The 57,671-nt window shown below is 42.8% G+C and carries 45 protein-coding genes and 1 pseudogene (2 of these 46 only partly in view); 20 read left to right on the top strand and 26 right to left on the bottom strand.

The features are described 5' to 3' along the window. The 3 genes and pseudogenes from BM739_RS05830 to BM739_RS05820 all read left to right on the top strand — a co-directional run. Nucleotides 1–6,139: the 3' portion of a tandem-95 repeat protein gene (locus BM739_RS05830; RefSeq protein ID WP_076538346.1), read on the top strand. It extends 3,149 nt beyond the left edge of the window; 6,139 of the gene's 9,288 nt are visible here — the last part of the coding sequence; its start codon lies off the left edge, out of view; it ends in the stop codon at nucleotides 6,137–6,139. A gap of 19 nt (nucleotides 6,140–6,158) precedes the next feature. After that, a complete protein-coding gene (locus tag BM739_RS05825) occupies nucleotides 6,159–6,635 on the top strand; it encodes an Imm26 family immunity protein (protein ID WP_076538343.1) in 477 nt (158 codons plus the stop codon). Between the two features lie 166 nt (nucleotides 6,636–6,801). After that, nucleotides 6,802–7,329: pseudogene (locus BM739_RS05820) on the top strand (transposase); the annotation flags it as partial. 404 nt (nucleotides 7,330–7,733) lie between these two features. Here BM739_RS05820 and BM739_RS05815 read toward each other — a convergent pair. Further along, a complete protein-coding gene (locus BM739_RS05815) occupies nucleotides 7,734–8,048 on the bottom strand; it encodes a glutaredoxin family protein (protein ID WP_217697828.1) in 315 nt (104 codons plus the stop codon). Nucleotides 8,049–8,343: 295 nt separating this feature from the next. Here BM739_RS05815 and BM739_RS05810 point away from each other — a divergent pair, with 295 nt between their 5' ends. The 7 genes from BM739_RS05810 to BM739_RS05780 all read left to right on the top strand — a co-directional run bounded on the left by BM739_RS05810 (nucleotide 8,344) and on the right by BM739_RS05780 (nucleotide 17,764). Beyond that, nucleotides 8,344–8,850 carry a VF530 family DNA-binding protein gene (locus BM739_RS05810; RefSeq protein WP_076538338.1) on the top strand — a complete coding sequence of 169 codons (507 nt, stop codon included), beginning with the start codon at nucleotides 8,344–8,346 and terminating at the stop codon, nucleotides 8,848–8,850. A gap of 174 nt (nucleotides 8,851–9,024) precedes the next feature. Further along, complete coding sequence (locus BM739_RS05805; protein ID WP_076538336.1) at nucleotides 9,025–10,179, top strand: BamA/TamA family outer membrane protein; 1,155 nt, start codon at nucleotides 9,025–9,027, stop codon at nucleotides 10,177–10,179. Nucleotides 10,180–10,304: 125 nt separating this feature from the next. Next, nucleotides 10,305–11,081: a hypothetical protein gene (locus BM739_RS05800; RefSeq protein WP_175609494.1), complete on the top strand. Its 777-nt coding sequence runs from the start codon at nucleotides 10,305–10,307 to the stop codon at nucleotides 11,079–11,081. Between the two features lie 672 nt (nucleotides 11,082–11,753). Further along, complete coding sequence (locus BM739_RS05795) at nucleotides 11,754–13,589, top strand: GGDEF domain-containing protein (protein WP_076538334.1); 1,836 nt, start codon at nucleotides 11,754–11,756, stop codon at nucleotides 13,587–13,589. A 296-nt stretch (nucleotides 13,590–13,885) separates the two neighbouring features. Beyond that, nucleotides 13,886–14,737 carry a mannosyl-3-phosphoglycerate phosphatase gene (locus BM739_RS05790; protein ID WP_076538331.1) on the top strand — a complete coding sequence of 284 codons (852 nt, stop codon included), beginning with the start codon at nucleotides 13,886–13,888 and terminating at the stop codon, nucleotides 14,735–14,737. A 1-nt stretch (nucleotide 14,738) separates the two neighbouring features. Beyond that, a complete protein-coding gene (locus BM739_RS05785; RefSeq protein ID WP_076538328.1) occupies nucleotides 14,739–15,959 on the top strand; it encodes a glycosyl transferase in 1,221 nt (406 codons plus the stop codon). A gap of 62 nt (nucleotides 15,960–16,021) precedes the next feature. After that, a complete protein-coding gene (locus BM739_RS05780) occupies nucleotides 16,022–17,764 on the top strand; it encodes a sugar phosphorylase (RefSeq protein WP_076538448.1) in 1,743 nt (580 codons plus the stop codon). Nucleotides 17,765–17,892: 128 nt separating this feature from the next. On the opposite strand, the gene BM739_RS05775 is transcribed toward BM739_RS05780, so the two are convergent. Beyond that, on the bottom strand, nucleotides 17,893–19,344 hold the full coding sequence (locus tag BM739_RS05775) for a methyl-accepting chemotaxis protein (RefSeq protein ID WP_076538324.1): 1,452 nt from the start codon (nucleotides 19,342–19,344) through the stop codon (nucleotides 17,893–17,895). 580 nt (nucleotides 19,345–19,924) lie between these two features. On the opposite strand from BM739_RS05775, the gene BM739_RS05770 reads away from it, so the two are divergent. Further along, on the top strand, nucleotides 19,925–20,275 hold the full coding sequence (locus tag BM739_RS05770) for a DUF4870 domain-containing protein (RefSeq protein WP_076538321.1): 351 nt from the start codon (nucleotides 19,925–19,927) through the stop codon (nucleotides 20,273–20,275). A gap of 66 nt (nucleotides 20,276–20,341) precedes the next feature. Here BM739_RS05770 and BM739_RS05765 read toward each other — a convergent pair whose 3' ends face one another. After that, nucleotides 20,342–20,878 (bottom strand): response regulator transcription factor, encoded by a 537-nt coding sequence (locus BM739_RS05765; RefSeq protein WP_076538319.1) that lies wholly within the window; start codon nucleotides 20,876–20,878, stop codon nucleotides 20,342–20,344. Between the two features lie 11 nt (nucleotides 20,879–20,889). Then, complete coding sequence (locus BM739_RS05760) at nucleotides 20,890–22,185, bottom strand: sensor histidine kinase (protein WP_368483151.1); 1,296 nt, start codon at nucleotides 22,183–22,185, stop codon at nucleotides 20,890–20,892. A gap of 609 nt (nucleotides 22,186–22,794) precedes the next feature. On the opposite strand from BM739_RS05760, the gene BM739_RS05755 reads away from it, so the two are divergent. From BM739_RS05755 to BM739_RS05745, 3 genes are all read left to right on the top strand, one after another. Beyond that, nucleotides 22,795–23,145, top strand: a complete 351-nt coding sequence (locus tag BM739_RS05755; RefSeq protein WP_076538317.1) for a DUF4870 domain-containing protein — start codon at nucleotides 22,795–22,797, stop codon at nucleotides 23,143–23,145. A gap of 60 nt (nucleotides 23,146–23,205) precedes the next feature. Continuing rightward, a complete protein-coding gene (locus BM739_RS05750; RefSeq protein ID WP_139326821.1) occupies nucleotides 23,206–23,868 on the top strand; it encodes a Bax inhibitor-1 family protein in 663 nt (220 codons plus the stop codon). A 73-nt stretch (nucleotides 23,869–23,941) separates the two neighbouring features. Further along, nucleotides 23,942–24,475 carry a GNAT family N-acetyltransferase gene (locus BM739_RS05745; protein ID WP_076538313.1) on the top strand — a complete coding sequence of 178 codons (534 nt, stop codon included), beginning with the start codon at nucleotides 23,942–23,944 and terminating at the stop codon, nucleotides 24,473–24,475. Nucleotides 24,476–24,482: 7 nt separating this feature from the next. Here BM739_RS05745 and BM739_RS05740 read toward each other — a convergent pair whose 3' ends face one another. Next, nucleotides 24,483–25,022, bottom strand: coding sequence for an NADPH-dependent FMN reductase (locus BM739_RS05740; RefSeq protein ID WP_076538311.1), 540 nt, complete (start codon nucleotides 25,020–25,022; stop codon nucleotides 24,483–24,485). Nucleotides 25,023–25,267: 245 nt separating this feature from the next. On the opposite strand from BM739_RS05740, the gene BM739_RS05735 reads away from it, so the two are divergent. Beyond that, entirely contained in the window at nucleotides 25,268–26,173 is a 906-nt protein-coding gene (locus tag BM739_RS05735) for a LysR family transcriptional regulator (protein WP_076538309.1), read from the top strand. Nucleotides 26,174–26,258: 85 nt separating this feature from the next. Here BM739_RS05735 and BM739_RS05730 read toward each other — a convergent pair whose 3' ends face one another. Both BM739_RS05730 and BM739_RS05725 read right to left on the bottom strand, forming a co-directional pair. Then, complete coding sequence (locus tag BM739_RS05730) at nucleotides 26,259–28,130, bottom strand: methyl-accepting chemotaxis protein (RefSeq protein ID WP_076538307.1); 1,872 nt, start codon at nucleotides 28,128–28,130, stop codon at nucleotides 26,259–26,261. Nucleotides 28,131–28,635: 505 nt separating this feature from the next. Then, nucleotides 28,636–29,160: a lactoylglutathione lyase family protein gene (locus BM739_RS05725; RefSeq protein ID WP_076538443.1), complete on the bottom strand. Its 525-nt coding sequence runs from the start codon at nucleotides 29,158–29,160 to the stop codon at nucleotides 28,636–28,638. Nucleotides 29,161–29,667: 507 nt separating this feature from the next. Here BM739_RS05725 and BM739_RS05720 point away from each other — a divergent pair. Continuing rightward, entirely contained in the window at nucleotides 29,668–30,222 is a 555-nt protein-coding gene (locus tag BM739_RS05720; RefSeq protein ID WP_076538305.1) for a DUF2937 family protein, read from the top strand. A 94-nt stretch (nucleotides 30,223–30,316) separates the two neighbouring features. Continuing rightward, the gene (locus BM739_RS05715) at nucleotides 30,317–30,790 is read left to right on the top strand and encodes a peroxiredoxin (RefSeq protein WP_076538303.1); all 474 of its coding nucleotides are present in this window, start codon (nucleotides 30,317–30,319) and stop codon (nucleotides 30,788–30,790) included. A gap of 95 nt (nucleotides 30,791–30,885) precedes the next feature. On the opposite strand, the gene envZ is transcribed toward BM739_RS05715, so the two are convergent. The 15 genes from envZ to BM739_RS05640 all read right to left on the bottom strand — a co-directional run bounded on the left by envZ (nucleotide 30,886) and on the right by BM739_RS05640 (nucleotide 49,903). Then, nucleotides 30,886–32,208: a two-component system sensor histidine kinase EnvZ gene (gene envZ / locus BM739_RS05710; RefSeq protein WP_076538440.1), complete on the bottom strand. Its 1,323-nt coding sequence runs from the start codon at nucleotides 32,206–32,208 to the stop codon at nucleotides 30,886–30,888. A 41-nt stretch (nucleotides 32,209–32,249) separates the two neighbouring features. After that, nucleotides 32,250–32,975, bottom strand: a complete 726-nt coding sequence (gene ompR, locus BM739_RS05705; RefSeq protein ID WP_076538301.1) for a two-component system response regulator OmpR — start codon at nucleotides 32,973–32,975, stop codon at nucleotides 32,250–32,252. A gap of 193 nt (nucleotides 32,976–33,168) precedes the next feature. Next, nucleotides 33,169–33,939: a hypothetical protein gene (locus BM739_RS05700; RefSeq protein ID WP_076538299.1), complete on the bottom strand. Its 771-nt coding sequence runs from the start codon at nucleotides 33,937–33,939 to the stop codon at nucleotides 33,169–33,171. A 296-nt stretch (nucleotides 33,940–34,235) separates the two neighbouring features. After that, complete coding sequence (greB, locus tag BM739_RS05695; protein ID WP_076538297.1) at nucleotides 34,236–34,712, bottom strand: transcription elongation factor GreB; 477 nt, start codon at nucleotides 34,710–34,712, stop codon at nucleotides 34,236–34,238. 319 nt (nucleotides 34,713–35,031) lie between these two features. Further along, complete coding sequence (locus BM739_RS05690; RefSeq protein ID WP_076538295.1) at nucleotides 35,032–35,694, bottom strand: molecular chaperone; 663 nt, start codon at nucleotides 35,692–35,694, stop codon at nucleotides 35,032–35,034. A 46-nt stretch (nucleotides 35,695–35,740) separates the two neighbouring features. Further along, nucleotides 35,741–36,406 carry a DMSO/selenate family reductase complex B subunit gene (locus BM739_RS05685; RefSeq protein ID WP_076538292.1) on the bottom strand — a complete coding sequence of 222 codons (666 nt, stop codon included), beginning with the start codon at nucleotides 36,404–36,406 and terminating at the stop codon, nucleotides 35,741–35,743. Between the two features lie 14 nt (nucleotides 36,407–36,420). Then, entirely contained in the window at nucleotides 36,421–38,937 is a 2,517-nt protein-coding gene (locus BM739_RS05680) for a DMSO/selenate family reductase complex A subunit (protein WP_076538289.1), read from the bottom strand. A gap of 33 nt (nucleotides 38,938–38,970) precedes the next feature. Beyond that, on the bottom strand, nucleotides 38,971–40,965 hold the full coding sequence (locus tag BM739_RS05675) for an MtrB/PioB family decaheme-associated outer membrane protein (RefSeq protein ID WP_076538286.1): 1,995 nt from the start codon (nucleotides 40,963–40,965) through the stop codon (nucleotides 38,971–38,973). Between the two features lie 14 nt (nucleotides 40,966–40,979). After that, nucleotides 40,980–41,927: a DmsE family decaheme c-type cytochrome gene (locus BM739_RS05670; RefSeq protein WP_083698078.1), complete on the bottom strand. Its 948-nt coding sequence runs from the start codon at nucleotides 41,925–41,927 to the stop codon at nucleotides 40,980–40,982. Nucleotides 41,928–42,623: 696 nt separating this feature from the next. Then, a complete protein-coding gene (locus tag BM739_RS05665; RefSeq protein WP_076538283.1) occupies nucleotides 42,624–43,076 on the bottom strand; it encodes a hypothetical protein in 453 nt (150 codons plus the stop codon). Nucleotides 43,077–43,088: 12 nt separating this feature from the next. Continuing rightward, nucleotides 43,089–43,751, bottom strand: coding sequence for a molecular chaperone (locus BM739_RS05660; protein ID WP_076538280.1), 663 nt, complete (start codon nucleotides 43,749–43,751; stop codon nucleotides 43,089–43,091). Nucleotides 43,752–43,797: 46 nt separating this feature from the next. Then, nucleotides 43,798–44,466, bottom strand: coding sequence for a DMSO/selenate family reductase complex B subunit (locus tag BM739_RS05655; RefSeq protein WP_076538277.1), 669 nt, complete (start codon nucleotides 44,464–44,466; stop codon nucleotides 43,798–43,800). A gap of 11 nt (nucleotides 44,467–44,477) precedes the next feature. Beyond that, nucleotides 44,478–46,991 carry a DMSO/selenate family reductase complex A subunit gene (locus BM739_RS05650; RefSeq protein ID WP_076538274.1) on the bottom strand — a complete coding sequence of 838 codons (2,514 nt, stop codon included), beginning with the start codon at nucleotides 46,989–46,991 and terminating at the stop codon, nucleotides 44,478–44,480. Nucleotides 46,992–47,035: 44 nt separating this feature from the next. Then, nucleotides 47,036–49,027 (bottom strand): MtrB/PioB family decaheme-associated outer membrane protein, encoded by a 1,992-nt coding sequence (locus BM739_RS05645; protein WP_076538271.1) that lies wholly within the window; start codon nucleotides 49,025–49,027, stop codon nucleotides 47,036–47,038. Nucleotides 49,028–49,042: 15 nt separating this feature from the next. After that, nucleotides 49,043–49,903 carry a DmsE family decaheme c-type cytochrome gene (locus BM739_RS05640; RefSeq protein WP_303046086.1) on the bottom strand — a complete coding sequence of 287 codons (861 nt, stop codon included), beginning with the start codon at nucleotides 49,901–49,903 and terminating at the stop codon, nucleotides 49,043–49,045. 284 nt (nucleotides 49,904–50,187) lie between these two features. Here BM739_RS05640 and BM739_RS05635 point away from each other — a divergent pair, with 284 nt between their 5' ends. Further along, a complete protein-coding gene (locus BM739_RS05635; protein ID WP_076538267.1) occupies nucleotides 50,188–51,126 on the top strand; it encodes an AraC family transcriptional regulator in 939 nt (312 codons plus the stop codon). Between the two features lie 243 nt (nucleotides 51,127–51,369). Next, nucleotides 51,370–53,715, top strand: a complete 2,346-nt coding sequence (locus BM739_RS05630) for a Tex family protein (protein WP_076538264.1) — start codon at nucleotides 51,370–51,372, stop codon at nucleotides 53,713–53,715. A 109-nt stretch (nucleotides 53,716–53,824) separates the two neighbouring features. Here BM739_RS05630 and BM739_RS05625 read toward each other — a convergent pair whose 3' ends face one another. The 3 genes from BM739_RS05625 to bioH all read right to left on the bottom strand — a co-directional run bounded on the left by BM739_RS05625 (nucleotide 53,825) and on the right by bioH (nucleotide 55,849). Continuing rightward, nucleotides 53,825–54,115: a putative quinol monooxygenase gene (locus BM739_RS05625; RefSeq protein ID WP_076538261.1), complete on the bottom strand. Its 291-nt coding sequence runs from the start codon at nucleotides 54,113–54,115 to the stop codon at nucleotides 53,825–53,827. 363 nt (nucleotides 54,116–54,478) lie between these two features. After that, nucleotides 54,479–55,006 (bottom strand): hypothetical protein, encoded by a 528-nt coding sequence (locus BM739_RS05620; protein WP_076538259.1) that lies wholly within the window; start codon nucleotides 55,004–55,006, stop codon nucleotides 54,479–54,481. A gap of 66 nt (nucleotides 55,007–55,072) precedes the next feature. Further along, the gene (bioH, locus tag BM739_RS05615; RefSeq protein ID WP_083698081.1) at nucleotides 55,073–55,849 is read right to left on the bottom strand and encodes a pimeloyl-ACP methyl ester esterase BioH; all 777 of its coding nucleotides are present in this window, start codon (nucleotides 55,847–55,849) and stop codon (nucleotides 55,073–55,075) included. 249 nt (nucleotides 55,850–56,098) lie between these two features. On the opposite strand from bioH, the gene BM739_RS05610 reads away from it, so the two are divergent. Then, nucleotides 56,099–56,815, top strand: coding sequence for a ComF family protein (locus BM739_RS05610; RefSeq protein WP_175609493.1), 717 nt, complete (start codon nucleotides 56,099–56,101; stop codon nucleotides 56,813–56,815). Nucleotides 56,816–56,835: 20 nt separating this feature from the next. Here the strand turns inward: BM739_RS05610 and BM739_RS05605 are convergent, their stop codons facing one another. Further along, nucleotides 56,836–57,671 carry the 3' portion of a M14 family zinc carboxypeptidase gene (locus tag BM739_RS05605; RefSeq protein WP_175609490.1) on the bottom strand. 1,789 nt of this gene lie beyond the right edge of the window, so 836 of the gene's 2,625 nt are visible here — the last part of the coding sequence; its start codon lies off the right edge, out of view — the gene reads right to left on this strand; it ends in the stop codon at nucleotides 56,836–56,838.

Below are 57,671 nucleotides of genomic sequence, written 5' to 3'. Positions count from 1 at the left end.
AATTAGCCGCTGTGGGCCGACTTATGCCCAAGATGGTTTTACTCGCGCAGTGACCTTTAATGCTGATACTGATAGGCTATGTTTCAATGGCCAGCGACTTATTACTTCAGGAACTTATGGTGCCAGTGGCACTGAATACCGCACCGAAATGGACAGCTTCGTCAAAGTGGTACAGTCAGGTGAGATAAACTCAGCTTCAAGCAGTTTTACTGTGCATCGCCCGGATGGTTCAACAGCAACCTATGGTGAAAATGCTAATAGCCGCTTTATTCCTGATGGTTTAACAACTACGTTAAGCTGGAAAATTACTCAAGAGTCTTGGGCTAATGGTAACAACACCATAGATTATAAATATGATACTGAAGTTAGCGGAGAGCATTTATTAGAAAGAATTTATTACACTGGAACAGGATCTCAATTAGGTTCAAGGAGCATAAAGTTCAATTACGAGCCGCGTGATGACATCCGAATTAGTTATTTAGGTGGTGGTAAAGTTAGCGCTTTAAATCGACTTAGAACCATAGAAGTTTATCAAACCTCAGATGACTGGATTTCGCAATTTGAACTAGCTTACAAACCTAGCCAAAGTAGCAATCGTTCTCTATTAAATACGATAATTCATTGTGCTAAGAAAGATGGTTTAACACAGTGTTTGCCTGCAAATAACATCAATTGGCAAGACCATCAGTATATCTCAGAGCCGACAGCTGTTATGTTTGGCGAGGAAATACAGTTTGAAAATGTGGCGAAGTTAAATGAGTTTGAGCCAATTGGTGATACAAATGGTGACGGTGTTCTCGATTGGAAAGGTTTTAATACTAATGCCGAGACAGAGGTTGTTAATCAAAATAATTTGAGTTTTGATAATACATGTAAGTATAAAAATGATATTGCACAATATACATGTATATCTTTCGATGCAGATAATGATGGTATTACAGATCTTTATAAAATAATAAATGATTATTTATATATTCATTTATCAAAAGATAATAGAGGGCTTGTCAATACCAATATCCAATTAGAGGAAATGGGGAGCGTTGGAGTAAAGTCGGAAAGAATTTTAGCCGCACAAGACTTTAATGGGGACGGTTGGGTAGATCTAGCTATACTGAGGTTTAATAATAAAGGCTGGGAAAGTCCTGTTGTTTATCTTCATACTGGAGAACCGAATCAACCATTTAATCATGTACATCAAAATTTATATCAATTTGATAGAACAAATGACTTTTATTCCACATTTGTTGGAGATATAGATGGTAATGGGTTGAGTGATATTCTCGTATCTAAATCGACTTTTTATGATAATAGAAGAAATAAACATAGTCATCCCAATGGTGAACCCTCTCACTTTTTATTAAATAAAAGTACTCCAACGTCAATTATTTTTGAAGAGAAAGCAATCAATGAATCTGTTCGTTTAGGATTGAGTAGACCAATAAATGAAGATAAGTTTGAGAAATCAATTTTCCATTATTTGATTGATATAAATGGTGACGGAAGACAAGATTTTTTGAGTTGGGATACTGGATATCTTGGTGCACATATTAATAATGGTCGCGGTGAATTCTTAGATGTCATTAACTTAGGGGCTTTTTTCAATACCAGAAGTTACGATATTGATGTGAATAAAAGTACAAATGGAGAGCCAGACAATAGAACAATTTCCTATCCAAGGTATTATGATGCATTACGAATTGGTGATGTAGATGGTGATGGGATAAATGAACTTTTAGTGCCTGGTGAGCGAGTTGTTAAAGCTTGTACAGAAATCTACGACGGTTATCCAACACAAAAATTACGAACAATTTGTGGGGCGAGTATATATGGCTCAATAGAAGGTCCTGATAATACGACATCACTTATTCAAGCCAATAAAGCTGACAGATCGATTTACCAGTACGATGCGATATTTTTTGATGTTACAGAGCTAAACGATGTTAATGCAACGAGAAAAAGCACTCAGTTTTTTGGCGGAGTTCAACAAACTAATTTTATAGATGCTTTTGGTGATGGACTACTTGATTCGTTATTTGTTTACCAAAAGCCAAATGCAGCCTTTTGGTATGAAGATATAGACTCTAGGTTTGGTACGAAATATGGTGCTTATATTTCAAGAAATAGAGGCGCAGTTGAAGAAACGATACAAGATTCAAGCTATCAGCCTACAGATTTCTTAGCATCCGTTACCGATGGAATAGGTAATCAAAGCTCTTGGCGCTATCGTCCGCTGTCGACTGGCGAAGGTAGTGCAGGTCAAACCCAAATGTACCAGACTGACCATGAATACCTGGGCGATGGCTATATTCACTTTGGATCTAGCATGTATGTGGTGCAGTCCTTTGAGCAAAGTAATGGTATAGGTGGCAGTAATACTACCGAGTATGCCTATAAAGGCGCCATGTATAACCTTGAAGGTCGCGGCTTTACTGGCTTTAGAGAAATGATAGAAAAGGATGTTGCTCGTAATATAACCACTCAAACCGTATTTAAGCAAAAATTCCCACAAGTAGGCTTGCTTGATTCTCAAACCGTTAAAGTGGCTGCCACGACCGTTGCTCAAACCGATAACATTTGGGCGGATAACCCGCAGCACAGTATCAACGGCGTATATCACAACGTGAATACTTCATCACTGACTCAACACTATGGGTTAAATGGCAGTAGCGAGCAACGTTCTAGCACCTTGCAAACTATTGACACTGCTGATGTCACTGAGAACGGCAATATCAAAAAACGCACCAAAACTGTTACCGACTATATCGATGGTGGTGCTAATAGTTATCAAACGGTGACTGAAACTGACTACACGCCAGATATCGATAATTGGTTTTTAGGCAAGTTTGGCACGAAAACCACTACTACCAACGTGACTGCACGTGACTGGGCAAGTGACCCTTATAGTGGGGCAGATGCTGAGCAGTCACAAACCATGACGGTTGATGAATGGCATCCATTGCACCATAAGCCTATTAAGGTTATCCATACTGCCAGCGGCAGCACCTGTGATCGGGAAGAGACCACGGTGCTGAATGACTACGGCTTGCCAACTTCGGTAACCATTAACGGTAGTACAAGTGATTGTGGCGCCATGGCCGCGCGAACAACTGGCTTTACTTATACTAAAGACGGTAGCTCATCTTCGAGCGATGGCTACTTGCCCTATACCGTGACTAACGCAAAGGGTCATGCGACTACAACTAAGTATGATATGGGGTTAGGCGTGCCGACTAAAGTTACCGCGCCAAACAACATGATTACCGAAACGCAGTATGATGCTATTGGTCGCCCCGTGCAGGTTGAACAAACGGGTAAACCGACCCAATACCTGCGTTATTTGTTAGCGCAAAAAGGCAGTCACGCGCCAAGTCATGCCAAACTACTAATGCGTATGATTTCAGCGGGGATACCGACTCAAGAGGTGTACTCTGATAGTTTAGGACGTCAGTTGCGCAGCGCCACCCAAGCATTTGATGGTAGCAGTTATCAATATGTGGATAAACGCTATGACAGCCTTGGCCGCCTCACCCATGAATCCTTGCCTTATTATGATGGGAGTCAAGCCGATTATACGGTGTTCAGTGGTTTTGATGCCTTTGATAGACCAAGTACTCGCAGCTTACCTAACGGTCAATCAGGCGGCTTAGTATCAACGTATACTTATTATGGCTTAACTACTGATATCACCGTTGAGGGGCGCACTATGTCGCGCACTTACGGCATGCAGGGTCAGCTTTATGAGACTGTCGATGCGGCTAGCGGCAGTAACCGGTTTACTTATGACGGTGCAGGCAGACCGCTTATCATTGAAGATGCTAATGGTAGTCAAATTGTTGCCAGTTATAACGGCTTTGGCCATAAAACGCAGGTTGTTGACCCCAACCAAGGTACCACCATTTTTGGTTATAACACTTTAGGTGAACTAGATAAGCAAACAGATGCCAATGAGGTTATGCAAACATTCTCGCACGATACCTTAGGCCGTATCACTGCAAAAAACATTACGGGCAGTAATGCCGATGGCAGCGCAAGTTACACATGGGATACCCTTAAACAAGGTATGCTTACCAGTGAAACTCAAAATGGAATAACCCGAAATTATACCTACACCAATGTACTACAATTAGCCAGTAGCTCAGTTAAGGTAGCGAGTAGTGTAGGCGGGGATAATGTTACCCGCATCATAAGCCATCAATATGACGGATTTTATGGTCGTCCTAAAGGACTTACTTACCCCAATGGTTTAACTCTAGAATATCGATATAACGATGCAGGCTACCTTGCACAAACTCGTAATGCTGCTTCACAGTATGTATATCGAGACATTACTCAAATGGACGCCGCAGGACATATTACTGGAAGCCAAATGGCCAATTCGTTGTTAGAACAAACGAGTGATTATAACAGTGAAGGCACTATGGCAAGTACTGAAGTTTCAAGCTCATTGGGCTTGTTACACAGCCATTACTATGATCAATATGATAGTTTCATGAATTTAATGGAGGAACGAAACGGTGCTACAGGCTTAGCTAAAAGTTATGAATACGATGAGCTAAATCGTCTCGAAAAATATACTTATAGTAACGCAGGTTTTGCCATTTATGATAATACAACTCCGTTTGCTGCTACTGTAAATTATGGCTACGATGCAGTGGGTAACTTGCTTAAAAAGACAGATTACAGTCGCAATACGGCTAACGCTTATGAATACAATAGCAGCTGTGCTTCAGGCAGTAATGCAGTGCCGAATGCGGTATGTGCTATTACTAAGCTAAATGGCTCGCGAGTGCAATTTAGCTACGATAGCCGCGGTAATTTAATCAGTGGTGATGGGCTTACCATGACCTACAATGCGCTGGATAAACCATTAACTGTGGTAGGGCGTGGGCCGAACAACAACACCAGCACTGGTTTTGTGTATGGCAGCGATAATATGCGTGCGCTACAAACCCGTACCGTCAGCGGCAAAACCACTAAAACTCATTATGTCGATAAGCTATTTGAAGCTGATATCGATGGTAGTTGGCGCGCTTACATTGGTGATATTGCGGTATTGAGTTACACCCCAGAGCGCAGTCATCAGTTGCTGTACACCTTGCGTGATAGGCTGGGTAGTGCAACAACCATGGTCGATCACCAAGGTAATATTATCTCTCAGCGCTACTTTGACCCGTTTGGCCGAACTGCCACGGCGAGTGTGGCCGGCAGCTTAGGCGATCTGATTGAGACCAATGGTAATCGCCGTGGCTTTACCGACCACGAACATTTGAATGAACAGCAGTTAATTCATATGAACGGTCGAGTGTATGATTACAACATGGGTCGCTTTATGTCGGTGGACCCGTTTATTCAGTCTCCGACATCTACTCAAAGTGTTAATCCGTATTCGTATATTATGAATAACCCGCTGGCGGGGACGGATCCAACTGGGTATGCGGCGGATTACATCAATGGTGTCACTTTTGGAGCTTCAGCTAATTTATCGAGTGGACAGGTTGAATTACTTTCCTCTGCTGATAGCTGTTCATTTTGTACAGGTGAATTTGCTTCTGGAGTTGATGTCGGTAGTCAATTACAGAGTAACTACGCAACTACTGGCTCAATTTCCAGCGCTGTTCTTGGGGTTGGCTTAGCTAAAGCCTCGAATGCAAAGCCACGAAAGAAAAATGGTGCCAATAATAGTGTTAAAAGTGATAAGGCATCTGATATAGGGGCAGATAGTAATTCAAAAACAGGTATAGTATATGAAAGAACCAATCCCAATACTGGTGAATGTTACATTGGCCAGTGTAAGTCCCCTGAGCGCTTTGAGAAGCGTAAAAAAGAGCACGACAAAAAACTTGGGGTTGAACACAAATATAAAATTGTTGATAGAGCTGAGCCAGGCGATGCGTTAGACGCTGCTGAACACAATAAAATACAGGATAAAACTGCTGGAATGAGGGCTAAAGATTCTGATGCAGTTCAAAATAAAAAGGATCCAGTAGGTCCTGCTCGTAGACCTAAAATGGGGATTCCTGAGCCCAAAAGAGCTAGTGGTGATAAAGCTGCTTCTGGTGGAAATAAAAGCGTTAAAGGTGTTGTAAGAGTGACAGGTAGAATCGACAGTTTAAAACTCAGAAAAATGGATAAGTTGTAACTTAAAGAGTGTGCAAATTATGGCAAGAAAAAAAGTAAAGTTTGATATGGGTGATGTATTTTTAGTCCCTCTTGAAAACGATGCAGGCTACGGAGTTGGTACGGTAATAGAAGTTACACCAGATGCATTAAATAGCGTCTTGTGTAGTTTTTACAACATATATCTCGCTAGTAAAGAGGACTTTAATGTCGATGATGTAACTGAAAACAAAGTTATCTCGCTTCAATTCACAACCCCAGATCTATTAAAAGAAGGGGTTTGGGAGGTTTTAAAGAAAGTTGAGCCATTAGAAGCAAACGACTATTTTGATTTTGACTCCTTAAAAAGTAATGGTTATATTGGGGCCGAAATAGAAGGCTCTGCTATTATTCGAAAGTTTTTAAGTGCTTTTCATGGAGTTCACCCTTGGAATTGTTATTTTAAAGATGATTACTTTGATGAAATGATGCTCGATCCACACAATAAGCCTGATTGTATTTATTTTATAGAAAAATAATATAGGTACCCACCGTTTAAGAATAGGAATGACAAATCAGACTTAAATAGCTAATGATTTCCTGCTTCTTAATCAGCCCCATATTTTGGGGCTTTTTGTTGCGCTTTATTTGGAATGTTTGACCAGCAGAGTAAGCAGTGTTCCCCAGTAGAAAGTGTCAGTTGTGGCCAATAAAGAAGATAACTGCACTGGTCGTTTTTGGGAAGGGCGCTTTAAATCCCAAGCACTACTTGATGAAGCAGCTGTATTGGCCTGCATGGCATATGTGGATTTGAACCCTGTTCGTGCCAAGATGGCAGCAACCCCTGAAACCTCCGATTACACCAGTATTCAGCGACGAATTAACTCAGCTATAAACGGTGGGCAACCAAAAGAGTTACTTCCCTTTGTGGGCAATGAGCGTTTAGATATGCCCAATGGCTTAATGTTCAGTGTAAAAGATTACATTGTACTGGTTGAAGATACAGGGCGGATTATTCGTGATGATAAGCGCGGCGCAATTAGCGGGAGTAGTCAGGATATTCTCAATAGATTGAATATTCCTGCTGAAAACTGGTTAAAAATCACTACAGAATTTGGGGCATTATTTAAAGGTGCGGTTGGTTCATTGCCTGCGTTGACTAAATATTGTGAACATGTAGACCGCAAACGACGACAAAGTGCCTCTAATTGCCAACGATGGTTGACAGCCTAATATATAGGCAAACTGCAGCTATTTATTTTTTATTGAGTCGTCATCAATTTTCAGATATGTCACCTTTTTGGTTTTACGAGTTAGGAGTAGGTCTTGAGTTTTAAAGAATGAGAATAGCTAAATTATTGCCATTCTTCTAAATCATATAATGTAAATGATATTTGTCGCATTATGTTGTCATAAAAGTACATGGAAAAGTTTTGGCTCCAGAGATTGCTTCAATTTGTCAGCTTACGGTTATATTTTATGTCAGGATATGGTTATATTTTTCAACTAAGCTATTGAAAGTTTGAAGCGACCTATGTCAGGTTATGCTTCCAGCGACATTTCAGTTAGTGGTCGATAACAACACCGCTATTTTACAAATCCCATACTTAGATTAAGTATGGGATTTACGATTGAAATTATCGCTTCTCATATAGTTGCTGAGCCATTTTTCTTTCATTATAACCTCGGATAATGGTGCCATTGATATCAAGTAATGGAATGATATCCCCACCTAGATTTTCATAACGCTCTAGACCTTCAGTTGACTTTTCAATATCAAATTCAGTATAGGCAATGTTATTTTTATCAAAAAAAGCTCGTGCTTTTTCACAATAGCCGCACCAGTCTGTGGCGTATAAAATCACTTCATTAGTTTGGTCGTAGTTCTTAGGGAATAATGGCCAATTTTGATAGATGGCGAATAGGATGCAGGCAATAAATATTTTCTTCACATTATCTTCCTTGATAACTAAAAATGTTTAATACACTCATATTCTAAGTGCAGGTTAAATTTTGAACTGGCGATAATAGCATTAATCTTGCAGATATTAAAATTGTGCCTTTATACAGTAGGTTACTTATATGATCGATATACCATGTATGAGATGACGTTATTTCTTTTGGGTAATCTTGATGATTGATTATAAAAAATATCCCAATATCTGCAGTTAAAAACGCTATAATGTGCTTAGCAGTTCACATACTGCTTTACTCCCTTTCAAATACTATCCTTTATTAGAGTCTCACATGATTGAAAAGCAACAGAATAACCCACTGCACGGCCTGAGTTTAGACATCATGATGACTGAACTGGTTGATTTTTATGATTGGAAAGTGCTTTACGCGGCACTGAGGTTGGAGTGCTTTAACCTTAATCCAAGTATGGAAGCGAGTATCAAGTTTCTTAAAAAAACCGAATGGGCTAGAGAGCGAGTAGAGTCTTTCTATCTTTATCGTTTTAAGCAAATGCCTAAAGGTACTGCTGAACAGTTTGAGCTAAAGCCACGTGCTCGCGGTTTTGCTGATGGTATTGTGCCACGTAAACCTCAAGAGTTAACGGTTGAGTTGTTAGATGAGCAGCGCGCTAAAGCCACTGAAAATTATGAAGCGATGAAGGCTAAAAACCAGCGTCCTCGTTATGGTAGCGATAAGCCAAGACAACAAGACGCTTATGCGCAAAATCGTAGTTCAGAAAAATCGGGCGCCAAAAGACCTGCGCCATCGCAAGATCCTAGTAACCCTTGGGGTAAATAGACTTTGAGTCTATGTGTTTTGAGATAAAACTCATCATTGCTAATAAATGCCGTTATTTTTGCAACAATAGCGGCATTTTTTATTGCCCAAATTCTGTTAAAATGCGCTCGGCAAGTCATATGACGGCTTAAAAGTGCTTATCACCTTCCCATCCCATCATTAATTAGAGTTGTTATGAAACGGATTTTATTCTTAGTATGTATGGCGTTTTCTAGCGCAAGTATCGCAGTAGAACCTTTATTTGAAACGCCAAAAGACATGCAGCCGACTTGGGTGGATGATATTTTGTCAGTGTTTGGCGCAGATGGTGAGTTTGATGACAGTAAAACCATCGATATGAGTTATTTGCCCACAGCTTATTACACCCCTGAGAAAAAATTTGGCTTAGGTTTATTAATGGTGGGGCTATATAAAACCGATGGCGCAGCGGCACAGGAGCAGCCCTCATCTTTGGTGCTGAACTCATTTGTATCGATGAATAATTCTTACGGCGTTGAAGTGGAAAATATGACGTTTTTCAATCAAGGCAAGCAGCGTTTATTGCTGCAATTAGAGTTACATAATGAAGCTGCAGTGTATTATGGCCAAGGTATTGAGCAAGGCAATATCGATGCCAATCATCATGAGTTTGAAGAGCAACTTTATAGTTTTAAACCGCGGTGGATGACCGAAGTTGCCAGTAATTATTTTATTGGGGTTGGCGCAGATTTTATTTATGCCAGCGCTGAAAACTTAGCCTTAGTTGAGCCTGAAATAGCCGTTGATGCCACGGACATTTTGCCGAATAATTTTAGTTCGGGGCTGGTTGTCACCAGTATTTACGACTCGCGAGATTATCGCTTAAATGCCACTAAAGGCTGGTTGTTTCAAGTGGATGCAGGCCTATATCAAAACGATCAATCATCGTCATTTTCAACTTATAATATTGAGCTCGCCAATTACATTGATTTAAGCGCTATGTCTGCGCCAGGATTAATCGCTTGGCAAGTGCAAGGTCACTTTACTGATGGCGATGTGCCTTGGAATTTACTGCCTGACTTAGGTGGCTCTAATGCCATGCGCGGTTATATCAAGGGGCGTTATCGCGACGAGCAAATGATGATGGGCCAAGTTGAATATCGTTTACCGATTTTTCAGCGTTATGGCATGGTTTTTTGGGGCGCGGTGGGCAGCGTGGCACCTAAAGTAAGCCAATTGTCGGATGAGTTAATGACATCCTATGGCACTGGCTTTCGCTTTAATATAAAAGATAATATTAATTTACGTTTTGATGTCGGTGTGGGCGAAAATGAAACTAACTTCTACCTTAACGTCAATGAAGTGTTTTAATTTTTAATTTGACCGATTAGTGACAGGCGAGCATGAATACAACACCTTCTGAGTTGCATATTAGCCCCAAAAGATGGCGAACGTTTGCTAAGTCATTGGCTAAAATATTGGCTAAGTCATTAGCGATGCCATTAGCGATGCCATTAGTGATATTGGCCGCACTGTATGGGGCTGTGGTGAGTAATGCATATGCAAATGATGCCATCGCCAATAACGCGCTTGCGGGTGAAGCTCTTGTTAATAAAACAGCGACACAGTGCCGCCGCAATGCCCTTTACAGCATTTATCTTAATGGAATACATACTGGTGAAATGACCAGAACTGAGCATTGGCATGACAAGTCGGCGGTAGTCACGTCAAACAGTGAAGCCAGTATTTTAGGCATTGGTACCCAATATCAGCAGCGGGCAGAACTGTCTTGGTCTGATGCCACTAATGAATGGTTAACGAACAAATTTCATCAACAAGTGTCAGGATTTCGCTCTCGGGATATGCAAGTCACCTTTGATGACACAGGGCGACGGTCGCGAGTCGATATTGATGGCGAGGTGGCAAACTACGTCTCAAAAGAACAGCCTTTGCGTGATGTGGATACCTTAGCCATTCAAATTCGGGAGCATTTGTTACAAGGTCGGCAACAATTCGCCCTAGTAAGGCAAGCCTCCGATGGCATCGAGCCTTACCAGTTTTATGTACAGCCAAAGCAAACGGTTACACTTGCACCTTGGGGAGACTTAACCTTGATCCCAGTCGAGCAAACTGGCGATGAAGATGTCACCTACTATTTTGCTGCAGATATGGATTATCAACTGATTAAAGCCCGTTATCACGGCATTATTCTTAACGGTTTAATTGAACTTGATAGCTACACTTCATCCTGTGAGTCAGGCTCGCTTAATTAATGCCAATTTACCGCATGACATTAAACCGTTAGCCATAAGATCCCATCAACACATGCTCATGCTAGCGCATATCTGTTCAAGTATCGTCCGAGGTTAAGGCCTCAATTATTCTCAAGACCTCGATTAATTAGGACATAGTTAACGCTCGGTCGCTGCCCGCTCTTCGCAACGTTCTTTAATTAACACAATGATTTTAAATCTATGTCGGTATGCTAAATGCTATTTGGGGGTTATGGGCTGGCGGCTTTAATCAGTTAATCGCGTTAACCCTGAGTATGTTTCAGTGTTAGCGGTTTGTTTGTATCAATTGTCCTAGGCTAAGGCCTTAATTATTCTCAAGACCTAAATTAATTAGGGCATAGTTAGCGCTCGTTCGCTGCTCGCTCTTCGCAGCGGCAGTTCTTTAATTAATACAATGATTTTAAATTTATGTCGGTATGCTAAATGCTATTTGGGGTGTTATGGGCTAGCGGCTTTAATCAGTTAATCGCGTTAACCCTGAGTATGTATCAGTATTGGCGGTTTGTTTGTATCAATTTGTTGGTAAGTGTCTATTTTGGGTGAAAACTGTTTCATGTTGTTGCTAAGTGGATATACTACGAAAGTGCTATTTAACTAACGCGAAAAATGGATTGTTTGTAGATGAGAAGATTTATCCCATGGCTGTGCAGTATGCTTTTTTTAGTAAGCTTAAGTGCTGTTGCCAATGATGGTTTCCTCAAACTAGAACAATCAATTAAAGGCCTTTCTGCTACAGAATCGATTGCGTTATTAGACCAATTTGATCTTACAGGCAGCAACTTTGATGCTGAATCTCAAGCAAAGTATTATTTTGTTTATGGCCAGCAGTACGAAAAAACTCGCCAGTTGGAATTAGCTATAGCCAGTTATGATAAAGGTATAGCGCTGGTTAGCTCTTTGGCGGTGACTGATATCTTAATTGATAGCTACTTAGAACGCTCCTTTGCTAAATACCTACAAACGAATGATCCTGCAGTTTACTGTGAAGATAGAACACTTGCCCTCCATTATGCTCGTCAGCATAACAACTCAGAATTACTCGCTAAGACATTAACTCAAAATGCTTTTTGTTATACAGAGCCTACTACGGTTCAACAAGGCATTGATTTATTGAGCGAAGCGCTGACAGTCGTTGATAAAAGTAGTGCGCTAAACTTAAACCGTAAAGCTTTGATTTATAATGCGACAGGTAATCTTTATCGGCGTGTGGGATTGCATCAACAAGGGTATGAAAACTTTGAAAAAGCCTACCTGACTTGGCAGCGCATTAATGACAAAGAAGACATGTTCAATATGCAACACAATATGCTTAGCGAGGCATTAAAGCTAGGGGATTGGGATAAAGCTCAGAAAAGTCTGACGGTGCAGTTCACTTTGGCCAATGAAGTTAAAGATTACAAAGATTTATTATTTTTTGCGCACCTAAATAGCGGCCGCGTGGCGCTAAGAATGAATGATTTTCCCCTTGCTATTGAGCATTTAGAAAAAGCGGTTTCATTACACCACACTTCCAAAGAAAGTTATTTTAAAACCAGCAATTACTTATATCTGGCGTTAGCTTATTTAAGAATTGGTGATGCAGTAAAAGCGGCTGAAATGGCGCGCGCATTTAAACAAGATAAACACTTTAGTCAAAACCAGCAAAGCATGATTTTACAGGCCGATGTCATTATTGCGATGGATGAAGGAAAGCCCATTGAGGCCGTTAATACGCTGCTGGATGTCATCGATTTAGAAAGGGAGGCGCATCAAAGCGTCATTAGTAATCAAGTTATCATTTCTGCGCTTGGGCATAATGACCAATTGGTCAATTTTGAAAATCAGTTACTGGCGAATAGGCTTGCTATTAATGAATTAAATTTGGCCGCAGTTGAAGACAAAGAGCGTATTTATCAGCTTAATCTGATGCTACTTTTTGTTTCTGCAGTGGTGCTATCAACCTTGATTATTTTCCTCTTGGTCTCGCGGCGCTCGTTAAAAGTTCGTGCAGAGGTAGACTTTCTTACCGGGCTTTATAATCGTGGTCAAACCTTCACTAAAGGTCAGAGTCTCGTTGAAAAAGCCGCTAAAAAACATCAACCATTAGCCGTGATCCTGTTTGATATTGATAACTTTAAGACCATTAATGACACCTACGGTCATCATGTGGGCGATCTAACCCTCAAATCACTATCAAAAAGAGTAAAAGCCTTATTAAAAAACAGTGACTTGATTGGCAGGATTGGCGGTGAAGAGTTTTTGATAGTTTTACCTAATACTAATATGGATCAAGCCTTTGCGATATCAGAGCGTTTGCGCCAAGGCATCGCGGCTCAAGCGTTCCAGTTTGAGGATATCAGCCTTAATTTAACCGTGAGTATGGGGGTAGTAAATAACCTTGATAACAGCAAGTCATTATTTGAGCTAGCAAAAATAGCAGATGAAGCACTTTATCGAGCTAAATACGCGGGGAAAAATAAAGTCCACCTTGCGGCTGAGTGCGCATGACCCTTGGCAAAAACATCTTGGCCAATACTGTCCTATCAGCAAGTGTAAATAGCTAACCTTTAACGACCTGTTTGCACCGCAATGGTGCAAGGTGTGGTTTAAAATCCTGCATTTATGATCCATTTCTGTGTTTTTTTCAATGTGTTCTTTCCCCGCGGATAAATTATTTAATCAATAAATTCAGCATCTAATGTTTAGTTTCTAACCATTTTAGTGCAAAGCGCCAAAAGCTGGCATGTAACCTGAAACATTTTTAGGCAGTTGAATAATTGTTTAGGTAATGGAAGGGAATAAATATGACCACAAGACCGCTAATATTTACAGACATGGACGGTACTTTACTTGATCACTTTGATTACAGTTTTTCTAGCGCTATCGCAGTCATTGAAGGGTTAAATGAAAAGCAAATTCCTATCATCCCTAATACCAGTAAAACCTTTGCCGAAATGGAAAAGTTTCAGCAAACCATTGGCTTTAATTCCCCGTTTATTTCAGAAAATGGCGCGGTGATCTACATCCCCATCGGCTACTTTGACACTCAGCCTCAAGACACCTTTACCCAAGGGTATTATTGGGTAAAAGAATTTTGTGAGCCAAGAAGCCATTGGTTAACCTTACTGGAAACCGAGGCCAAAGCATTTGCAGAAGATTATCTCGGCTTTTCATCTCTGACAGCCGAAGAGCTTTGTGAGCTAACGGATTTAACCCCAGAAAAAGCCACTCTGGCCTTAGTAAGACATTACTCTGAGCCGCTGCTGTGGACAGGTGATGAAACTCGAAAACAAGCCTTTATTGCCCATATGAATAGCCTAGGCGCGAACATGCTCCAAGGCGGGCGCTTCTTACATGTTGGCGGCCATACAGATAAAGGCCGCGCCATGGACTGGCTAGCGCAGGAGTACGCCAATGTGTACCAAACCAGCGTGCAAACCATCGCCCTCGGTGACAGTGGCAACGACAGCGCCATGCTAGAGGCGGCAGATATTGCCATTCAAATTAAATCTCCAACTCATACTTTTCCAAAAATCGATACCGCATCAACACCGATTCAAAGTAGCCAATACGGGCCTAAAGGCTGGGCAGAATGCCTAGAAGCTTTGTTTTTAAACCCAAATTCTTCAACATCATTGAAGCTTGAGGAGGCATAACATGGCTGATTTTTACCAAAATGGCATAGTGACTACCCTACATAACCTGACCCAGCGTACCCATGAAGAGATGGAGCAGGACTTACTCAAATTTGCTAAAACGCGGCCCTTAGGGCTGATTTTACCTTCGCTGTATTCAGAGCTAGAAGGTGAAGCCTTACCTGCAATTATCAGTAAATTAAAAGACGTGCCTTACTTAAATGAAATTGTGATTGGGCTTGATAGGGCCGATAAAGAGCAATATAAACAGGCGCTGGGCTTTTTTAATCAGTTGCCGCAACACCATAGAGTGCTGTGGAATGACGGCCCCAGACTGCAAGCCCTTGATGCAAAGTTAAGTGAGCTAGGCTTAGCGCCTAAAGAGCTGGGTAAAGGCCGTAACGTTTGGTATTGCATGGGCTATATTTTGGCATCAGGCAAAACCGAATCAGTGGCACTGCATGATTGCGATATTGTCACCTATGAAAAATCCCTGCTGGCAAGATTGTTATATCCGGTGGCCAATCCACAGTTTAATTATGAATTCAGTAAAGGTTTTTATGCCCGCATGTCCAACGGCAAAATTAATGGCCGCGTGTCGCGGTTATTGGTCACACCATTGATCAAAGCCTTGCAAAGAGTCGTGGGTCATAATGATTATTTAGAATATATGGACAGCTTTCGTTATCCATTAGCCGGTGAGTTTTCATTTAGACGCGATGTATTAAACGATTTACGCATTCCAAGTGATTGGGGCTTAGAGATTGGCGTGCTGAGTGAGATGCACCGTAACTATGCGCACAACCGCATTTGTCAGGTGGATATTGCTGATAATTACGATCATAAGCATCAGGATTTATCGTTAGATAATGCTGAAGCGGGCTTATCAAAAATGTCCATTGATATCACCAAAGCGTTTTATCGTAAATTGGCCACCCAAGGGGAAACCTTTAGCACTGAGGCCTTTAGAACCTTAAAAGCGACCTATTATCGTATCGCCCTCGATTATGTGGAAACTTACCATAATGATGCGCTTATGAATGGGCTCACCACCGATATCCATACTGAAGAAAAAGCCGTAGAAATGTTTGCCCAAAATATTGTGACCGCTGGGCAGCGTTTTCTTGATAACCCAATGGAAACCCCTTTTATGCCAACATGGAGCCGGGTGATCAGTGCGATGCCTGATGTACTTGAGCAACTTAAAGAGGCGGTAGAGGCGGACAATGCAGAGTTTATGTAATCATGAGTGAGATTTTAGGATACCCGCGAGCAGGGCAAGCTCGCAGGTTTGAAGAGGTCAAAATGGCAGACATTAATGCACTTAAGCAAAAGCTAATTCAGCAGCTAGGTTGTATTTATCAAGATATCACCCTAGATGTGTCAGCGGATGATCTGGCTGAGCAATTGATTAACACCATGAATATTAGTGTTGATTGCGATGAGCCACACCCCTATGCCAATCATTGGTCGCAGCAAGATGTCATCATGATCACCTATGGTGATAGCATTATTCAAGAAGGGCAAAAGCCGTTGTCCATTCTGGCAGAATTTATGGATAACTACCTTGAGTGCATCAATGGGGTGCATATCTTGCCATTCTTTCCTTATAGTTCGGATGATGGCTTTGCTGTGATTGATTACTCAAGTGTCAATGATGCCCTAGGTGATTGGTCTGATATTGAGCTGATTGCCAGCAAGCGCAGATTAATGTCTGATTTAGTGATTAATCACTGCTCTAGCCGCAGTGCTTGGTTTCAAAACTTCATTAAAGGTGAAGGCCTTGGCCATGATTACTTTTTTACCGCTAAGCCTGAGGATGACTTATCTGCGGTAGTGCGGCCACGGACATCTGATTTACTAAGGCCCACAGAAACCGCTACAGGTCTGCAGCATGTGTGGTGCACCTTTAGTCATGACCAAGTGGACTTTGACTTTAGAAACCCACAAGTGCTGCTGGAGTTTGTGAGGATCATCAGGCAATACCTTGATGCCGGCGTGAATATTTTCCGCTTAGATGCCGTGGCGTTTTTATGGAAAATCGTCGGTTCTAAATCGATTAACTTAGCGCAAACCCATGAGGTAATTAGATTATTACGCACCCTTATTGAGCATGCGCAAAATAATGCGGTGGTGATCACCGAAACCAACATACCCAATACCCAAAACCTGACCTATTTTGGTAATGCTAACGAAGCCCATTGTATTTATAACTTCTCATTGCCGCCGTTATTGATTAATACCTTGATCACCGGCAGTTGTTTATACCTTAAACGTTGGCAGATGAGCATGCCGCCCGCGCAGGACGGCACCACTTACTTTAACTTTATCGCCTCCCACGATGGTGTGGGACTAAGACCTGCTGAAGGCTTATTAGATGAGGACGAAATTAACACCCTAGTGGAAACCATGGTGTCATTTGGCGGCAAAATATCTAGCCGCACCTCTGAAGATGGTCAGCAAAAGCCCTATGAAATGAACATTGCTTTAATTGATGCCTTACAAGGCACAGTGAAAGGTAAAGATCAGTTTGGCTTAGATCGCTTTAGCTGCGCCCACGCGATTATGTTGGGGCTTGAGGGAATACCGGGTATTTATATTCATAGCTTGTTAGGCACAGGCAATGATTATGAAAAGCTCGCCAATACCTCCCACAACCGCGCCATTAACCGCCACCGTTGGGATTATAACGAGTTAAGTCGATTACTAGCAGATGATAATAATCAGCACAGTAAAGTGCTGGCATCATTAATTAAGCTGATTAGCATACGCACCCGCCAGCGGGCATTTAACCCTAATGCGACTCAGTTTACTTTGCATTTAGGCTTACAGTTATTTGGGTTTTGGCGTCAAAGCCGCGATAGACGACAAAGCATTTTCTGTATCAGTAATATTACCGATCAAGTGATGGAGCTGCCGTTGGCTGAGCTGAATTTAATTGGCACTGAAACCTGGTTTGATCTCATCGACGGGGAGGTGATTGCAGATATTAATGCAGTGATGTTACTTGAGCCCTATCAAACGGTGTGGATCAGCAACGTGGCTTAGTGTAAACACCGCTTAAAAGATAAATTGCTTAAAATCAGCAGCCTAAAGCAAAGGGTTAACCTTGCTTTAGGTTCGCTGTTTATATCGTTGTTATTTAGCTTAAGTGCTGTTACTTCGCTAAAGTGCTGTTATTTAGCTAAAGTATACTGCTTTAAAATACCTTCTAAACCATTCGAAGAGTCATTTAAATTGGTGGCGATACTGACCGAGCGCTGCGCACTATCCTTGATGGTTTCCGCTTGACCGCGAATATCTTTAAGTTGGCCGGCAATATCTCGCGCTGCCGCACTTTGCTGTTCAGATGAGGTCGCTATTTGACTGCTCATATCAAACACATTGCTAATAGAACCAACCATTTGATCCACGTCGTTACCGACAGACTCAATGGCATTACGGCCTTTATCTGCCTGCGCCACAATATCTGTGGTGATATGCGAAAGAGTATTGGTGTCTTGCTGCAGTCCCTCAATCATGGTTTGAATTTCAACTGTGGCTTGCTGGGTGCGGCTGGCAAGCGTGCGCACTTCATCGGCGACCACGGCAAAGCCTCGGCCTTGCTCACCGGCGCGAGCCGCTTCAATGGCAGCATTAAGGGCTAACAGGTTAGTTTGTTCTGAAATGCTGTTAATGGTGGTCACCACAGCGCCAATGTTGGCCGCAGCAGTAGATAACTCCGCCACTGAGCTTGAGGCTTCTGAAATTCTGCCGGTTAAAGTGCTAATACGGGTAACGGCTTCAGTAATTTGTACCTGACTGTTGTTGGCCTGAGCGGAATTAAGCTGCGTTTGCTCTGAAGTATTAGAGGCATTGTGGGATACCTCTTCAATGGCTGCGGTCATCTGCGCCATAGCAACCGATACTGTATCTAAAAACTCATGCTGGTACTGGGTTAATTGCTCACTTTGCTGCGCTTGTTGATTAAACTCAACCGCAGCCCCTGCCAGTGTTTCAGCATTCACCGCAATGGCAGATACCATTTCACTCATATTATCGGCGCTGCGATCAATTTCACGGGCAATAACACTGAAATCATCGCTACCAAAAAAATTCAGTCGCTGGCTTAAATCACCATCAGCAAGGCGCTTAATGGCTATATACATATCCCACAGGCCGCCACCAAGGGAGGTCGAGATCCAATAGCAAACCAAATATAAGGGCAATAAGCTCAATAAGGCTATCATCAGCATGTTGTTAACCGCTGATTTTGCAGCCATTTCAACTTGGGTGACATTAATAGTGGTTACAAGTGCTTGATTGCCGACTGCAGCGCTGACGGTAATGTTATCGCCGCTACGTTTGGCGGCGCTCATATAACCCACAGAGGCATTTATTTGTCGGGCAAAGTCAGCCAGTGCATCGTCTGATAAGTTTTGAGCCTTGGCACTGTTCGCGTAAGCATCAATGGTTGTTTGGGCAAATTGCTGTGATGACTGGCTTATTTGGCTATTGCTATTAAAGTAATTTGTCAGTGCTATTGCTGCGGTAAAAAAGGTGACTAGGGTACAAATAACCCAAAATTTACCATTTAGGCTTAGCTTAATTAGTACGGCATCGACTTTGCGAAAACTAATTTGTTTCATTTGAAATCCTCGGCGTAAGCCTTAGTCTTTGTATGTTGCTGATATAAAAAGAATCGTACTGTTATTTGGCTGCAAATAAATTGACGCTAATCCCAGTGTTAAATGATTGGCGTTATCTGCCTTATTGTTAAAAGACCGCCGCATACAAACATATCGGCAATTGGCGGTAAAAGTTTAATGGTAATCTTGTTTATATCCGAGGCAAAACAGAGGGCAAAATTGGCGAGACAATTAGCTTTAAAGATAAATTAAGCGCTTATATTTAGGGCGTTTATTTTTATTATGTTGGGTTAAAGTCGCTAGTTTGACTTATTGTCAGTGGCGCTGCTTATATTTTAAACTGGGTTCATTAGCGACTTTGTCGTAAGCCGTCATTAGGCTGCAAATACAAACATAAATACAAATGAAAGTACAAATAGTGAAGGATAACTATTCTAACCCAGATATGGATATCGATGACGTCCTGTCAGAGCTTCATTGCTGTTTTCATGCGCTTGTTAACTTTTAAATACCTAAACTCATACACCAATCAGGTACCCAGCTTCACAGTGCTCATTGAATGTGTATAAAGGAATTATCCATGAGCCAAGACACGGAATTAGTCATCAATGAAATTACCCAAAATGCGAAAAATATGGCGCGATTATGTTGGCTTGGCACCTTGTTTTTCGGCTTCATTCCGGCGCTGATATTGTTGTTTGTGAAACAAGATGATGACTATATGCAAGCACAATCAAAAGAGGCGTTGAATTGGTTTCTCACTGGTGTCCTTGGTTATAGCATTGGTTTTATTCTTTTCTTTAGCTTAATTGGGGTGATGTTTACCTTAGCGTTGGGGATCAGTCATTTGGTTTTTTGTACCATAGGCGCCATCGCAACCTCTAAAGGTGACAGTTTCCGTGTGCCATATAATTTACGTTTAATTAAGTAAATTAAAGCCAAATCCAAGGTGACAGTTTTAGGGGCTGAAAATGTATATAACAGCCACTAGGGCCTTTTATCGCGTGTCAGTAATGGGCTTTTTCAGTAATTTGCGTTGCAGCGTTCTTCTGTGCATCCCCAATAGCCTTGCCGTGGCAGAAATATTGCCATTATTGGCGGTCAGAACCTGTTGAATATGCTCCCACTCTAGTAACTTGGGCGAAATCGGCTGATCAGACAATAGCGGCTCATTTTGCTCATTGGGGCTAACATTGAGGGCGTTGAGTAAGGTTTGGGTATCAACGGGTTTGGCTAAGTAATTATCGGCACCTAATCTAATGGCTTCAACGGCAGTGGCAATACTGGCGTAGCCTGTTAGTAACACGATTAATGCTTTAGGCAGGTATTGGCGCAGCGGGACTATTAACGATAAACCATTCTTATCGGCCAGCTTCATGTCTAATAAAATATGACTCGGTGCATGCTGACGGGCTTTTAATAAGCTTTGATCTGCGCAGTTACATTGCATGCAGTTAAATCCATGGCGGCTTAAGCGACTAGCAAGCACCGCGGCTAAGGCGCTATCGTCTTCAATAATGAGTAAGTTATTCATAGCTAATAAGCCTAAGTTTCTATGGGTAAGGTTACAGTGGCAATCATGCCTTGCGCTGGGTTGGGTTGCAGGGTTAGCTTGCCGCCTAAGCGCTCAAAACTGGCATGGCTTAATAACACCGCAATCCCTAAGCCTTTGGGGTTTTCAATCATTTTATGACCAAGTTTTTCCAGCAAACTTTCAGACATACCTTCACCAAAGTCATAAATGCCAATGCTTAGCCCAAGTTGTTTATCTAAGGTGATTTTTATCGCTACTTTTTGGGTTTGAATATTTTCCTGACTGGCTCTGGCGGCATTTTCAATTAATGCCAGTAATGCCGGCAATAGACTCATATCGGTGAGAATTTCTGCTCGGTCAGCGTTGTCAGCCAGGGTTAAAGACAGCTGAACTTCAGGCATGAGTAAATTAACTTGCTCTTGCAGGCTAGTGGCTAAATTATTCACGGTTTGCGAGTGCATTTTTTCCGATCGAATAGACTCGGTGGCCAGCCTTAAATCTGTTAGGCTTTTCTCACAGCGGCTCAGCGCCTTATTCATTTCAAGCTGTAACTGATCCGCAGGATTATCTTCGCTAAGTTCTTCTAATAAAAGCCTTAAAGTGGCCAGTGGCGTTGCCAATTGGTGAGCCATTTGTGCTGATACTGTGCCCAGTGCCAATAGCTTTTCTTGGCGCATTTGCGCTTCGCGCAAGTAATGTAATTGGGCATTTTTTTGACGAATTTTTTTAGCAATAAACGCCACCGTGGTGGTAAGTACCAATGCTGAAATAACAAAGTTAAACCACATGCCTAAGTAGTGGGAACTCATGTCCATACCATGATGCATACTGTGATCGGGTTGAGTAAAAATCATCGCACTGTAGGCGGCAGTCGAAATAAGCGCCAAACACCAAGGAGCCCATTGTGGCAACATGACAGCAGCGATGGCGATAGGCAATAAAAGCAATGAAATAAAGGCATTAGCTGAACCACCAGTACAATACAGCCATATTATCCAAAATAGGGTATCTAGCAATAAGGTGGCAAACAATAATTGGTTTTGGTTAATGGCGTAACGAATCCGAAAGCCAATAGCGACATAGACAGCTTCAACTGCAAGAATAAAATTGAGTTCCATTGGTGGGGCGGTTAAGCCAAACAACTGAGTCGCAAATAAGATCAAGCCTATTTTTAATAGCCAATAGATGAGCCGTAATGCGGATAATTGTGCAGTTGGCGTGCCCATTAAAGCTGCTGACTTTGGGACGCTATTATTATGGATTTTATTGCTGTGGGTTTTATTATTGTTGATTTGATTATTGGTCACGTTGTTATTGTTTACCTTTTTTATTATTAGTGGGTAAATAACTTGGTATAAGTGATGATACATTAATCGAATCATGCAGACTTTAACATCAAATATTGTTGAATTTGTGCGGGGGAGCAAGGCAAGCCTTGTTGGCGGTATTCCCTGTTGCATCAATGGAATATATTTATCTTTTTCATCAGCTTTTTTATAGTAAAAAGCCACAGCATGATGCTGTTATCTAATGCTCGGAATAAAATGCCCAGTATCAAATGCCCTGTATCTAATGCCCAGTATCAAGGATCTAGGCTGAAGTTATTAACTCATAAAGCGACAATATGGTTTATATCGTTCTGTTTTAAAAGGTTAATTTGACTTGCTAATATCAATCGTGGTTATATTTTAAACCTTAAGTGCCACTGTGATGCTTTAATCAAGCAACTATTGGGCATTAAGTATCAATTAGATAGTGAAGGACAACTATTTTAAGCCCTGATATGGATATCAATCATGTCCTTTCAGATCTGCTGGATAGTGTTTATTGCTTTTCTATTTGCTACGAACTAAATACCGCTAAAGTCATGCACCCAGCTTTAGTGGCTTCATTGGGTGTCTATAAAGGAATGAATAATGAGCGAAAATACGGACGTAGTGATAAATGAAATTTCACAAGATAGTAAAAATCTGGCGCTGTTGTGCTGGATTGGGACCATCTTTTTCGGGTTTATCCCCTCGTTGGTGTTGTATCTAGTCAAAGAAGATGACGTATATCTTAGAGAGCAGTCTAAAGAGGCGCTGAACTGGTCAATTACAGCCACCATTGGTTATTTCATTTCGTTCATTCTTACTTTCATTTTAATAGGGGTGTTATTTACCTTGGTATTGGGCGTTTGTCATTTGGTCTTTTGCATTATGGGCGCGATTGCCACATCAAAAGGTGATAACTTTCGCGTGCCATATGCTTTGCGATTAATTAAGTAAATCTGCTGTCAGTTATTGAGCCATTAATGGCTTAATAACGTCTATTAACAACGAAAGGATATTGTTGTGGAAAGTAATGTTTTTGACCGTCGCGATACAGACGACACCCTGATCAGTCCCACTTTTTATAATCTTGTTATTGGCTTAACACTCTGCTGGGGCTTTGGCATTAATTGGTGGATGGTGACAAATATTTCACCGCAAGCAATTGCAGATATAAATTCGTGGGTGTTTTTTATCGGGTATTTTGCTTCATGTTTTTTGGGTGTTTATCTATTTTCCTCATCTGATAAACCCATTGTTAGTTTTATTGGCTATAACTTTGTGGTGGTGCCATTTGGCTTCATTATTAATTTAGTGGTGAGCCAGTATGATGCCGCATTAGTATCAGAAGCCATTCGGATTACAGGGCTAGTGACTATCGGCATGATGTGTTTAGGCACGTTATTTCCGGCGTTTTTTAGCAAAATCGCTGGTGCGCTAACCATTGCTTTATTGTTAGTGATTGTGGTTGAGCTGATTGAAATATATGTGTTTGGTATTCATCACGGCATATTAGATTGGATTGTGGTGCTGATTTTTTGTGGCTACATAGGCTATGACTGGGGCCGTGCCAATCAAATTCCGAAAACAGTAGATAATGCCATTGATAGTGCTGCCGCCCTGTATATGGATATCATTAACTTGTTCCTGAGAATTTTGCGTATTCTGGGACGTAAGTAAAATCGAGTAAGCCAGCACCAACAGAGCCATAAGGCATTGTTGGTGTTAGTTAGCGCATTCAAGGAGAAGCCCGTTGCAGCTCGTAAAGCCAAGTGCCCACTACCAGCAAAGCTATATTGAATATATTGCCGAGCTAGGGAATGAAGAACGTTATCCATTTCCGCTGGATTTTGATCACAGTGATTTTGGCGCAATGCTCGAAAAAATCAGTGATTTTGCCCGCGGGCAGAATTTACCTACAGGTTATGTGGCCAGTGAAACATACTGGTTAGTGCAAGGTGATGAGCTCTTAGGTGTCGCCAATTTACGCTTAACCCTCAATGATAATATTCGTTATTGTGGCGGCCATATCGGACTGGGTATTCGACCGCGTTTTCGTGGTAAAGGCTTAGGGGTCGAATTGATGGCGCAAACTATCGCATTGGCAAAGGGCAAAGGCATCAATGAGCTGCATATTCATTGTTATAAGCACAATCTTGCTTCGGCAAAAATGATCATCGCCAATGGTGGGGTACTTGATTCTGAAATTGAACTGGCTAATCAAACTAATGCGGAAAATCAGCACGATAACGCTGGGGCAATAATACAGCGCTATCGAGTGTGTTGAATTAGGCTTAACTTGTGAGCTGGCTGACAGCTTGAGTGAGTTTTTCGGCAAGCTCTGGATTCGTTAATGTACCTGTTTCTAGATCAAAATTTTGATAAAAGCTGGGTACCGACAACGTGCCTTTTACATCAGCGGCAAAGTAGGGCGCTGATGTGGTTGCGGCGGTTAATACCGTGTTAGCACCGCCAGGGCCTGGTGAGGTGGCTAATAATAGCGTTGGTTTGTTTTGAAATAGTTTTGGATCAATACGTGATGTCCAGTCAAACAGGTTTTTGTAGGCCGCAGTGTAAGAGCCATTATGCTCAGCAAATGAAATCACTAAGGCATCTGCCTGGGTGATTTTATCAAAAAAGGCTTGTGCCAATGCAGGCTTGCCTAACTCTTTTTCTCTATCTTCGCTAAATAATGCTATTTCATAATCGTTAATATCTAACAATTCCACTGCTGCGCCATCTACTATATTAGCGGCCAAGTGAGCGGCATAGTTTGCTAAGGTTTTATTAATTGAGTTACGACTGCTGCTTGCTGCAAATGCTAATATTTTCATGTTATTGCCCTTATTTGACTGTGGTTATTGTGAGCATTCACAACCAAGTGATGGGTGGCTTAATTGTGTTTGCTATTAACTTATGCCGCTACTGTACGGCCTTTTTAGTGATTGATTAAGTCAGTTGTTGGATATTCATTGTTTCCATTTGGCTTGTAATGATGATTAATTGAGCTGGTTTGAGCTTTATTGGAATGAATAACACCGTTATAGTGGCATAAATGCAGTAACAGTGGCTGAGCGTGATGGATCAAGATACAAAGCTATTTGATGGTGTGGTGATTTTTACCCAAGTGATCGAGCTTGGCAGTTTTTCGTTAGCGGCAGAAAAAACCGGCCATTCCACTTCTTATGTCAGTAAAACTGTCACAAAGTTAGAGCAGCGGCTTAATACTCGATTATTGCATCGCAGCACGCGTTCGCTGAGTTTAACCGCCGAGGGCAAGCTGTTTTATCAGCAATGTCAGCAAATGGTCGCCGATGCCCAAGCGGCGATCAATATGATCGATAGCAGCTTAATGACCCCTTACGGAACCTTGAAGATTAGCTGCCCAGTGACCTTTGGTTTGCAATATTTACAACCCATTTTGTCTTTGTATATGCGTATGTATCCCGAGGTAAAGCTAGACATTGATTTTAGCGATCGCCATGTGGACTTAGTGCAAGAGGGCTATGATTTAGCGATTAGAGCCACCGGGCAATTAACTGATTCGAGTTTAATCTGTAAACGTATTGGTCAATTTCATGCACATATCGTGGCAACGCCACAATACCTTGCCACCCACGGAACCCCGCAAGTGCCCAGCGAGTTAGCTAGGCATCAGTGTATTTGCTATAGCAATTTAAAGCAGCCAGATCGCTGGCTGTTTGAACATGCTGATGGCCGCTCAGAAACGGTAACTGTGGCGCAAGTGATTGGTTGTAATAATGCCGATATGGAACTGGCGATGGTACTCGATCATCACGGTATTTGCCGCTTACCCTCATTTTACTTAACTGCAGCCCTTGAAAAACAGCAGCTCAGCATACTGTTTCAAGATTACATTCAGCCTCAAATCGATATCTATGCGGTGTATCCTAGCCGTAAGCATTTATCCCCAAAAGTTCGCCGCTTTATCGACTTGCTGGTGGAGCATATGCCGAGCCAGTAACACTTATCAATGACTTCAAGATTGGCGCCGACCAATACCTATAACCAAGTTTTATAGGTATTGGTGTTAATCCTCAAATGACTTGTTAAAGGATGAATGTCGCAACCAAATCATTGAGTGACTTTGCTTGAAGTTTTAAATCTTGCGCTTGTTGTAAGCTGTTTGATGCTGCAAGGCTTATGTCATCGGTGACGTCTTTAATCGCGACAGTATTTTGGGTGATTTCATTGGTGACTTGGGTTTGCTCTTCTGCAGCAGTGGCAATTTGGCTGGCCATATCTGAAATTAACGCAACCGCTTGGGTGATCTCACCAATGGCGTTAGTGGCTTCATTAACATCGGTAACACTGTTAGCGGCTAAGGATTGACTAGTTTGCATCAAGCTTACTGCTTTAGAGGTGGTTTTTTGCAGAGTGTCAATGGTGTCGTGGATCTCTTGGGTGGAATCTTGAGTACGTCGAGATAGCACTCTGACCTCATCAGCGACCACGGCAAAACCTCGACCTTGTTCGCCTGCACGGGCAGCTTCAATGGCGGCATTTAATGCCAGTAAGTTAGTTTGCTCGGCAATGCCCTGAATGGTCGATAAAATACTTGAAATTGAATGGGCATGACGACTTAGCTCACTAATCACATCAGTGGCTTGAGTGACTTCATCAGCCAGTAAATTGATTGACTGGCGAGTGTTATCAACCAAACTTTGCCCTTGTAAACTACTTGTGCTTGATTGCTGCGCTGCGGCTGCGGTGTTTTCAGCATTTGAGGCAATCTCATTGGTGGCGCTGGCCATTTGGGTTACGGCAGTGGCAACCATAGTGACTTCTTGTTGCTGCACTTGTAGCTCTTTTGCCGCTTCATGGGAGTTGCCCAAGCTTTGATCCGCTTTTTGGTCAAGCTCATGAGCGACCAGACGAATTTGAGTAATCAGCTGATGCTGACTATGTACAAATAAGTTGAAATTCTCAGCCAGTGTTCCCACTTCATCTTTACTCTCAATTTCAATACGCTGGGTTAAGTCGCCATTGCCTTGAGCTATGTGGGCTAATGCTTGTGATACTTTTGATAAAGGCGCAAGTAAGCGACTCATCATCAAAGAAATAGACACCATGCTTACCAGTAAAATAATGGCAGCAATACCAAGCTGGGTCAGGAGTAATGATTTAAGTGGCGCTTCCAAGGTTGCTTGGTCAAGTACGAGGATAAGTTCCCAGTCAGTATTAGGGATTGTTTCTAGCCAGATAAGTTTATCTTTGTCTTCAGGAGCGAAATGAATCGACATGAGTTCATTTGCTCGACGATTTTGCTGCAAAAGCCTGTAATCAAGATCGTTATCAATGGCGCGGATATGGCCCATGGTTTTACTTGGATCTTTATAGGCGATAACGGTGCCGTCTTTATGCATCATTATGGCAAAACCGTTTGAAGGTAGCTTCATTTGGTTGACATCATTAACCAAGTCATTAATGGATAGATCCCCACCTACCACACCATTGGTCGTAGGTGTGGCAAGGGTTACCACCAAAGTATTGTAAATAGCATCAAGGTAAGGGGTGGTTATTATTAATTGCTGTGTTGAGTTAGCTTGCTGATACCAAGGGCGCTGACGTGGGTCGTAATCGCTGAAATCAATACTTTGATCTGAATCTATCATTTCACCTGAAGCTTTACCGAAGTAGGTTGATTCAAAACGACCAGATTGCTTCGCCTGAAGCAAAGCATCAAGTGTGTTGCTGTTGGCTTTGTCGCCCATCGCATTGACGATATCTTTTCTGGTGCCTAGCCACTCACTGATCCTTTGAGCCTGCTGGGCGCTTAAGCGCTGAACTTGCTCAAGGTTAGTCTGCATAAGCATGGTTTTTTGATTAGAGTAACTAAGCCAAGATAGCAGCGCTATCACCATCGATAATGCGATTAGTACAGGTATAAGTATTTTGTGCTTTAACGAATAAGATTTCATAGGGATCGTTGCTATTAAAGTAAAAGTGGGCAGGCATTAGTGTTATTAAACTAAATTAGGGTGTTAATGAGCTAATGGGGCTGCTAAAGGTGTGATATTGCTACAAGGTTACGCAACTGTTTGACGATAAAAACATCGACACAACCCAATGGTTAACACTGCTATCACTAGGATTACTCATCTGAACTGCATAATGGCAACTATGGGTAGAGCCATAGAGCATTGCATAAAGCGGGAGTAAGCTTACTTAAAGTAAAGCGGCCAAATAGAGTCGTTTCTATAATTAATTTTGGTTTCAATATGCTGAAAATTAGGCTGGGTTTGAGAGGGGCTATTGTTGCAATATATCAAAAATAGCGGCTTACAGGATGAGCGTAAGAGTATCTCTCTTGTTCTGTCTTAGTCACTGGCTGGGAGTGTTAATTTTGCAGAATAAGGTTCAATATAAAAGGAAGCACATGATGCCTCCTTTTGTCTTTTAGCTAGATTTAGCCTTCAGGGCGATTTAGCTATATGCACCGCTAGAATATTGCAGTTCATAGCTATGGCTATAAATTTCGATGATATTTCCGAATGGGTCTTCCATATAAATCATGCGGTATGGCTTTTCACCCGGGAAGTAATAGCGTGGTGCTTTCATGCGTTTTTTACCGCCAGCAGCGACAATTTTTTCCGCTAATTCTTCAACGTTTGGATCTTGAACTGAAAAGTGGAAAATACCAGTTTTCCAATATTCAAAATTATCTTCAGGGTTTTGCTGATTTTTAAATTCAAACAGTTCAAGGCCAATGCGATCGCCCGTAGACATGTGAGCAATTCTGAAGCGTTCCCAGCCAGCGCCAAATACGTCGGTACACATAACCCCGATTGCACTGTCATCTTCTTTGACTTCGGTAGGCTCCATGATCACGTACCAGCCGAGCACTTCACTATAAAACTTAACCGCTTCCTCTAGATTAGGCACTGACACCCCAATGTGAGAAAAAGTACGTGGGTAGGGATTATTGGTATTGAATTTATCATTACCCATAGCGCCAGCAAGCTTGGTTGGCTCAGTGCCTGTGGTTGCCATAACCGATGCGGCAGTAGTGGCGGCAACAGCGGCTGCAACGCCCACACCCATTGTTTTTAGCATGTTTCTGCGGCCTAGGTTTAAGTCGTTACTTTTAGCATTGCTGCTTTCATCATGGTTGCTCATAGTGCATTCCTCATTAACTGCTCTCAATTTGATGAGCGAATTCTATAGAACTGAGGTTTGAATAAAAAATTATCAATTATTATAGTAATGATAAAATTATATGATGATAGTTTGGGGTGGGGGTTAGGTTAGTTTACGTGGCGTATTTAGCATACAAGCTAAACTGGCAAGCTAAGTGGATGCCTGCAAGATCGCTTTGCTGCAGTTAACGCTTTTAATGATAAAACGCAGTTTATGTGTTACTAATCTGGTCAATATAGTTTCAGCTTGCTGTATCGGCACGCCATGCTAATTTGCTGTAGTAATTTAGCCGTCATATTTATTTAAAGGTCATGATCCATGAAGTCTGTATTCGATTATTTACGCTTAGTGTTATTTGTTTCAGGGGTATTACTTGGGGTGCAAGTGCCTGCTTTTGTTGATCAGTATGGTCAGCGATTAGATGCTCATACCACAGAGGCGCAGCTTAGTTTGGCGGAGTTTCAGCGCGATGCCGATCGCTTTTTTGGCGGTGATCTCAATAAGCTGATTGAGCATTATCAAGCAAGCCCTGATGCGGTAATTAATGCTGGTGGCCAAAGTATTCAGGTGCTTTATGATCGCTATCAATTGCTAAGCTCGGCGTTAGTGCAGTTTAACCAAACTGCCTATAGCAGTTTCGAGCAAGTGGCTTTGGCGCCATTAGAAGATATTCGTCAAGAAGTATGGCAGCAGTTTAGCCACACCATCATGCTAGATACTCGAGCGATAGCCATTGGCTTAGTGTTGGGCTTATTATTTTCGATGTTATGCGAGCTGACGTTAGTGGCTTGCGGTAAGTGCTGTCAGCATGGTTACCGAGCGCTTAAGCCCAAAGCTGCTAAAGCGAATGCTTCAAATAGCAGTTCAAGCTAGGTATTCACATAAAGCCCATACAGTCACTCAGTGTTTGTCACGCCGCTTTAGCGCTATGCTGTTGAGCACATTATTCAATAAATAAGGATTTACCATGATTGAACAAGGACACAAGTTACCGGCAGGCACCTTAAGCGAACTCACCGCAATAGGCATGGTAAGCCATGATGTTAGTGAGTTATTTTCTGCTAAAAAGGTGGTGTTATTTGCCGTACCAGGGGCGTTTACCCCAACCTGCTCAGAAGCGCATTTACCGGGTTTTGTGGTGCTTGCTGATCAGCTAAAAGCTAAAGGGGTAGATGTAATTGCTTGTGTGTCAGTCAATGATGCCTTTGTAATGAAAGCTTGGGGTGACGCGCAAAATGCCAGCGAACTAATGATGCTAGCAGATGGCGATGCAAGTTTTACCAAAGCATTAGGTTTAGATATGGATACCGCAGGCTTTGGCGGCATTCGCTCCCAGCGCTATGCGATGATTGTGGATAATGGTGTGGTGACTCAGCTTAATGTGGAAGCGCCAAAATCTTTTGAAGTTAGCACGGCTGAAGCGGTATTAAGCGCTCTGTAACACAGCTTATTTCAGAGTACTTATCTCAAGATGATGCTAAGGCTTAAACTAAAAAGCGACTGATAAAGTCGCTTTTTTATGCTTGTTAAAAGGTACTAATGACGGCTAATAGGCAGCCACACTTGGGCATGCAGCCCGCCTTCTGGGCGGTTTTTAAGGAGGATTTTACCGTGATGCCTATCGACAATACGTTTCACTATCGCCAAACCTAACCCTGACCCCACTGAGCCCCTCGCGCTATCGCCCTGAGTAAACGGCTGGAATAGCTCATCAATTTTAGCTTCATTAATGCCTGGGCCATTATCTTCGACAATAAAACTGACGTATTTGGCTTTATGAATTGAGCTAATTTTTATCCAGCCGCCACCGTAGCGAAAGCCGTTTTCAACTAAATTACTGAGTACCCGTTTAATGGCCACACTTTGAAAGGACACCATAGGACCTTCTTGTAACTGCAGCTCAATATCGCCTTGTCGATGCATTTCTTGTTGGGCGATTTCACGAATCAGGCGGTTGATATCATTGGGTTCTCGGGCGCTTTCTTGGTCATGGCGCACATAGGCAATAAACTGATTAATGATGTCGTCCATGTCTTCAATATCGGTGATGATGCCATCTTTTAGGTATTGATCTTCTTCCACCATCATTTCAGATGCTAGCCGAATACGAGTCAGTGGAGTGCGCAAATCGTGGGAAATTCCCGCCATCAATAGGGCGCGGTCTTGCTCCAACTGTTTCATGCTGTGGGACATTTGATTAAAGGCGTGGGTTACTTCAACGATTTCAGAAGAGCCGCTTAAGGGCAATGGCGCAGGAAATTCCCCTTTTGATACTGTAAAGGCCGCTCGCTGTAGGCGTTTAAGTGGTTTATTAAGACGCCGAGCAAATAACCAGCCGCCAGCGACACTTAAGGCGCCAATAACCAATAAATATAAGGTCAGTGGTGATAAATCGTTTTCGTTTAGGCCGGTTAGCGGCACTTTAATCCAAACTGAGGTGGCTTGAGGTGGACGGATCCACACTTCTAACTGAGTCCCTTGGGAAAAACGCACTTCTGCTTCTCCGCCTAAATACTCAGACATTTGTGTGGATAAAAACCCATAGTAGGTCGCAGAGTCTACCCCAGCTTCAATGGCGCCTTGTTGGTTATAGACTTTCATTTCATCGTCACGCACTTTGGCGTTTAGGGCATCGACAATGGTGAGATGCTCGCGGCTGATCTCTACGCCATCAATAAATAATAAGTTGATTTGCCGTGCGATCAGTTGATTGATTTGCTCGTAACTGGGTTTAATGAAATAAACCGTCACCGATAAGTAAGACACCAGTTGGTTAATCAGCAGCAAGCTGCCAATTAATAGCACGGTTTGACTGAATGAATTACGTGGCAGGAAACGCTGCCACCATTTCAGTTTTATGGCTTGAGCTTGGCTAATGGCTTTAGACTGACTAATAAGGCTTAACCTCGGGCGGTGCCGTCTGGCACGAACACATAACCTAAGCCCCAAACCGTTTGGATATAACGGGGATTAGCAGCATCGACTTCAATTAAGCGGCGCAGACGGGATACTTGCACATCAATTGAGCGCTCTAATGCTGAGTAGTCACGGCCACGGGCAAGGTTCATGAGTTTGTCCCGCGACAGTGGCTCCCGTGGGTGTGAAACCAGTACTTTTAATACCGCAAATTCACCAGATGTCAGGGCAATGCTTTTGTCTTCATGAAACATCTCGCGGGTGGCAAGATTAAGGGAAAACTCACCAAAGCTAATGACTTCTTCTTGCTGCGCTGGAGCCCCCGGAACATCAGGTGTTTGGCGGCGCATCACCGCTTTGATTCGCGCAAGTAATTCCCGTGGATTAAACGGCTTAGGTAAGTAATCATCAGCGCCAAGCTCGAGGCCAATAATACGGTCAACCTCATCGCCTTTGGCAGTGAGCATGATAATAGGAATAGGATTTTCTTGTTGGCGTAAACGGCGACAAATAGATAAACCATCTTCTCCCGGAAGCATTAAATCTAACACTAATAAATGGAAGTTTTCTCGCTCTAATAAACGGTCCATTTGCTCTGCATTTGCAGCGCTGCGTACTTGGTAACCTTGCTCCAGCAGATAACGTTCCAATAATGATCTGAGTCGCATGTCATCATCGACAACGAGAATTTTAGAGGTTTCCTGGCCCATGACATATCCTTTGGCTAAATTCGCACTAAATACAGTTATTAAGCTAAATATAGCGACTTTATAAGAGTGCAAACAAGTGATGGATCGCTTGTTTACTAATTGATAAGTGTAGTGTGAATAATCATACAGGTTAAGTATATGAAAGTATGTGAATTTAATGCCATAAAATTGAATGAGAGAAATTGTAACTAAATCAGTTTTTACGCAATAATGCTGAACATGAGTCAATAATACCGTCATCATTGCTGTCTAATAAAAATATAAGCTGGTTGTCGTGCAGTTTAATTTTAAATGCTGCAGCGGCTATATCGTCTAAGCGGTTAAAGCCAGTTTGCTGGTTATCGTCGTATTCTGCTTGAAAGTAGACTTCGCCTGAGTCTATTTGGTGTTGATATTGGCCCCACTCCATCCCGGTGGTTTCATCATCATGATCCAAGTTGATTTGTAATTGCACATACAAGCCATTATTGAGCATGAGTACCGCGAATAAATCGTCGAGCTCGTGATTGTACCAATAGCCTTCAATATCTTGGGATTGCAGTAAATGATATTCAACGATGACATCGATAGCATTATCACTAAGATAATCCATATTCAACTGTAGTCGCTCGCTACTGCTACTGATATATACATGACTTTTATTACGGTCACTGAGTAACGTCATCAAGCCTTTGGCTGGGTTATTACTAAAGGTGGGATTGAAACTAATAATCAGTGGTAACTCTGAAAAATGGCTGCTTTTAGATAGGGTATAGCTGCCCCATTCGGCAAAACTATTCTCAGGTTGCTGTAAATCAAGCCCCAGTTGTAAGTAGGTGCTGTCTTCGTTGATTTGTAGTAGTTCAATGTAATCTGTTTGCTGGTTGAGCCAGTTACCGACAAAATACTGCGGCACATAACTGACAGCCAATAGCTTGAAACTGATAAGCAATAATCCCAAAGCCCAGAAAATTTTACTGCACATAAAAAATCCTTTTATAAAATGTACTGTAAGCTCGCTTCCATGCTTAGATTACTAGGTGTGAGGCTGTGAAGCTGTAAGCAAAATAAAGCTTACAGTGACTACAAAATATGGAACCCAAGTCCAAGCACATACTGGTTATAAAGGACTATATACTCCCAAGACCGTATCAAGATATAAGACTTTAAGTTTAGTAAAACAAACTGAGAGGGCAAATTTTGCTGGGGAAATAGCCGCAAATAATCTGGTTTGCGGTGCAATATTCAACTTTTGGTTTAGGCTTTGAGGTTTTCTATTGGCTAAAGGGTGTAGGAAATTTTATTAATATACCAATCCTGAGGGCCATTAGGTGTAGGAACAACGGCATCATCATCGACTTGTTTTTTCAATAATGCTCTAGCCATGGGTGAATCAATGGAGATGTAGCCTTTGGCATCGCCATAAATTTCATCGGGGCCGACTATACGAAATGCCAGTGTATCGCCTGCATCATTTTCAATTTCTACCCAGGCGCCAAAGAAAATTTTACCTTCTTGCTCAGGGGAATACTCAACCACTTTTAAGTTTTCGATGCGCTTTCTTAAGAAGCGTACTCGGCCATCAATTTGCCGTAATAAGCGCTTATTCTCTTTGTAGTCAGCGTTTTCGGAGCGATCACCAAGGCTTGCTGCCCAAGCCACTTTTTTGGTGATCTCTGGGCGATATTCGCGCCATAAATAGTTCAGCTCAGTTTTGAGTTTGGTCATCCCTTCAGGGGTGATGAGATTGGTTTTCACTTAGCTAGCCTTAATAACGAATTCAGTGATAAGCGTGTTAATAACAGCGCGTCGATAGCGGCGTATTGAGAACATGGCCGACATCATCGACTCAATATACTGTGATTTGACGCTATCGCCAATCACATAAAGCCGTGTGGATAGAATGGACTTAATTGGTGATGATTTTTAGCGCATATTTTAACGTTAGCGATATCAACTCGGATGAGTTACTTAAGGTCATTTATAACGTTAGTCATATGGCCAATAAAGAAAACTAATATCGCTTACCCATGTTGCCCTTGGGTTTATTAGTCGAGGAGGTTATTGGCTTTTTCTACTAGCGAAATAAACGCATTGGCATTGGGATGATATTTAATGTGTTAGCTAATACTGTGTCAAAATCGCCTGCTAGCAGGGCGATGCCTTTATAGAAATCGGTTTCAGCATGTTTTATAGCGAGTTCGTGACAACGACCCGACCATGGCAACATGTGTTGTTGCAATAACACCATAAGCGCTTCTTTAGCTGGCTTATTGTCAGGCTCATCAATTAATTGCTGCAGTAATTGATCTATGACCGCGTAGAACAAAGCGATATGGTCTACTGGTTGGTTAAATTTCAACTCGAAGCTAATGCCTAATTGCTTGTAAAAGTTCATTAAGCTAATGGTCGAGTCGTCATTGAGAATTTGTTGTTCACCTAGGTAAGTTGATCCCCAAGGCATAGCGTTAGGCTCACCTGGTCCAAAATAAAGTTGGCCGTAATCAAGCTTAATGCCGTTGATGTTTTCAGGGTGCCATTGTGTGAGGAATTGACCTAATAATGACTTACCTTGCTTATTTGCCTCAGAGTCTTGCAGTGCAGGCCAAGTCAGGTTTAATTGATTACTGACAAAATACTGGATTGAATCCTCGGTTGGATAGTCCAATAAAACGTTATGCAGTAAACGTGCAATAGCTTGTAGCTCTAAGTAAGCATCTTCAGTGGTAGTGTCGGTCATTATTTCATTCCTGTTAAAAGGCGCCCCGAAGGGCGCCATTATGCTTTTAGACTTCAGAAAAGTTCAATATTTCGCCTTGTCGACCAGCGTGCTTATTGGCTTTGACGATCAAGTTTGGTGAAGTGATACTTTCTGATGGTAATGGTGAAATATGCGAATCTCCATCACCATATTTAGCTTTTAGGTTTTCCATTGTGTCAAAATCTAATGCACGTAATGGACACGAACCTACACAGATAGGTTGTTTGCCCTCAGCTAAACGATCGTAACAACCATCACATTTAGTCATCACTTTACGCTGCACATCTAGTTGCGGAGCATCGTAAGGACAAGCCTGTGCACAGCTATTACAGCCGATACATAAGTCTGTCGCAACATGGACAAGTCCATCTTCGCGGCGCTTATGCATGGCTCCAGTAGGACAAGCTTTTACACAAACAGGTTCATTACAATGGTTACAACTAATCGAGGTGTAATAACTGAAAACACTTTGTTCAAAGCTACCATCTGCATTTGTTGACCAGGTTCCGCCACCGTATTCATAAACTCGACGCCAGTTCACTCCTTCAATTTGTGGCACGCCTTGCTCTATAGAGTCATTGCCGTTACGAATAACTTCACTTTGTCTGTCTTTACAAGATACATGACATGCCTTACAGCCAGTGCACTTGGTGGTGTCTAAATAGAATCCATATTGGGTTTGTTCTTTCATTTTTATTTACTCCATCAAGCTCTAGCAATTTGTACACGGTTAGTATGTTGCGGGTTACCTTTTGCCAACGGACTTGGTTGGTAGCGGGTAAGGGTATTAATACAACCCCCAATATCAACAATATGACCTGAAGGTCCTACTTTCCCTGAAGGATCTGGTAGGTACCAAGCGCCTTGTCCTAATGCTAATACACCAAGTGCAACTCGTGGCGTCACTCTGACGGGTAATTCAATCGTCCCGCGTTTACTCCATACATGTACTTTATCGCCTTGAGCAAACCCTTGTGCATTGGCATCTATAGGGTTCATCCAAACCGCATCTTCAACTGCCTCACGTAACCATGGGACATTGTGATAGCTAGAATGTGTACGTCCTTTTGTATGGTAGCCTACTAATTGGAATGGATATTCTTCTGATGTTTCATCGTCGTCATAGCCTTCCCATGTAGCTTGATACATAGGTAAACCAGAGATGTAATCGCCTTTAACTTCATCATTGAATTCCCATTCTGCGCCTTTTTGTGCCATCTTCAGCGAGAATAACTCTATCTTTCCTGATGGAGTATTAACGGTACCTGTGCCATTGATATAGCTGTCTAATGCCACCGTTGGTGTCCCATTAAATGCACGGAAAACTCCTTGTTCTTGTGCTTCTTCATAGGTAGAAGGTAACGGCGGAATGGCATTGGCATTGTTAGCATTAGTACGCGTTTTTTCGTAAAGTTCAGCTAACCAACCCGCTTCATCTTTACCCTCTGTGTATTCACCTAATTTACCCATCTTATCGGCAATTAGTGCACACATGTCGTACATAGACTTACATTCCCAAAGTGGGTCAACGGCAGCTTTCATTGCTACTAAGTAACCCATGATGCCGGAAGCATAGCTGTCGTTGACTAAATCATTAGATTCCAACCAAGAAGTATCTGGTAATAGAATATCTGCAAATTTGGCAGATGGTGTCATCCAACAATCACACACTACAATCAGCTCACATTTACTGTCGTCTTCTAATATTTTTGCAATGCCGTTTGAATCAGAATGTTGATTTACGAGAGCATTAGAGTTGATGGCAAAAATGGCCTTTAGATCGTTTCCAAGTGGAGTATCTAAATCTTCAGTGCCTCGAATACCATCTTTACGAGCTGTCATTTCGTGACCACGCTCAATAGCATCAGGGAATGTGAAGAATGAAATTGATTCTTTGATTGGGTTTGATAAACCAGACATGCCGCTTCGGCTTAAGCTGCTTTGACCCGGTAATGCACCATTACTCACACCCGGCTGGCCCACTTTGCCAGTTAAGAATGACAGCATGTAGCACGAACGCATGGCTTGCTCACCATTTGCGTGACGGTTTACGCCTGCGCCTGTAATAATAAATGGTGCGCTTGCGTTCATTATTTTACTAGCAATGTTTTTAATCTTAGCTTCTGAAATACCGCAAATCTTAGCTGCCCAGCTTGGTGTTCTAGGGCCATTTGTTGCATAAATTCCTTCACCTAAAATGTAATCTTGATAGTTTTCATCAGGATTAATGTATGGCACATAAGCTAGTTTTTCAGCATCGCCAGAATTTTCGAACTCTGCTTTTAGTGTGGCTAATGACGCTCTGTCATAACCCACGCAGTATTTATCAAGGAAGCTTTTTGAGTTGTTGCTAACCCAACCTGAGTTGATCATTTCAAAAGCAATACCTTCAGCCAATGCTGCATCAGTACCTGGACGAATTGGTAACCACTTATCTTCTTTACCGACCATTGAATCGGTATAGCGAGGGTCAATCATAATGACTTCAAGACTAGGATTTGCTTCAATTGCTTTTAAGTAATCGTAACCTTCACCTGAACCAGATTGACGCATTTCACTTGGGTTGTAACCTAAACCAATGAACAAGTCGCTGTCTTTTAGTGATAATAGGTTTGAACCTGAAGTGCTACCAAATCCTGTAGCTGCTGCTGCTTCATTTTGTTGTGCCCATGAGTAGTTGCCATATATATTTAAGAACCCACCATTAAGGTTCAAGATACGGTTGAAGCAACTTGAGCTGGAAAATCCATAATATGCTCCAGTACCATAGAGTTTTAATATAGACTTATTTCCATACTCACTAGCAATGCGTTGTAGTTCACTCGCTATTTCAGATGCTGCATCATCCCAACTAATTGGTACAAACTTACCTTCACCACGTTTACCAACACGTTTCATTGGTGTTTTAATTCGGTCTGGTGAATAAGTTCGTTGTTTTAAAGAGCGGCCGCGGGCACAAGCACGAATTTGGTGATTTACACCGTATTCATCTGTGGTTTCGTTATCAGCTTCTACACGGGTAATGACACCGTCTTGGCTAAATACTTTAACTGGGCAGTTTGAGCCGCAGTTTACTAAGCAAGCAGACCAACTCACCTGCTCATCAGACACAGGTGGCGGAGTTGGGGTGACATTGGCATCATCTGAACTGGTTTTACAACCGGTTACCGTTGCTGCGCAGCTTAATGCCGCACTGGCTTTTAAAAAACTTCTACGTTCCATTGATATATCCTCTCGTAGCATTAACGATGCGGCTTAGCGCAATTGGTAGGTAAACGACAACATCACTTGGTGTGCGTTGTAGTTATGGTTGATATCGCCCAGAGTAATCATCCCCGGAATATCATTGACCCCTACGTTGGCTGCATCGGTATCGAAATAGCGTTCATAGCGGTAAGTTAATTTCAGTGCCATTTGCTCGCTCAGAGCGTAATCGGCGTACATGCTGGCACTGTGGTTGTATGAGTAGTAATCCCCATACGGATTAGTGGTATCGGCGGTGACATCAGTGTCACTGATTGAGTTACTGAATAAGTAATCAATGCCTAAAGTGAGCTTGTCTTGCATCAGGCCGCTGTAGCTTGCGCCTGCGCCTAAGTTGATAAATTCATCTTCAATGTCAGCTATCCAATCTGCTGCGCCAAAGCTTTGGCTGCCTGCTTGATTGGAGTTAATCCATTGCTGACCGGCAAACACATAACCATCAAGATGCTGATTAAAGGCGATGTTAAGGTTAGCGTCATAACCGTAATCTTCAGATTCAGTCAGGCCGATTTGGGTATCGTCATACTCGTCTTGGGCATAACGGCTGCTGATATCCAGACTCATCCAGTTGATAGGGGTGTAGTTCACCTTTAATTCAACGGCGTTGCGGGTGCGGTCAGCTAAATAGTACTTGCGCAGCAGGGCGTTATTTTCAGATGAGGTCAGCTCATTGGCTTCATAGTCAGAGCCACTGCGATTAGCGTGCTCAGCTTTAAGATTAAAGTTAACCTTGTCTAAGGCGCGGACATTGAATTTTAGCCATAGGTTGTCGTCATTGGTTTGCTCGCGGTCACTGAAGGTGCGCTCCACTTCTTTGCGGTCGTAACCTGCTTGTAAGCGGTAACCACTGGCGATGCGGTAACTGGCATTGACTTTATAGGTGTTACGTTCAATATCTTGCGGGGTATTTTGTCTAAAGGCCCCGGTTAAGCTGTTGAAGTTGTATTGGGCAAATTCAGCAGTTGAGCTTTTGTTGTCACGCTTGCTGTAATCAACGCTGCCGCCTAAACGTAAACGGTTAGTGAGCATCGAGGTCAGCGCAAAACGACCATCAAGGGTGTCAATTTGACCATCCCAGTTTTGTAGCGGATTACCCGTTACTTGAATGAGGTTGTCATCTTGTATCATGCGGCCTGTCACGATGCGGCCATTCATCACGGTGCGATTGAGCTGGTACTGACCAGATAACGCCACCTGATGGGCTTGGTTATCGGGGGCTGCTGAGTACACATCATTGGCATAAGGCAGGCTTAAGTGGTCGATATTATTTTCATACACACTGCCAAAGTAGCTCAGCTCAGTGAGCCAGTTGTCACCAGATAAGTTCACCCCAGCATCTAACTGCTTAGTGCGAGAATCGGTTGGTAAGCCGAAGTTAATCGGGCTTGGCGATACCAGGCTGGCTGATTTATGGCCGGTTTTATCTTCTTGGCTGTATTTCACAAAGGCGCCATAGAAGTCTTGACCGTATTCCATGCCTAGGGCCACTTTTTCACGGCGCTGAGCTAAGTCGAAGCTGTTGATGGCATCAGATGGGGTTAACATGCCATTGTTATGCCACAGACTGCTTTCTACATCACCGGCTTTATAGGTTTTCATCGCATCATAATCGAGGCTAAATTCATACAAGCCTGCTTTGCCGCCAGATACGTGTGCAAAACCATTATCCATGCCTAACTGATGGGCTTGAATTCGGGCTTGATAACCTGACTCACTGTTAAAGCGCACATCACCACTGACAGCTGCAACGGCGCCATCTTTGGCTGTGCCTAGCGCATTGCCAGCATGAATATCACTGATATCGTTATAGCCTGCAGCAACACTCACTTCACCGCTGTAACCGACGTGGTTAGTGCAGCGTTTACATTCATATTTATGGGTATTAACCGCGGCGGTATTGGCGTTGCCGACCCCGAAGTTAGCCGCCATGCCAGAGGTCGATACTGCCAGCAGTGACAGGGTAATAAGATTCAATTTAAATGACATAATCTTGCTCTCCATTAGCGTTGCAGCAGACTGCCAGCTGGGTGATTAGAACCATGAATTTGGTTGTGACAGTTAAGGCAACTTTTTCCACCACCAAAGGCATCCATTCCAGGCTCTGGTACGACGCGAGAGGCGTGACCATCGGGTGCATGACATTGCTGACATAACTGTGGTGCGCGGCTATCAAGCATATTGTCGTTGACGCTGCCGTGGGGGTTATGACATGACACACAGCTTTCAGTCACTGGGGCATGTTCCCATAGGAATGGGCCACGTTTTTCGGCGTGACAGCTATAACAGGTGTCATTAACGGTTGGCTTAACTAAGGCGCTTTCACTCATCGAGCCGTGGGGAGCATGACAATCAATACAGGTCATTTGGTCCCATTTCATTGGGTGTGATGAGCGCTTGTTCATGTCGGCTTTTTCTTGGGTGTGACATGAGGTGCAGGTGTCATTAACCGACAGTTTATCTAATGCAGGATCAGTGGCGGCGTGAATGGTGTGACAATCACTACAGGCAATTTCTTCGAGATTATGGGTGCTGGTATGCCATGCCATTTGCTCTGGGTCGTTATGACAGCCTTGGCACACGGTGTTTTGGGTTGGGGCAGAGAGTTTACTGTCGCTGCCAAAGGCAATCATTGGCTCTTTACCGCCACGATTATGGTTACCTTGTGGGCCATGACAAGCTTCACACTGCAATCCTGCCATCGGTGATTGACTGTTATTAGTTTGACCGTGTACGCCGTCAAATATGTCCATGACGGTTTCATTTTTACGGTGACAGGTTAGGCAGTTGTCGGCGCCTTTAGGGGAGTAGTTTCCTTCAGCGAACTTTTCAACTAATTGTTGTTCTAATTGTGTTGAACTGAGGTCATCCCATGGGGTGGCATTAGCGCTTGTATGGGGAATTAATATTAAAGAAGCGCCAATTATTAATGCAAGGATCATTTTTCTCATAAATATAATTCCCTTAATTAAGATAGATATTTATTGTTTTATGAATGTTTATTTTTGAATTTTAAGTTAGAAAATCGAGATAATTCAGTTGTTAAAAAATGGCAATTCGGATGTGTGATTAATATTGTGTTATGAGGGGGATTCTGCGGGTAGTCACAATTTTACTGCGAATGGTTTTTATTACCGAGGTAAATTAGTGTGCGCTTAATTTTATTTAAAACAATCACTTAGGTGTGCATGTAAAGGCTTTGTTCGCTATTGGTTTTGATTGTGTTAATGATGTTGGGTATTTAAGTGGTTAAAGATGTAAGATCTGCTTCAAAGTTTTAAAGTTGTTAGTTTAATACATGTTTATGTTTTGGAGAGATAATAAGTAAATATGGGTTAATAAATGAACATTGACATGGCATTAGCGTTTCATGTTATATATTAATCTTTATTATTAATCACTTATATAAAGTCTACTTATGTTGTATGAGTAAATTTTAGGAAGATGATTGGGCTAAAAAAGTTATAAAAAATGGCTAGTTCTAATTTACTGAGCAGGGCTCGTTGGCTTGATATATAAGCAAGTAACCAGCCTTGGAATAGATCATTTAGTAGAAAGGTGTAGGGAATAATAGGAAGGTATAGGAAGTAATTAACTCATTATAATTCAGTACTTTATGGGATATCCTATTCCACACCGAATCGCAGTTAACGTTTCCCCATATTATATTGCTGTTTACGCTGCTGCTTGCGCTCAGACTCTAAACGCGCCATGGCGGTTAATACCCGTTGGCTGTTGTCGTGCAGGCTTGAATTGGCGTGTTGCGGATCATCTTTAATGGTTTGTGCATAATGAACCGCCAGCGACATAATTAACTGCTCGGGTTGGGTTAGCAGTTTATGTTCCAGCTCCTTAATAAACATCAATAAAAAGCACTGGAACAGGGTGTCAAAAACCTGCTCCATATCCATGCTGTAATGTTCATTTTTAGGCTTAGGCGGTAATTCGATCATCGCGGCGATGAGGCTGCACACTGTCGAGCAAGGCGTTGCGCCAATAAATAGCTCACCAATGGCCTTATCTTGGCCAAAGTACTGCTGTAATTGCTGGGCAAAGTCTGCTTTGTTCCACTGCTGGGCGACGGATCGAATGACACTCATAAGCTTTTCCTACTAACGAAATAAACGCATTGGCATTGGGATGATATTTAATGTGTTAGCGAGTACAGTGTCAAAATCGCTGGCTAGCAGGGCAATGCCTTTATAGAAATCGCTTTCAGCATGCTGTATGGCGAGTTCGTGACAACGACCTGACCATGGCAACATGTGTTGTTGCAATAACACCATAAGTGCTTCTTTAGCTGGCTTATTGTCAGGCTCATCAATTAATTGCTGCAGTAATTGATCGATGACCGCGTAAAACAAAGCGATATGGTCGACAGGTTGGTTAAATTTCAACTCGAAACTAATGCCTAATTGCTTGTAAAAGTTCATTAAGCTAATGGTCGATTCGTCATTGAGAATTTGTTGCTCGCCTAGGTAAGTTGAGCCCCAAGGCATAGCGTTAGGCTCACCTGGTCCAAAATAGAGCTGGCCGTAATCAAGCTTAAGATCGTTGATGTTTTCAGGCTGCCATTGTGAGAAAAACTGGCCTAATAATGACTTACCTTGCTTATTTGCTTCAGAGTCTTCTAGTGCAGGCCAAGTCAGGTTTAATTGATTGCTGACAAAATACTGGATTGAATCCTCAGTTGGATAGTCCAATAAAACGTTATGCAGTAAACGTGCAATTGCTTGTAGCTCTAAGTAAGCATCATGAGTGGTTGTGTCGGTCATTATTTCACTCCTGTTAAAAGGCGCCCCGAAGGACGCCATTATTTAGTTATACTTCTGCAAAATTGAGAATGTCACCTTGTTGGCCGCCATTTCTATTCGCTTTGATGATTAAATTAGGCGAAGTAATACTTTCTGATGGTAGTGGTGCGATATGGGCATCACCATTACCATATTTCTTTTTAATGTTTTCAACGGTATCAAAGTCCATTGCGCGCATTGGACAAGAGTCAACACACATAGGCTTACGGCCTTCAGCGAGTCGGTCGTAACAGCCATCACACTTGGTCATGACTTTACGTTCTTGATCTAATTGCGGCGCATCATATGGACAAGCTCTGGCGCAACTGCCGCAGCCAATACATAAGTCTGTTGCCACATGGACTAAGCCATCTTCACGGCGTTTGTGCATCGCACCAGTAGGACAGGCCTTAACACAAACAGGCTCACTACAATGGTTACAGCCAATCGATACATAGTAACTAAACACATTTTGCTCAAACGAGCCTGTGCTTGGGTCGACATTCCATGTGCCGCCGCCGTATTCATAAACGCGACGCCAGTTAACGCCATTTAATGCAGGCACACCACCTTCGGTTGGTTTATCGCCTTCGCGAATAATGCCACTTTGGCGGTCTTTACAAGAAATATGGCAGGCTTTACAACCTGTACATTTAGTCGTATCAAGGTAGAAACTGTATTGAGTTGATTCGGTCATGGTAGCCTCCATTAAATAGCTTTACGAATTTGAACACGGTTTGTGTGCTGTGGGTTGCCTTTTGCAACTGGGCTTGGTGCATATTTGGTCAACGAGTTAATCGCGCCGCCAATATCAATCACCTTACCTGTCATACCCTTGCGGCCATTTGGATCAGGAGAGAACCAAGCGCCTTGACCTAAAGCCACAATGCCAGGAGCAACACGTGGGGTGATACGTACAACCACTTCAATTGAGCCGCGCTCGTTATACATTTCAACTTTGTCACCTGAGGCCACACCGTATTCTTGGGCATCAATGGCGTTAATCCATACTGCATCTTCAACGGCTTCACGTAACCAAGGTACGTTGTGATAGCTTGAGTGAGTACGACCTTTAGTGTGGTAACCCGCTAATTGCAGTGGGTAATCTTCTTTGGTGTCTTCATCTTCGTAACCGTCCCAAGTCACCACATATTGTGGTATTGGGGTAATAATATCGCCTTTGTATTTGTCTTGATCCCAGTTTGCAGCGCGCCAAGCCAATTCTGCTGAGTAAATTTCAATTTTGCCTGATGGCGTTGATAGTGCTTCGCTGCCATTAACAAAACTGTCTAGCGCCACATGGCGGGCATAGTCATTTTTACGGAACAAGCCAATATCTTGGGCTTCTTTATACGTCGCAGGGAAGGCAGGGGTAACAGCACTGTTAGCGGTATTGCTACGAGTTTGCTGGTAAAGCTCCTCTAACCAATCATCTTCAGTTTTGCCTTCAGTAAATTCGGCGCCGACGCCCATTTTTTCAGCAATCATTGCTGATACTTGGTACATAGACTTACAGTCCCAAATTGGCTCAACAGCGGCTTTCATCGCGGTTAGGTAATCTAACGAACCAGATGCATAAGAGTCATCAACCAAGTCATTTGATTCTAACCATGAGGTATCAGGAATGATGATGTCGGCAAATTTAGCGCCTGGGGTCATCCAGCAGTCACAAGAAACAATTAATTCAACGCCGCTTTCATCTTTTAAGATTTCAGCTGTGCCGTTAATGTCTGCATGTTGGTTAAGTAGTGAACTGTCTGATGCTGAGATAATCACTTTGATGTTGGCATCAAGTGGGGTATCTAAACCGTCAGTACCAGTAACGCCATGGCTACGAGCCGTCATGGTTTTACCATTGTGGATCGCTTCAGACCAACAGAAGAATGAAATCTGCTCTTTAACTGGGTTAGTGCCAGTTGGAATACCTGCGCGGTACATTTTGGTCATATTGGGTAGCTCACCATTTGAGCTGCCTTCACGGCCAAGCTTACCTGCTAATACGCTAAGCATGTAAATTGCACGGATTGATTGCTCACCGTTGGCTTGACGGTTAACACCAGCGCCTGCAACTATGTAGGGTCTTTCTGAAGCCATTAGGTCATCAGCGAGTTGCTCAATTTTCGCCGCTGGAATACCAGTAATAGATTGAGCCCATTCTGGAGTGCGCGGGGCGCGATCGCTGTAGATACCTTGTGCCATGATGTAGTCATAGTAGTTATCTTCAGGGTTCATATGCTGTGCATATTCAATTTTAGTGGCATCGCCGCTGGTTTCGAAGGCTTGCTTTTGAGCAAGAATCGACGCTGCATCATAACCAACTGTATGGTTATTGATAAAATCAATGCTGTTGCGCTCAACCCAACCAGAATTAATCATTAGGTATGCCATTGCTTCAGCAAGCGCGGCATCGGTACCTGGTCGAATCGGCAGCCAAGTAGACTCTTTACCTAACATTGAGTCGGTATAGCGTGGGTCAATTAAGGTAACTTTTAGGCCGTTGTTACGTTGCAGTGCGTTAAGGTAATCATAACCTTCACCAGAACCTGATTGACGGATTTCACTTGGGTTGTAAGCAAAACCTAATAAAAAGTCACTTTGATCTAAAGTTACTGTTGAAGAGCCAGAAGTACTGCCAGTACCAAAGGTATGCTTAGCCGCTTCAATTTGCTGCGCCCAAGAGTAGTTACCATAGTAACTTAAGCAGCCGCCAACTAAGTTGAACAAACGGTTAAAGCAGGCGTTTGATGCAAAGCCGTAATAAGCACCAGAACCGTAACTTCTAAAGATAGACTTGTTACCGTGTTCAGCAATGGTAGAGCTTAACTTGCTCGCAATCGTTGCCGTTGCTTCTTCCCAAGTGATAGGAATAAATTTACCTTCACCACGCTCGCCAATACGCTTCATTGGGGTTTTTAAGCGGTCAGTTGCATAGGTGCGTTGGCGTAATGAGCGGCCACGAGCACAGGCACGGACTTGATGTAGGCCGTATTCATCTTCGACTTCATGATCCGCTTCTACGCGAGTAATAATGCCGTCTTTACTAAATACTTTAACTGGGCAGTTTGAACCACAGTTTACTAAACATGCTGACCAAGTTAAGGTCTCATCCACAGGTACTTCTGGTGGGAGTGGCTCAGCATCTTTTGAGCTAGTGTTACAGCCGGTTACTGTTGCAGCGCAACCTAAAGCCGCACTCATTTTCAAGAAACTTCTGCGTTCCATTATTAAATCCTCTTACTAAAATTTATTCAGCGCGTTGGTAACGACTACAGCAGATAGCTGAAATTCAGCATGATCTGATGGGCGTTATAATTGTGATTAAGCTCACCTAGGGTCACCATTGCTGGGACTTCATTTATAGATAATTGAGCATCATCGGTGTCGTAATAACGTTCGTAGCGGTAAGTCAGCTTTAATGCCATGTCGTCACTTAAGGCGTAGTTGGCATATAAGCTGGCGCTATGGTTATAAGAATAATAATCACCGTATGGCGAGGTGCCATCACTGGTAATGTAGGTGTCACTGCTTGAGTTACTGAATAAGTAATCAGCCCCTAAAGTCAGTTGGTTCTGCATTAATCCGCCGTAGCTCACGCCGGCGCCCATATTGATAAATTTGTCTTCAATATCGGCGTACCAATCAGGGTCGCTATAACTTTGGCTGCCAGCTTGAGCTGAGTTAATCCACTGCTGGCCAGCAAAACCATAAGCTGATAATTGCTTGCTAAGTTGCAGGTTTACATTGACGTCGTAACCGTAATCTTCTGATTCCGTTAAGCCGATAACAGTATCGTCATAGTCATCAATGGCGTAGCGTCCGGTGAAGTCGATGCTTAACCAATCAACTGGGCTGTGATTAACGCGCAGCTCGATATCGTTACGGGTTCTATCAGCAAGATAGTACTTACGCATTAGGCTGTTATCTTCAGATGACGTTAGCTCATTGGTTTGGTACTCAGAGCCGCCGCGATTACTGTGGCTGGCTTTAACATTAATATTGAGCTTATCAATGGCGCGAATACTGAACTTGGCCCATAAGTTGTCTTCGTTAGTTTGTTCGCGATCGCTATAACTGCGCTGAACATCTTTACGGTCATAACCTGCTTGTAAACGGTAGCCACTACTGATGCGGTAACTGGCATTAACTTTATAGCTTGAGCGTTCGACATCAGTGGCGACGTTTTCTTTGAAGGTGCCACTTAAGCTATTAAAGTCGTATTGCTGGAATTCAAATACCGAGCTGTTGTTTTCACGGTTGCTGTAGTCGTAACTTGCCCCCAGACGTAAACGATTACTTAGCATTGAGGTGATGTTAAAGCTGGCATCCGTGGTGTCGATTTCGCCATCCCAGTTTTGGATTGGGTTACCCGCCACTTGAATGAGGTCATCATCTTGGATCATGCGGCCAACAATAAAGCGCCCTGACATCACAGTGCGATCTAATTGATATTGGCCCGACAGTGATACTTGATGGGCTTCATTGTCAGGGGTTGCTGCATACAAGTCGTATGAGTACGGTAAGCTCAGGTGGTTAACATTATTTTTGTACTGGCTACCAAAATAGCTCAGCTCAGTTAACCAGTTGTCGCCAGTAAGGGCAGCGCCTGCGGTAAATGAATCGGTAGTTGAGTCGACAACTAAACCAATATTTACTGGGCTAGGGGTAACAATACTGCTGCTCTTATAACCGCTTTTATCTTCGGTTTCATAACGCAGGTAGCCTTGATAAAAATCTTGCTTAACTTTGGCGCCAAAGCCCATTTTTTCACGTTGCTGTGATAACTCAAACGTGTATGGCTCGTCACTTGGCAGCATCATGCCATCGTCATAATAAAGCTGACTTTGAGCATCACCTGACTGATAGGTGGTCAGTAATTGGTAATCCGCATCCACTGAGAACAATCCAGCTTTGCCAACGCTGACATTCGCTGAGCTGTTTTCAAACCCCAGTTGGTTGGCTTGAATGCGCGCCTGATAGCCGTTTTCGTCTTGGTAGTTCACATCACCGCTAACGGCAGTAACAAAGCCGTCTTGATCAGTGCCAAAGGCATTAGCAGCATGAACATCATCACTGCTAATGTAACCCGCGGCAACACTGACACTGCCGTTATAGCCAGTGTTTGCTTCACAGCGCTGACATTGGTAATTTTGCTGATCAACATTAGCGGTATTTGCTTTACCTACCGCAAAATCAGCCGCCATAGCGGGTGCTGAGGCAATCACTAATGAGGCGGTAATAAAATTGAGTTTAAAATTCATTGTTGTTGCCCTCATTTAGCGTTGCAGCAAACTGCCAGCTGGATGGTTAGAACCATGAATTTGGCTGTGGCAATTTAAACAACTTTTGCCGCCGCCAAAGGCATCCATACCTGGTTGTGGTACAACGCGGCTGGCATGGCCATCATCGGCATGACATTGCTGACAAAGCTGCGGAGCACGGTTGTTGAGCATAGATTCGTTAACGCTGCCGTGTGGGTTATGACAGGTGACGCAGTTTTCAGTCACTGGCGCATGTTCCCATAGCACTGGGCCACGCATTTCTGCATGACAGCTATAACAAGTGTCATTAATAGAAGGTTTGTTTAACGCGCTTTCAGTCATCGAACCGTGGGGAGAATGACAATCGATACAGGTCATTTGGTCCCATTTTAGTGGGTGCGATGAACGCTTGTTCATGTCGGCTTTTTCTTGGCTGTGACAACTAGTACAGGTATCGTTAACGGTGAGTTTGTCTAGGGCAGGATCTTTGGCTGCGTGGATGTTATGACAGTCAGCACAGGCAACTTCTTCAAGATTATGGGTGCTGTTATGCCATGCCATTTGTTTTGGATCGTTATGACAGCCCTGACAAACAGTATTTTGTGCTTGGGTTGATAACTTGCTGTCTTGGCCAAATTGGATCATTGGCTCTTTGCCGCCACGGTTATGGTTACCTTGAGGGCCATGACAAGCTTCGCACTGCAGCCCTGCCATTGGCGAGTCACTATGGGTTAAGTTGCCATGGGCGCCTTTAAAGATATCCATGACTTTTTCATTTTTGCGATGACACATTAAGCAGTTGTCTGCCCCTTTAGGGGAGTACTTGCCTGCAGCGAACTTTTCAACCAATTGCTGTTCTAACTGATCTGCTGGCATGTCATCCCATGGCGCAGAGATAGCACTAAATGAGCATAAACAGAGCGTTATGCTGATATAGGTTATGAATTTACGATACCAGTTCATCAAGTTACCTGACCTTATTAAATCAAATGTTAAAAAGTGTACTAATTAAGAAGGGGTATTTTAGGGATGTGTAGAAATCTAATCGATGCAATTGAATTATCAAAAAGCGACATATGTGATCCGCGTCAGCATCTTAAGTAGCAAAAACAAATAAAATAACCAGCAGTTAAATGTGGATATTATTTAGATGTTTTCAGATGATTAAATATAAGTGCCGGCCAGCTGTTCACACCAAGATTGTGTGTGAATATTGCGAGTTAATTAATTTTCCATTACCTGATGAATATAACCATTTTAAGTATCTTGCAGATACAGATTTGATTGGTTTTAATACCATTACTAATTTATTACGTTATATAGAAAATAATTGTGACAATAAGTATTTCTTTATTGATTTGATACAATATTTTATTCAGCGGATCATCAAGTTTACTGATATCGACTTGTCAGCAGAGGTCAGTGATGCGCAAAAGCTAGTGGCATTTACCCAATTTTATAATCAAGTATCAGATCTCAATTGGTGCAATATTGAAACGCAGCACAGTTTAGCTTTAGTGGCTAAACGCGCTCCTCAAGCCATTGCATCTAAGTATGACGACTTGTTTATTTATAGCTGTATTACGCATATTTTACGTCATTCATTCAAAGATAAGTCAAATTTAATCATAGAGTTACCTTTTGAGCGAGCATTCTATGGTGTCGATGTCGACTTATTTGATAACGTAACCTTTAACTGTCAGTCTATGTCAGTGACAGTGGCAAAAGATGAGCGCGATGTTAGCCCGATATTGGCAGACACTAAGCTAATACTGCCCAGTAGCGAACGGGTAAAAGCTGCCGCTAATAGCATGCCACCATCAGCGTTAAACTTAGCCAATCTTGCCAATTTAATTGGTGTATCAGAGCGTGGTTTACAGCGCGAACTTAAAACTGAACACTGCTGTGTAAAAGACATGATTCAAAATACCAGAATGAATTCTATTATAACTATTTTGAATAATAATAAAGGTAATATAAAAAAGTCAGCATATGAAAGTGGCTTTAAAGATCTGCCAAGTTTTAGTCGATACTTTTCTAAATCAACAGGCTGCACCCCAACTCAATATGTGCGCAATAATATTTGCAACAATCTGTAACTAATATTTAATATAACAAGTTAAATGAGAATGGTTATTAATTAAATTAATTATAAGCAATATAATTAATTTAATTGCGCTGTTTTAGCGGCTGTTTTAGCGGTTATTTAACCGTGTGTGAGTTTGCTAACCGTTAAAATTAGCTTAGATAAATAGCACAAAATCATCGATTGTTCATAAACGTTTGCCACTGATTATGCTATCTTTGACCTCATTTGTTATTTAACGCTAAATTAGACCTTTATGCTTAGTATTGCTCAAATAATCGCTCAAGAACTGAATGTTCGTGAGCAACAAGTCTCAGCGACGATTAACTTACTCGATGATGGTTCTACCGTTCCTTTTGTTGCCCGCTATCGTAAAGAGGCCACTGGCGGTTTAGATGATGCGCAGCTGCGAACCCTAAATAGTCGCCTAAGCTATTTACGTGAATTAGCCGAGCGCAGACAAGTTATTCTTTCAAGCATTGATACCCAAGGCAAATTAACCCCAGCATTACAACAAGCCATTAATGCCGCAGACAGTAAAACCCGCTTAGAAGATTTATACCTTCCTTTTAAACCGAAACGCCGCACTAAAGGTCAAATTGCTATTGAAGCAGGTTTGTTGCCTTTAGCTGACTTTTTATTGGCTAATCGTAGTATTAATCTTGAAGCAAAAGCGGCTGAATTTATCAATGCCGACGCTGGCTTTGGCGATGTGAAAGCGGTCTTAGACGGCGCGCGTTTTATCTTAATGGAACGGTTTGCTGAAGATGCAGATTTACTGCAAAAAGTGCGTAAGCATTTAAGCCAACAGGCAGTGCTTGAAAGCCGCCTAGTTAAAGGTAAAGAAAAAGAAGGCGCTAAATTCAGAGATTACTTTGAGCATACTGAAGCCATTACTAAAGTGCCTTCCCATCGCGCCCTTGCTATGCTGCGCGGCCGCAATGAAGGTGCCCTCAGTTTATCGATGAATGCCGATCCCAAAGCTGAAGTGGCGCAAAGCAGTTATTGCGTGGTGATTATTGCCGATCATTTCAAGCTGAAGTTTTCTGACTCGAGTGTTGATCAGTGGCTTAAAACTGTGGTTACCGCCACATGGCGCATTAAAATTGCTCTGCAAATGGAAACCGAGTTTATTAGCCAAATGCGTGAGCGCGCTGAAGCTGAAGCCATTAATGTGTTTGCCCGTAATTTAGGCGATTTATTAATGGCAGCGCCTGCTGGCGCTAAAGCAACCATGGGCTTAGATCCTGGGCTGCGCACCGGCGTTAAAGTGGCGATTGTGGATAACACCGGTAAGTTTGTGGCCCATACCACCATCTTCCCCCATGCGCCGCAAAACGTGTGGGATAAGTCAATCCGCACTTTAGCGAACCTGATTAAAATGCATAAAGTGGAGATCATCGCCATTGGCAATGGTACCGCCTCACGTGAAACGGATAAATTAGCCGCTGAAGTGATGAGCTTTATGAAAGAGACGCACCCAAGCTTGACCAAAGTGATGGTTAGTGAAGCGGGCGCATCAGTGTATTCAGCATCAGAGTTGGCTTCTGAAGAGTTCCCTAACTTAGATGTATCGATCCGCGGCGCTGTATCCATTGCCCGCCGATTGCAAGATCCGTTAGCTGAACTCGTTAAAATCGAGCCTAAATCCATTGGTGTGGGGCAATATCAACATGATGTGAGCCAAAGCCAACTATCAAGCTCACTTGAAGCGGTCGTAGAAGATTGTGTAAATGGCGTGGGCGTTGATTTGAATATGGCATCAGCCCCATTATTGGCGCAGGTGGCCGGTTTAAATAAAACCTTAGCTAAAAACCTGGTTAACTACCGCGATGAAAACGGTAAATTTGAAAGCCGTAAACAATTATTGAAAGTGGCGCGTTTAGGGCCAAAAGCCTTTGAGCAAGCGGCCGGTTTCTTACGCATTAGCGATGCTAAAAATCCATTAGATGGTTCATCAGTTCACCCTGAAGCCTACAAATTGGTTGAAGCCATTGCCAGTGCCAAGCAGCAAACTGTGGCCAGCTTAATGGGTAATAGTGAATTGTTATCTCAGCTAAATGCTGCTGAGTTTGTTACTGATGAATTTGGTTTACCCACCATCAGCGATATCTTAAAAGAGCTAGACAAGCCTGGGCGTGATCCTCGTGGCGAGTTCAAAACCGCCAGCTTTAAAGAAGGTGTTGAAGAGCTTAAAGATCTTAAGTTGGAGATGATCCTAGAAGGCGTGGTCACCAATGTGACTAACTTTGGCGCTTTTGTTGATGTAGGCGTACATCAAGATGGTTTAGTGCATATTTCGTCACTCACTGACAAGTTTGTCAGCGACCCTCACACCATAGTTAAAGCGGGTGATGTGGTTAAAGTTAAAGTGATGGAAGTGGATGTAGAGCGTCGCCGTATCGCATTAAGTATGCGCCTTGATGAAGCACTACCAACAGCGAAAACCGCTACTCAATCTAAATCAGCCAACAGCAAGCCTGCACATAAAGCTAGCGGGAATAAATCAGGGCAAAAGTCAGCTAATAAACCGCAAAAAGCCCCAGCCAATGCGGCTATGGGTAATGCGTTTGCTGACGCCTTTGCTAAGCTGAAAAAGTAATATTGCTCATTGGTTTAGCTTAGCATTAAACCAAAAAAGGCCTTAACATCTTGAGAATACTCGTGACTGTTAAGGCCTTTTTATTTTGTAAAATTTATACCGTGACCAATTAAGCGATATGAGTCATTTCGTTTAAAATAAACTGCTCAACCGCACCTTCAGTGGCCACCATATACTCGGCTAAATGCGCATTACCCATGTGTGCTTGCCATAATTCACGGCTTTCCCAGTTTTCATAAAACATGAAATGTGCTGGGTTTTCATTGTCTTGATGTAAGTCGTAATTAATACAACCTGCTTCAGCGCGAGTAATGTCCATCAGCTTAAGTAGCTCAGCTTTAACCAGCTCCACTTTGTCTGCTTTGGTAATGATGTTTGCTACGATAGTTAAGTTAGCCATGATGATAGTTCCTATAATGTATCAAGTTGAATTTGGTTCAGCCTTGTTGCTGATGGAGCTATAGTAGCCATTACATACTGGCGAATAAATAGGCTGAAATTTGAATTATTATCAAAAAATATTAGATAATCTTTGAGGCCGGTGTGATTGAGCGAGTGCCAAGTAACCCAAGGGAACACTAAGCAAATACCACTAATAACAATAAGTCAGCAGCCAATATCAATAAGTCAGTCGCACTATGCCAATAGCACTAATATCAATAAGCTAATAGCGCGAATATCAATAAGCCAGTACCAGTTATATCAATAAGCCAATAGCATTAACTGAAGGTATCAAGTCGCTAAATCGCAGCTAGCAACAGGGTTAAACCAATATTAGTAGATGCGCGGCTGGCAAAGGCGTAGTGCACTGCTGGTAACATGTGGCGATGTGCTGGCCAAACTGTTTATAAAACGCCTCAGAATGGCCTCTTAAGCGTGGCTTTACTTCGGTGTTTTTGTTGTTATCAGTGTTGATTGCTGTCGACATGGTGGGGGTTTGGGGCTGAATGTCACCACGGCTAAGGGTGGGGTTATTTCTAGCGGCCACCCGCAGTAACTGGGGTAATAAGCCCGTTAACGGTGCGCTTTGTGATTTTGGCGCTGAAGATGGCTGAGCGAGTTGCTGCGGGGTTTGTTGATCGGACGATTGCCGCTGCTGGGAAGATTTTTCCTTGATGATATAACGGGCTGGTGATTCATTTTTTTGATTGAGCGCTCGCTCATGGTGGGGCTTAGTTAACGCTTGAGGCGGTAATATTGGCTTTGCCTGCTGATTATCCGCTCGAGCAAGATCCGTTGCAACATTAGTTGTTGCCAGCGGAACTTGGGGATAATTAGTGACAATTAGCATCACACTCACTTAAAAAACAAACATTTAATGTTTAAATTATAACCAAGTGTTAGCAGGTTTTATAGCCTAGATTTGATGTTTTTTTATCCATGGCAATAAGCCATCTAAAAAGGCCTGTGGGTGTGAAATAAACGGCGCATGGGAGGCTTTATTGTGGACAATGTCAGTAATATTACTGGCTTGGGGTAACTGGCGGATGATTGTTCTGGGGACTAAGGCATCGCATTTACCCCAAATACGCAACCAAGGCTGGTCGATGTCGTTAAGTTGCGGGCGTAGATCAACCTCTTTGAGCATATCTAAACCTTGATCGAGTACCGCTTGGCTCGGTAAAGGTTTAGCCAGCACTAATTTTTTTATCGCTACAATATCTTCTTTAGCTGAGTCACTGCCCATGGCTTGAATCGCTAAAAATCGCTCGACCGTTTTGGCCAAATTGACATTTAATTGCTGGTGAAATTGCCTGAGCACTGCAGGGGCGATCCCCGGCCACTGGGGTTGTTCTTGAGCCATAAAACAAGGCGAAGAGGCCACGGTGATCAGTGCTTTTACCGACTGAGGATGATTAAGGGCAATTTGAGTGGCGACTAATCCCCCTAATGACCAACCAAGCCAAATGGCATTTTCAGGTAGGGCTTGGGCTAACGCCGCTGCCCATGCTTCGATATTATCGCTATTTGCTTGGCTATCACCAAAGCCCGGCAAATCAACGTAATGCACTCTATACTCAGATAATGCGGTTTGCAGCGGCTGAAAAACCGCAGAGTTCACCCCCCAGCCATGTAGCAATACAATATCAATAACGTCGGGGCTATTTTCATGAGTCATCTCGGTATGAGTCATCGTTTCATGACTAATTGTTTCATGACTAATCGTTTCGTGACTAATGGTTTCGCGAGAAATAGCTTTAGGCGTAATAGTCGTAATGTGCAGCGCTGGTGAATTCAAAGGCTAACCTCAAAAAGTGGCGAATAATAAATGATCGCTGGTTAAAACAATTGTCATACAGGATAAGGATATTCTATGGCTTGGCAACTCTCAAAACCCTTCAAGCTCAATTTGAACAATAACACCGCTAAGCTAGTCTCCTTGATGACTGCAGTGGCAGCTAACCTGCCTAACCGCTGCTTGTTATGCCAGCAAGATATTATGCAGTACGCTGCAGCTAAACCGCATACGGGTGTGTGTCAGACCTGCCTTGTGGCGGGGCTTTATCATCAAGAAATCTGTTTAGGTTGTGGTAAATCTATGCCGTTATTACAAGTGTATTGCGGCCACTGTCAGCACATTGAGCCCATGTTAGTCATTGCCCCTTGCAGTTATCATCAAGGCTTAGGAGAGTTAATCGCAGGGATTAAATATCAGCAGCAATGCGCGCCATTAGCGGCCTTAGTGCAAGTATTAGCAGTAAGGGTGATGGATTTGGCGGCCAGAGGCTTAATTGAACTTCCCCAAGTGCTCATTCCGGTACCGCTACATCGCAATCGCTTAAAGCAGCGCGGCTTTAATCAAGCTTGGCTGATTGCTAAAGAGCTCAGCGCGCAAATTGGCATTCCGATGGACGATAGTTTACTGCTGCGCTGCGTTGATACTAAGGCCCAAGCCGGACTTAACGGTAAGCAGCGACGCTTAAATTGCGCCGATGCATTTGAGTTGCAGCGGGATAATCCTTATCAGCGGGTGGCACTTATTGATGATGTGGTGACCACAGGCACCACGGTGAATGAAATTAGCCGCTTATTTGCGGCGCACTATACCCATGTGCAAACTTGGTGCTTAGCAAGGGCTGAAGCACCGGGGCTGTTATGATAAACAAGCTGTAAAGTGAGTTATTGGGGGATAAAATACAGCGCATTGGCATACACTTTTTCAGAGCCTAACCAGATATTTCTAAACAAGAAATTATCGGTTAATGCCACAACATGCCCTTTGCCTTTGGGCTCAACGATCATTGCAGGGGTGTTGGCAAAAGCGCGCTGATATTCCTTAGCAAGGTAACCACTGAGCAGAGGCTCATTGGTATAGTCCGCCGCCACAATAAAAGGCGTGGAAGTGAGGTTAAAACTTATCTCACGGTTTTTCATCACTTGTAGCGGGTTAGGTAAACCAAAGTTGATTGGGTGGGTTTCATCCAGTGTTAACGCCACAATGGCGCCGCCGATGGATTGTCTGGCATTTAATTTAGACTTATCCGCGTAACTCATCCCTGAAGTGCTAAATAATTTATTCAGCTCTAGTCTGGTTTTAGGCTGAGACTTAAGAATATTGCGCTTATTGAGCCATACTAGCGCCCGTTTTTGCGCCACGATAGTGCCGCCATCCATTACAAATTTGCCCAGCTTTCTTGCGCTGGCATCACTGATTAAATGATAAGGCCCATCAGCCATAAAAATGTGGCTGTAGCCTGATAAATTAATGCTAGCGATACGATTACTGTCCACCATAGTGACAGGCGCTGCAAGCGTTTGATCAAGGTAATACCACATTTGCCCGGTTTCTGAGGCGTTAGTATCTATGCCAGTGAGCAATAACGGCTTAATCGGTTTGATCACGCTAAATTCATCACTGCCAAGATCCATTCCCGCTAAGGTATGTGAGCTGCTTGCTGCAGTGACATCTACTTGGTATTGCGTGGCAAGTTGGCTGACCAATAGCGCTATATTGC

It is taken from the genome of Shewanella sp. UCD-KL21, assembly GCF_001957135.1.
In the GTDB taxonomy this organism is placed as follows: domain Bacteria; phylum Pseudomonadota; class Gammaproteobacteria; order Enterobacterales; family Shewanellaceae; genus Shewanella.
The sequence above is the reverse complement of the archived record's forward strand: the minus strand, read 5'-3'. Positions and strand labels throughout refer to the sequence as shown.

What these genes read in the sequence shown, in the direction of transcription:
- BM739_RS05640 (WP_303046086.1), bottom strand. Translation starts at nt 49,903, where the DNA reads ATGCCAGCAGATCAGTTAGAACAGCAATTGGTTGAAAAGTTCGCTGCA.
- ompR (WP_076538301.1), bottom strand. Translation starts at nt 32,975, where the DNA reads ATGGGCCAGGAAACCTCTAAAATTCTCGTTGTCGATGATGACATGCGA.
- BM739_RS05675 (WP_076538286.1), bottom strand. Translation starts at nt 40,965, where the DNA reads ATGTCATTTAAATTGAATCTTATTACCCTGTCACTGCTGGCAGTATCG.
- BM739_RS05665 (WP_076538283.1), bottom strand. Translation starts at nt 43,076, where the DNA reads ATGAGTGTCATTCGATCCGTCGCCCAGCAGTGGAACAAAGCAGACTTT.
- BM739_RS05790 (WP_076538331.1), top strand. Translation starts at nt 13,886, where the DNA reads ATGACCACAAGACCGCTAATATTTACAGACATGGACGGTACTTTACTT.
- BM739_RS05785 (WP_076538328.1), top strand. Translation starts at nt 14,739, where the DNA reads ATGGCTGATTTTTACCAAAATGGCATAGTGACTACCCTACATAACCTG.
- BM739_RS05765 (WP_076538319.1), bottom strand. Translation starts at nt 20,878, where the DNA reads ATGAATAACTTACTCATTATTGAAGACGATAGCGCCTTAGCCGCGGTG.
- BM739_RS05630 (WP_076538264.1), top strand. Translation starts at nt 51,370, where the DNA reads ATGCTTAGTATTGCTCAAATAATCGCTCAAGAACTGAATGTTCGTGAG.
- BM739_RS05620 (WP_076538259.1), bottom strand. Translation starts at nt 55,006, where the DNA reads ATGCTAATTGTCACTAATTATCCCCAAGTTCCGCTGGCAACAACTAAT.
- BM739_RS05725 (WP_076538443.1), bottom strand. Translation starts at nt 29,160, where the DNA reads ATGGGTAATGATAAATTCAATACCAATAATCCCTACCCACGTACTTTT.
- BM739_RS05775 (WP_076538324.1), bottom strand. Translation starts at nt 19,344, where the DNA reads ATGAAACAAATTAGTTTTCGCAAAGTCGATGCCGTACTAATTAAGCTA.
- BM739_RS05690 (WP_076538295.1), bottom strand. Translation starts at nt 35,694, where the DNA reads ATGACCGACACTACCACTGAAGATGCTTACTTAGAGCTACAAGCTATT.
- BM739_RS05660 (WP_076538280.1), bottom strand. Translation starts at nt 43,751, where the DNA reads ATGACCGACACAACCACTCATGATGCTTACTTAGAGCTACAAGCAATT.
- BM739_RS05730 (WP_076538307.1), bottom strand. Translation starts at nt 28,130, where the DNA reads ATGAAATCTTATTCGTTAAAGCACAAAATACTTATACCTGTACTAATC.
- BM739_RS05635 (WP_076538267.1), top strand. Translation starts at nt 50,188, where the DNA reads ATGATTAAATATAAGTGCCGGCCAGCTGTTCACACCAAGATTGTGTGT.
- BM739_RS05700 (WP_076538299.1), bottom strand. Translation starts at nt 33,939, where the DNA reads ATGTGCAGTAAAATTTTCTGGGCTTTGGGATTATTGCTTATCAGTTTC.
- BM739_RS05740 (WP_076538311.1), bottom strand. Translation starts at nt 25,022, where the DNA reads ATGAAAATATTAGCATTTGCAGCAAGCAGCAGTCGTAACTCAATTAAT.
- BM739_RS05715 (WP_076538303.1), top strand. Translation starts at nt 30,317, where the DNA reads ATGATTGAACAAGGACACAAGTTACCGGCAGGCACCTTAAGCGAACTC.
- BM739_RS05625 (WP_076538261.1), bottom strand. Translation starts at nt 54,115, where the DNA reads ATGGCTAACTTAACTATCGTAGCAAACATCATTACCAAAGCAGACAAA.
- BM739_RS05795 (WP_076538334.1), top strand. Translation starts at nt 11,754, where the DNA reads ATGCTTTTTTTAGTAAGCTTAAGTGCTGTTGCCAATGATGGTTTCCTC.
- BM739_RS05655 (WP_076538277.1), bottom strand. Translation starts at nt 44,466, where the DNA reads ATGACCGAATCAACTCAATACAGTTTCTACCTTGATACGACTAAATGT.
- BM739_RS05610 (WP_175609493.1), top strand. Translation starts at nt 56,099, where the DNA reads ATGACTGCAGTGGCAGCTAACCTGCCTAACCGCTGCTTGTTATGCCAG.
- BM739_RS05755 (WP_076538317.1), top strand. Translation starts at nt 22,795, where the DNA reads ATGAGCGAAAATACGGACGTAGTGATAAATGAAATTTCACAAGATAGT.
- BM739_RS05735 (WP_076538309.1), top strand. Translation starts at nt 25,268, where the DNA reads ATGGATCAAGATACAAAGCTATTTGATGGTGTGGTGATTTTTACCCAA.
- BM739_RS05685 (WP_076538292.1), bottom strand. Translation starts at nt 36,406, where the DNA reads ATGAAAGAACAAACCCAATATGGATTCTATTTAGACACCACCAAGTGC.
- BM739_RS05650 (WP_076538274.1), bottom strand. Translation starts at nt 46,991, where the DNA reads ATGGAACGCAGAAGTTTCTTGAAAATGAGTGCGGCTTTAGGTTGCGCT.
- BM739_RS05800 (WP_175609494.1), top strand. Translation starts at nt 10,305, where the DNA reads ATGCCATTAGCGATGCCATTAGTGATATTGGCCGCACTGTATGGGGCT.
- BM739_RS05810 (WP_076538338.1), top strand. Translation starts at nt 8,344, where the DNA reads ATGATTGAAAAGCAACAGAATAACCCACTGCACGGCCTGAGTTTAGAC.
- BM739_RS05720 (WP_076538305.1), top strand. Translation starts at nt 29,668, where the DNA reads ATGAAGTCTGTATTCGATTATTTACGCTTAGTGTTATTTGTTTCAGGG.
- BM739_RS05680 (WP_076538289.1), bottom strand. Translation starts at nt 38,937, where the DNA reads ATGGAACGTAGAAGTTTTTTAAAAGCCAGTGCGGCATTAAGCTGCGCA.
- BM739_RS05770 (WP_076538321.1), top strand. Translation starts at nt 19,925, where the DNA reads ATGAGCCAAGACACGGAATTAGTCATCAATGAAATTACCCAAAATGCG.
- BM739_RS05645 (WP_076538271.1), bottom strand. Translation starts at nt 49,027, where the DNA reads ATGAATTTTAAACTCAATTTTATTACCGCCTCATTAGTGATTGCCTCA.
- BM739_RS05805 (WP_076538336.1), top strand. Translation starts at nt 9,025, where the DNA reads ATGAAACGGATTTTATTCTTAGTATGTATGGCGTTTTCTAGCGCAAGT.
- bioH (WP_083698081.1), bottom strand. Translation starts at nt 55,849, where the DNA reads ATGACTCATACCGAGATGACTCATGAAAATAGCCCCGACGTTATTGAT.
- BM739_RS05780 (WP_076538448.1), top strand. Translation starts at nt 16,022, where the DNA reads ATGGCAGACATTAATGCACTTAAGCAAAAGCTAATTCAGCAGCTAGGT.
- BM739_RS05670 (WP_083698078.1), bottom strand. Translation starts at nt 41,927, where the DNA reads ATGAGAAAAATGATCCTTGCATTAATAATTGGCGCTTCTTTAATATTA.
- BM739_RS05825 (WP_076538343.1), top strand. Translation starts at nt 6,159, where the DNA reads ATGGCAAGAAAAAAAGTAAAGTTTGATATGGGTGATGTATTTTTAGTC.